The following is a 56,868-nucleotide window of genomic DNA, read 5'->3' on the forward strand; positions in this document are numbered from 1 at the left end:
AGCGGCCGGTGGGGTCGGGTTCGCGGCGCTGGCGTTCCTGCACGCCGACGTCCGGCCCGGCATCGACTACCTGCTCGGCCTGCTCGGGTTCGGCGCGCAGGTCGAGGGGGCACGGCTGGTCATCACCGGCGAGGGGTCGCTGGACGAGCAGTCGCTGCGCGGCAAGGCGCCGATCGGCGTGGCGCAGGCGGCGGCCAGGGCGGGCGTGCCCGTGGTGGCCGTCTGCGGGCGGCGTACGCTGTCCGACGCCGAGCTGAAGGCCGCCGGCATCGAGGCCGCCTACGCCCTCACGGACCTGGAGCCCGACCCCGCCCGCTGCATGTCGGAGGCCGGGCCCCTGCTCGAACGCCTCGCCGCCAAGATCGCCGCCGACCACCTCGGAGGAAACGGATGACCCAGCTGGACCTCGTGATCCGATCCCGCCGGACCGTCACGCCGGAAGGCGAGCGGGCGGCCGCGGTGGGCGTACGGGGGGAGAAGATCACCGGCCTGTACGCGTACGACGCTCCGCTCGGCGCCGCCGAGGACATCGACCTGCGCGACCTGGCGCTGCTCCCCGGCCTGGTCGACACGCACGTCCACGTCAACGAGCCCGGGCGCACGCACTGGGAGGGGTTCGACTCGGCGACCAGGGCGGCGGCCGCCGGGGGCGTCACGACGATCCTCGACATGCCGCTCAACTCGCTCCCGCCCACCGTCACCGTGGAGGCGTTCGAGACCAAGCTGAAGGCCGCGCGGGGGCAGTGCCATGTGGACGTCGGGTTCTGGGGCGGGGCCGTGCCCGGGAACGTCAAGGACCTGGCGCCGCTGCGCGAGCGCGGCGTGTACGGGTTCAAGTGCTTCATGTCGCCGTCGGGCGTGGACGAGTTCCCGCCGCTGGAGACGGCCGAGCTGCGGCTGGCGCTGGAGGAGATCGCCGGGTTCGGCGGGCTGATGGTGGTCCACGCCGAGGATCCGGGGCTGCTTCGGGAGCCGGATGGCCCGACATATCAGGAATTTCTGGAATCGCGGCCGGGGGCGTCGGAGCGGCGCGCCGTTCAGCGGGTCGTGGACCTGGCCGGGGAGATCGGCGCGCGGGTGCACATCCTGCACGTCTCCAGCGCCGACTGCTTGGAAGTGCTGGAGGCGGCCCAGGCGGGCGGCGTGGCGGTCACGGCCGAGACGTGCCCGCACTATCTGACGCTGGCGGCCGAGCAGGTGCCCGAGGGGGAGACCGCGTACAAGTGCTGCCCGCCCATCCGCTCCGAGGCCAACCGCGACCTGCTGTGGGACGGGCTGGCCAGGGGGGTGCTGAGCTGCGTCGTGTCGGACCATTCGCCGTCGCCGGCCGACCTGAAGGTGCCCGACTTCGCCGCCGCGTGGGGCGGCATCGCCTCGCTCCAGCTCGGGCTGGCCGCGATCTGGACGGAGGCGTCACGCAGGGGGTACGGGCTGGGCGACGTGGCGCGCTGGATGTCGGCCAATCCGGCAGCAATGGCCGAAATTTCCGGAAAAGGAGGTATAAAGCCGGGTAATGATGCTGATTTGGTCGCCTTCGATCCCGCCGCCGACCACCCCGTGGACGCCGCCCGCCTCCATCACAAGAACCCGGTCACCCCATACCATGGCCGCGTGCTCAAGGGCGCCGTACTGACGACCTGGCTACGCGGCCGGCCTGTGGACGGCATACCGCACGGACGATTCCTGCCGGGAGACCGGCAGACGTTGGGAGAGACGTAAATGTCGCGCTTCACCACCCTGCCCGACCTCGCCCTGCGGACCCTCGGCGGCTCCGTCGTGGCGGCCAACGACGAGTCGTTCGCCGAGAAGGAGAGCCTGATCAGGCCGGGGCGGCCCGGCTTCCAGGCGGAGACGTTCGGCAGCAAGGGGCAGGTGTACGACGGCTGGGAGACCCGGCGGCGCCGCGAGCCCGGACACGACTGGGCGCTGGTACGGCTCGGCATCCCCGGCGTGATCCGCGGCGTGGTGATCGACACGGCCTGGTTCAAGGGCAACTACCCGCCCCACGCCTCCGTCGAGGCCGCGGCCGTGGACGGCTTTCCGTCACCGGCCGAGCTTCTGACGGCCGACTGGGTGCAGATCGTCCCGAGAGTCGAGCTCAAAGGGGACGCGGAGCACCACTTCGACGTCGCCGACGAGGGCCGCTACACGCACGTGCGGCTGAACATCCACCCCGACGGGGGCGTCGCCCGCCTCCGCGTGCACGGCGAGCCCCGGCCCGACCTGTCCGTGTACGAGGGGCTCGGCCTCGACCTGGCCGCGCTCCAGAACGGCGCCCTGGCCACCGCCTGCTCCGACGAGTTCTACTCGGCCCCCAACAACGTCATCGCCCCCGGACTCGCCCGCCACCAGGCGGAGGGCTGGGAGACCGCCCGGCGCAGGGACGGGGGCAACGACTGGCTCGTCATCCGGCTGGCGGGGCGCGGCCTGATCCGGCTCGCCGAGATCGACACCACGAACCTGCTGTTCAACGCGCCTGGGGCGGTGTCGCTGACGGGACTGGACGGGGAGGGTGAGGGCGCGCGCAAGATCGAACTACTCTCCAGGACAAGGCTCCAACCGGACACCGCACACCGCTTCAGACTGGATCACACCGACCCGGTCACGCACGTCAGGGTCGACATCTACCCGGACGGCGGCCTCGCCAGAGTCCGCCTCCACGGCCACCTCACCTAACCCGCCTCGGCCCCACCGACACGCTCACCTCGGCCGCCCGTGGCACTGACGCCCGGCGGGACGCGGGCCCGGTCGGCGCCGAGTTCGACCAGCGCACTCTACGGGCCGGGCAGCCGGGGCGGGGCGTCAGTGCCAGAGGTAGACGGTGATGCCGGGTGGGCGTTCGCTGTTGGGCAGGGGCCGCTGGTACTGCACCACTCCGCGGTTCCCGAGCCGCTGCACCCGCACCTTGAACCCGGCCGCCTCCAGTTCCGCCCTGGCGTCCTTGACGTCCTTACCGGTCACCCCGGGCACCACCGTGAACTGCTGATCGTCGCGAGCCTCGTTGTCACCCCGGCCGAACCAGTCCCAGAAGTCCGTCTGGCACCGCGCCACCGTGACCATGACCTGCGCGCCCCTGTCGACCTCGGACTTGGCCTTGGGCGCCTGGGCGATCACCGTGCACGGCTCGGCGTCGTCGTCCACCTCCTGGACCTGCACCTGGAAGCCCTGCCCGCCCAGGTAAGCGGCCGCCTCGTCCTTCCCCATGCCGTTCACGTCGGGCATGACCATCCCGGCGCTCACGAAGATGTCGACCTTCGCGCCTTCCTTCACCTTCTCGGCCACCTGCGGCGAGGTACGGATCACCTTGTCGCGCTCGACCTCCGTGTTGGCCAGCCGCTTGACCGAGCCCACGGTGAGCCCGGCAGCGGCGATCTTGGCCCGGGCGTCGTTGCCCGTCATGCCCGTCACGTCGGGCACGACCACGCGCTTGGGCCCGAGCGAGGGCACCAGCGTGATCGTGGTGCCGTCGTCCACCTCGCTCTTGGCCACCGGGTCGGTGCTGAGGACCAGCCCCTCGGCCACCTTCTCGTCGTGCTTGCCCGCGGCCTTCTTGATTGTGAAGCCGAGCCTGGTGGCCTTGTTCTCGGCCAGCGCCATGTCCGTGCCGACCAGGTCGGGGACGGTGACCTTCTCACTCTGGGAGAAGTACCAGCCGGTCAGCCCGACCGCGACCACCATCACGGCCGCCAGAATCACCAGGAACCAGTTCGGCCGGAAGCCGCGCCGCTCCGGCACCTCGACCCGTGGCTGGATCAGCGTGTGGGCGGGCGCCGCGTGCGGCGAGGCGGCCGGGGGCCTGGTGTGGGGCTGGGACGGCCCCTGCGGCTGCGGGCGCCCGTGCGGCTGGGAGTAGTGTCCGTGCGGCTGGGAGTGCGACATCGGCGGATTGGTCATCCGCGGCAGCATCCGGTGTGCGTCCACGGCCGCGACGAGCATGGCGGTCGCGTCCGCCGGACGGTCATGCGGCTCGCGCGCCGTCGCGTGCGCCACCAGCGTGTCGACCAGCGGCGGAACGTCCGGGATCACCGACGACGGCGCCGGCACGGTGTCGTGAACGTGCCGGTACGCCACCGACATCGGCGTCTCGCCGTCATACGGCTGCTGCCCCGTCACCAGCTCGAACAGCATGATGCCCGCGGAGTAGACGTCGCTGCGCACGTCGGCGGCGCCGGTCATGACCTGCTCGGGCGCCATGTAGCCGATCGTGCCGATCATCACGCCGGTACGGGTCTGGTTCGTCGCCTCGATGGCCCTGGCCAGGCCGAAGTCGACGACCTTGACCCGGCCGTCGTCGGTCATCAGGACGTTCTCGGGCTTCACGTCGCGGTGCACCATCCCGGCCTGGTGGGCCGCGCCGAGGGCGGCGAGCACCGGGATCATGATTTCGAGCGCCTCGCGGGCGGGCAGCCTGCCGCGATCGCGCAGGATGTCGCGCAGCGTCTTGCCCGGCACGTACTCCATCGACAGGTAGACGACGTCGTTGTCGGTGCCCTGGTCGAAGACGTGCACCACGTTGGGATGGGAGAGACTGGCAACCGACTTCGCCTCGCCGATGAACCTCCGGACGAACGCCGGGTCCTCGGCGAGCGAGCGATGCATGACCTTCAGCGCCACCGTCCGGTCGAGCCGGATGTCCAGCGCGAGGTAGACGGTCGCCATACCGCCCCGGGCGATCCGGCTCTCGATGCGATAGCGCCCATCGAGGAGCCGCCCGACCAGGGGGTCCGCAGTCGTCGTGTCCACCCCGCTGAGTTTACGGGCGTTTTGCCACTGGGAGGGCCCGACCACCCGAAACCGATGCGGAGCCGTGCTCCATGGAACGTGCCCACACTCGGCGAAGCGGACATAGCCCCACCTGTGTCACGGTGTCCCCGGTTTCGGGCGGCGTCACGGCGTCATCGGGGAGGAGGCCTCGGCGTAGCGCCGGCGCGGGATGCGGCCCGCCTGCCGCGCCAGCCGCCCCGCCACGACCGCGGACTTCATGGCCGCCGCCATGAGATCGGGCCGCTGCGCCCGGGTCACCGCGGTGGCCAGCAGTACGGCGTCGCAGCCCAGCTCCATCGCCAGCGCGGCGTCGCTGGCCGTGCCGATGCCCGCGTCGAGGATCACCGGCACCGAGGCGGCCTCCACGATCAGTTCGATGTTGTGCGGGTTGCGGATGCCCAGCCCCGAGCCGATCGGGGCGCCCAAGGGCATCACGGCCGCGCAGCCGGCCTGCTCCAGCCGCCGCGCGAGCGCTGGATCGTCGCCGATGTACGGCAGCACCACGAACCCGTCCGCCACCAGCCGCTCGGCCGCGTCGAACGTCTCGATCGGGTCGGGCAGCAGTGTCCGCTCGTCGGCGATGACCTCCAGCTTGATCCAGTTCGTACCGAGCGCCTCTCTGGCCAGCCGCGCCGTCAGCACGGCCTCGCCCGCGGTGAAGCAGCCGGCCGTGTTCGGGAGCACCTTGATGTCCCGCCTGCGCAGCACGTCGAGCACGGAGCCGCGGGAGCTCGGGTCGAGCCGCCGCATGGCCACCGTGGTCAGCTCGGTGCCGGACGCGGCCAGCGCCTGGTCGAGCACCTCGAGGGAGGGCGCGCCGCCGGTCCCCATGATGAGGCGGGACGAGAACTTCTCCCCGGCGATGACGAAGTCATCGGAAGAATCGTCTCTTCCGTGCCTTTGGGGGCATGCGGGGGCCTGCCCCCGCAGATCATCCACCTTGCACCGCCGTCAGAACCTCCACGCGGTCGCTGTCGCTGAGCGCCGTCGTCTCCCACGCGCTCCGCATGACCACCTCGTCGTTCACGGCCACGGCCACTCCGGTGGTGGCCACGGTCAATGTGCTCACGGCCTGCGCCACGGTCATTCCGTCGGCGACCTCGTGCGCGGCCCCGTTGATCATCACAATCATGAAATTTCCCGAAACCTCCCCGGCGAGCACAACGCCGCCAGCTCACCCTCTTCGCCGCTCGCGCCCTCCACCAGCAGGGCCGCCGTGAGCGGCGTGAGCAGCACGCCGCCCCGGTGGTGCCCGGTGGCCAGCGCGAGCCCCGGCGTCCCGCTCGGGCCGATGATCGGCAGGTTGTCCGGCGTACCCGGCCGCAGCCCCGCCACCACGTCGGCGACCTCCAGCTCGGTCACGCCCGGCACCAGCTCCCTGGCGTCACGCAGCAGCTGGTAGAGCCCGCCCGCCGTCACCGTGGTGTCGAACCCCAGCTCCTCCTGGGTGGCCCCGACCACCAGCTCGCCGTCGCCGCGGGGCACGAGGTAGACGTAAGAGCCGTGCACGGTGCCGCGTACGCACCGGCTGAGCAGCGGCCGCGGGGAGCGCAACCGCATGATCTGCCCCTTGACCGGCCGCACCGGCACCTCGGCCAGCTCGCCGCTCCAGGCCCCAGCCGCCAGGACGACCCGCTCCGCCCGGATCTCGGACGGCGTCTCGCCTCCGTCTGGTGGCGGCTCGAGGCGTACACCGACGACCCCGCCGTCGTCCTCGCGCAGGAGGCCGCCGGCGCGGGCCCGTATCAGCGGCACGTTCAGCCGGTCCAGGGCGGCGAGCAGCGCCGATGTCACACGGCGCGGGTCCACCCAGGCGTCACCGGGGGCCAGCAGCCCGCCGCGCACCGAGGGGGCCAGCATGGGCTCCAGACGGCGGCACTCGCGCCCGGTCAGCCGCTCGACCGGCAGGCCCAGCTTCTCCATGAACGCCGCCAGCTCGTCCAGCGCCGCCAGATCGTCGGCACCGAACGCCACGTCGAGCGTCCCGTCGGCACGGAGGTCAAGTGCCCGTCGCGCCCCGTCCCCGATCCCGGCCCCGCCGAAGAACCCGAGACCCGGCGTGCCGGCGGCTCCCTCGTGCCCGCCGTCATCTGTGAGCCCGCCGTCGTGCGGAACGCCGGCCGTCGTGAGGCCGGCGTCCTCGGCCAGTTCGGCGGCGAACGCGGGCCAGCGGCGCAGCGACGCCATCCCCAGCCGCAGCAGCGGCGCCTCCGTATAGGTGACCTCGCTGACCGGGGCCAGCATCCCCGCCGCCGCGTGCGACGCCCCCGAGGCCGGAGCCGGATCCACCACGGTGACCGGCCGCCCCGCGCGGGCCAGCCGCCATGCGATGGCCAGCCCGACGATCCCGCCGCCTACGATCACATCCACATGCGCTCCCTTCGCCGGCATGATCCGGATCAGGTGTCTTGCGGTCGAAGGCCCGTGAAGCCTTCCTCTCAGCCCGGTTATGGCCGGACTCCCGCGCGTCTTACCTCCACAGCCTACGGCCTCGGTGCGACGCCGTAGTACACCCCCCGTTATGGTCATGAACGTGAACCATGTCGTGGTGGTAGGAGCGGGCCTGGCCGGAGTACGCACGGTGGAGGCGCTGCGCGGGCGGGGATTCGACGGCAGGATCACCTTGATCGGGCAGGAGCGGCACCGCCCCTACGACCGCCCGCCGCTGTCGAAGAGCGTGCTGCTCGGCGACGCCGACTCGAGCTTCGTCGACACCGACCTGACCGCCCTCGACGTCGCCTTCCGGCCGGGCGTCAGCGCCAAGGCGCTGCGCGAGGGCGTCGTCGAGACGACCGAGGGCGAGGTCGGCTACGACGGCCTGGTCATCGCCACCGGAGCCGAGCCGATCACGCTGCCCGGCGACGGCCCCCAGCATGTGCTGCGCACCCTCGACGACGCTCACGAGCTCAGGGCCAGGCTCGTGCCGGGCGCCAGGGTCGCGGTCATCGGCGCCGGGTGGATCGGCGCCGAGGTGGCCACCGCCGCCCGCCGCGCCGGCTGCGCGGTCACGGTGATCGAGGCCGCCTCCACCCCGCTCGCGACCGCCGTCGGCCCGGAGATCGGGGTCCGCACCGAGCGCTGGTACGACGGCATCGACCTGCGCCTCGACACCATGGTCCGCTCCGTGGACGAGGGCGGCGTGCAGCTGGTGGACGGCGAGTTCGTGGCGGCCCACGTGGTCGTCACCGGCATCGGCGTGCGACCGGCCGTCGAATGGCTGGCCGACGCCGACATCGACCTGCACAACGGCGTCGTCGTCGACGAGCACCTGCGGACCTCCCTGCCCGGCGTGGTCGCCGTCGGCGACTGCGCCGCCTGGTGGTCGCGCCGCTTCCAGGCCAGGCTCAGGGTCGAACACTGGGACACCGCGCTCAACGCCCCCGAGGTCGCCGCCGTGACCCTGCTGGGGGAGGACGCGGTGTACGACCCGGTGCCGTACTTCTGGTCGGAGCAGTTCGGCCACATGGTCCAGTACGCCGGCCACCACCCGGCGGGCGAGCGCCTCCTCTACCGCGGCGACCCGGAGGGCAAGTGGTCGGCCGTCTGGCTCACCGCCGACGGCCGCATGGCCGCGGTGTTCGCCGTGGACCGGCCGCGGGATCTCGTACAGGGACGCAGAATCATCGGCGCCGGCCACCGACTTGACGCGGAACGCCTGGTAGATCCAGATGTCCCCCTACGAGATTGTGTTGTTTGAGCAAGCACGGCATGTGGTAGTTGTGGTCTCGTGACGCTTTCTGTTGCACAGATCGACCGGGAGACCGACCAGCTCGTTAACGAGTGGCTCACGCTCCCCGAAGTGGCCTCGCGCCTCGACCTTTCGATAGGCCGGGCCAAGCAACTCGTCAAGGACCGCAAGCTCCTGGGCGTGCGCCGCGGGAGCGGCGGCCCACAGGTGCCCGCGGTGTTCCTCGACGGAAAGGACGTGATGAAGGGCCTGCCCGGCACACTGACCGTGTTGCAGGACGCCGGCTACGACGACGTCCAGGCGCTGCGCTGGCTCTTCACACCCGACGAGTCGCTGCCGGGGTCGCCCATCGAGGCGATCAAGGCCGGCCGTCATACGGAGGTCAAGCGGCGTGCCCAAGCCCTCGCTTTCTGAGGCGCGCCTCTATCTCTGCACGGACGGCCGCCGCGACCGCGGCGACCTGGCAGAGTTCCTCGACTCGGTGCTGGCCGGCGGTGTGGACATCATCCAGCTGCGGGAGAAGGGCCTGGAGGCACGCGAAGAACTCGCGCTCCTCGAAGTCTTCCGCGACGCCTGCGACCGGCACGGCAAACTACTGGCCGTCAACGACCGGGCGGACATCGCGTACGCCGCCCGGCCCGACGTGCTCCACTTGGGGCAGGACGACCTTCCTGTGACGGTCGCGCGAGAGATACTCGGCGACGACATCGTCATCGGACGGTCCACCCACTCCGCCGCCGAGGCTTCCGCCGCGGCGGTGGAGGAGGAGGGCGTCGACTACTTCTGCTGCGGCCCTGTCTGGCCCACGCCGACCAAACCCGGCCGCCCGGCTCCTGGCCCGTCGCTGCTCCGGTACGCGGCGTCGCTGGAGACGACACGGCCGTGGTTCGGGATCGGCGGCATCGACCTCGCCAACCTCGACGAGGTCATGTCGTACGGGGCTCGCCGGGTCGTGGTGGTACGGGCCATCACGGACGCCGACGACCCGGGCGCGGCCGCGGCGGAATTCGCCAAGCGCCTGTCCGCCGGCGCCCGCTGACCTGGGGCCTCCGGAGCTCAGCGGTCACGGCCTGCCGCTGCTGCCGTGGCCTGTGCCCGGTGGCGCCGCGGGTGCGCGGTGCCGGAAAGTCAGGTTTTGCGGGATGTGGCGGCGATGGCGAGTTCGGTCAGGGCGGTGCGGGCCTCGGCCGTGACGGGGGCCTGGTCGAGCGCGGTCAGCGCATCGCCCAGGTAGCCGGTGATCAGGTCCTCGCATTCCTGCAGCGCCCCCGTGTCCTCGATGATCCGGCGCAGCGTGCCCACCCCCCGCTCATCCAGCCCGGGATCGCCCAGCAGCCGCCGGACGGTCTCCGCGTCGGCGGCGGAGGCGGCCGCCAGCGTACGGGCCACGAGCATCGTCCGCTTGCCCTCGCGCAGGTCGTCCCCCGCGGGCTTACCGGTCTGCGCCGGGTCGCCGAACACGCCGAGGATGTCGTCGCGCAGCTGGAACGCGATCCCCACCCGCCTGCCGTAGCCGGTGCACAGGTCGTCCATCCACGGCAGGAGCTCCCGGGCCGCGAGCACGAGGCCGAGCCTGAGGGGCTGCTCCACCGAGTACTTGCCGCTCTTGAACAGCGCCACGCGCAGGGCCGACTCGAACGTGTTCTCCCCGTGCGCCTGCTCCAGCAGGTCCAGATACTGCCCGCACATCAGCTCGGTGCGCATGTGGTCGTGCACGGGCTGGGCGGCCTCCAGGGACTCGGCCGGCAGGCCGCTGGTGCGCCACATCTCGCCCGACCAGATCAGCAGCAGGTTGCCGAGCAGGATCGCCGCGCCCTCGCCGAACTGCGCCGCGGAGCCGTGCCAGCCGGCCTTCTCGTGCATCGTCTGGAAGCGGCGGTGCGCGGCCGGCATGCCCCTGCGCAGGTCGCTCTTGTCCATCACGTCGTCGTGCACCAGCGCGCTGGCCTGCAGCAACTCCAGCGAGCCCGCCGCGGTGAAGATCTCGGGCACGTCCGTGCCGCCCGCGCCGCGCCAGCCCCAGTAGCAGAACGCGGGCCGCAGCCGCTTCCCGCCGGACAGCAACTCGCCGGCGGCCGTGCGCAGCGGCTCCAGATCGGGGTCGCCGGGGGCGGGCAGCTGCCGTCCGACGAACTCGCCCAGGGCACGCTCCACCTGCGTGCGCAGGGTGTCCATGCTCGCGGCGTCAGTGGTCATGTCTTGAGACTAGTGGCCGGGCGGACACACGCCGATCCCGGCTCATGTACAGCGCCGCCATACTGCGCGCGGCCGGTGCCCGCTCGCCTCACCGCGCGCGTTCGTCACCTGTGGGCAGGGCCGAGTGCCTGTAGCCTTGGAGCCATGGCGCTTGGTCGACCCTCCGTCCTGCCCGATCGTGTTCCCACCGTCCGCGACATGCTCGCCGCCGGTGGCCGCACGTTCTCCTTCGAGTTCTTCCCCCCGAAGACCGACGAGGGCGAGCGGCAGCTGTGGCGGGCGATCAGGGAGCTGGAGTCGCTGCGGCCGACGTTCGTGTCGGTGACGTACGGCGCCGGCGGCACCACCCGGGACCGGACGGTCGGCATCGTGGAGCGGATCGCCCACGACACCACGCTCACGCCGGTGGCGCACTTCACCGCGGTCGACCATTCCATCCGGGAGCTGCGCCACCTGGTCGGGCGCCTGGCCGACGCCGGGGTGCGCAACATCCTGGCCGTCCGCGGCGACCCCCCCGGCGACCCGACCGGCGAGTGGATCCAGCACCCCCAGGGCGTGCTCTACGCCGAGGAGCTGGTGCGGCTGATCCGGCAGGCGGGTGACTTCTGCGTCGGCGTGGCCGCCTTCCCCTACAAGCACCCGCGCTCACCGTCCATCGAGTCCGACACCGATTACTTCGTGAGCAAGTGCCGTGCCGGGGCGGACTACGCGATCACGCAGATGTTCTTCCAGGCCGAGGACTACCTGCGGCTGCGGGACCGGGTGGCGGCCAAGCGGTGCGACACGCCGATCATCCCGTGCATCATGCCGGTGACGCAGATGAGCACGATCGCGCGGTCGGAGCAGCTGTCGGGGGCGCCGTTCCCGCCTGACGTGGCGGCCCGCTTCGAGGCGGTGGCGGACGATCCGGCGGCGGTGCGGCGGCTGGGCATCGACCACGGGGCGGAGCTGTGCCAGCGGCTGCTGGATGAGGGCGCGCCGGGCATCCACTTCATCACCTTCAACCGCTCAAGCGCGTCCCGCGAGGTGTTCCAACGCCTCTCGTCCGTTCCGCTTTCCGCTTGATCAAAACCTCAGATTTTCTTTGATCAAAGCCTTCATGCTTTACGGCCGGCCAACGGCACCCAGACGCCGATCAGGGTTGAGGGCCTCCAGGGAGACGGTTTCTGACCCCGCACGGGGCTGGGCGCCGTTACGACGCCACCTTGGCCTTGAAAGTGCTTCGACGTCGGGCCCGTCACCCGCCCGCAGGGGGACCGGGCGGGTGACGGGCAGGGGATAGTGGACGAAGGGTAAAGCGTCCGTCACTTTCTGTCATGACCGATGCCCATAGTCATGGCGCAGTAAACCCCTGAGTCACGGTTTCATCAGGAGTAACGCTCAGGGCATGGGGAGAGGGCGGCCCGCGATCGCGTACTCCTCGAAGCCTCCGGGGAAGATGAACCTCGTCAGGAGGTCCGTGAAGCCGAGGCTGGCGTAGAGGTGGCGGGCGGCTGTGGGGCCGTCGTGGGTGGACAGGACGGCCGTGCGCTCGTGGCGGCCCGCGCACAGGGTTCTGATCATGGCGCGGCCGATGCCCTTGCCCTGGTATTCGGGATGGACGTGGATCTCGGCCAGCTCGAACGCGTGCCCCAGCCAGGCGTTGGCGACCTCCCGGCCCGACTGCTCCGTGAGCGCTCTGAGCACCACGTCGTGCCACCACTGCCCGGGCGCGCCGCGGAAACCGTACGCGAAGCCGACGATCTGGGGTTCCAGGCCGCCCGGGGATAGGGATGAATCACGCAATTCTGCGAAATAACACTGAAAATGGGGATATGTCGCGTGATTTCGCATGATGGTCTTGCGGCCGGTGATCTGGTCCTCGGGCGGGTTCATCGCTGCCGTGTAAATCTCGATCACCGTCTCCAGCCGCTCGGTGAACTCGGCCGGCCCCGCCCCGCGAAACTCGATCACCTGTCGCACACTACTCGACGTCCACCGGGGTGCCCCCGGTGATGCGTACCAGCTCGTCAAAGGTGGTCGGGAACACCGTCAGCGGATGCCCCCCGGCCGCCCACACCACCTCGTGCTTGCTCAGCCAGTTGTCCACCAGGGTCCGCACCGGGGCCGGGTGCCCGACCGGGGCGACACCGCCGATGGGCTGGCCGGTCGCGGCCCTGACGAACTCGGGGGTCGCGCGGCGTACCCGCTGGACGCCCGCCGTGCGGGCGATCAGCTCCACGTCCACGCGGTGCGCGCCGCTTGTCAGCACGAGCAGCGGCTCGCCGTCGGCGTCGAAGATCAGGCTGTTGGCGATCGCCCCGACCTCGCAGCCCACCTGAGCGGCGGCGGTCGCCGCCGTGGGCGCCTTCTCCGGCAGCACGACGATCTCGCCGGTCGCCCCCAGCTCCCGCAGCGCGGATTCCACAAGAACGGCATTTGCCGGCAACTTCTCAGACATGGAGACACTCTAAACAGATTGAGCGCTTGATTACCGGTTCATGGGCATTGGTGTAGTGTCCACTGATCTGTTGTTCGATGGCATGAGAGGTGGTACGGGGTGCGGGGTCGACGGCTGCCCGGCGTGGCTGCTCTCTTGACGGCTGGAGCCGTCGTGCTCTCGGGCTGCGGTACGCAGGCGCCGCAACGCGCGCAGGCGTCGCCGGTCTTCACCAAGGCGGTCGCCGCCGCCTCGCCTGCCGCCGCGGGCGCCCAGTCCGGCCCGGCCGCCGCCACGGTCACCGCGCCGCGCAAGACGCTCAAGCTGGGCGCCAAGGGCAAGGCCGTCACCTGGATGCAGAAGCGCCTGACCGAGCTGGGCTACCGGCCGGGCAAGTCCGACGGGCAGTACGGCGGCACGACGCTGGCCGCCGTATGGGCGTTCCAGAAGGTCAACGGCATCAAGCCGGCCAGCACGATCGCCGAGCGCACGTGGGCGGCCCTGGAGAGCCCGAAGTCGCCCAAGGTCCTGGTCAAGAACGGCGAGCCGACCCGCGCCGAGGTGAACCTGACCAAGCAGATCATGGTCATGTACGTCGGCGGCGAGCCGAAGCTGATCACCCACGTCTCGTCCGGCAGCGGCATCCCGTACTGCGAGACCACCACCTGGCAGGGCAAGGAGCAGCGGTTCTGCGGCTCGGCCACTACGCCGACCGGCAATTACCAGACGACGTGGCGCAAGAGCGGCTGGCACAAGTCGTACCTCGGCCAGCTCTACAACCCGATCTTCTTCAACGGTGGCATCGCCTTCCACGGCGCGCTGTCGGTGCCGCTCTACCCGGCCTCTCACGGATGCGTGCGCATGCCGATGAACGTGGCCGTGGAGCTGCCCGGCATGCTCGGCAAGGGCGTCCCGGTCCACGTCCGGGGCAAGTTCAAGCGTCCCTGAGCGTTACGGGCCCCGCCTGACATAGGCCTCTTACACGTCGTCCGGGTGGACGGCGTCCCAGCTCTCGCGGGCGTCCTCGATGGCGTCCTTGTGCTCCCGGGACCAGCCGGCCAGGTGCTCGACGGCCTCGGCGAGGCTGCGCCCCATCGGCGTGAGCCGGTATTCGACCTGCGGCGGGATCGTCGGGTACGCCGTGCGTTCGGCCAGCCCGTCCCGGCACAGCCGCCGCGTCGTCAGCGTCAGCATCCGCTGGGAGATGCCGGGAATCGCCCGGTGCAGCTCCCTGAACCGCCGCACCCCCTTGGCCAGCTCCACCATCACCAGCACCGTCCACTTGTCGCCGATCCGGTCGAGCACGTCGCGGATCCCGCAGTCATCGTCCCCGCACGGGCCGCTGACCTGGGGGGTTACGTCCGTGTGCGTGACTGACATAAGAGTGCCTCCTTACGGGGGGCGCCGGAGCGCGCCCATGCTGGGGCCGTTCAGCTGTTTCACCTGCGACTCACACATTAGGGGTGTCTGATGATTCTCGTTACGGGCGTGTCCGGGGCGTTGGGCGGCGCGATCCTCGACGGGCTGCGAGGCGTGCCGGGGCTGGAGGTGGCCGGCGCCAGCAGTTCGGGCGACGGCACGGCGGCGCGGCCGGCCGACTTCGACCGGCCGGAGACGCTGGAGGCGGCTTTCGCGGGCGTGGACGTGCTGGTGTTCGTGTCGGCCGGGTACGCCGAGGACGACGTCGTCCTGGCCCGCCACGGCGCCGTGGTGCGCGCGGCCGGCGCCGCGGGCGTCCAGCACGTGATCTACACCAGCCTGGCCGGGTCCGGCGAGCGGCTCACCATCGCGCTCGCGCACCGGTGGACGGAGGCGCGGCTGGCCGAGGCGCCGTTCGACGTCACCGTCCTGCGCAACGGCCTGTACGCCGAGATTCCGGCCGGGCTGGCGCTCGCCGGTGCCGCGTTCGCGGCGGAGAGCGGGGTGTTCGCGGCGCCGTTCGGCGAGGGGCGGATGTCGGTGGTGGCGCGCGACGACCTGGCCGCCGTGGCCGTGCGGGTGGCCGCCGAGACCTGGTCGGATCTGGCGGCGGGGGCGCCCCGGCGGCACGCGGGCAGGACGTACGAGCTGGAGGGGGTGAGCGCGGTCGGCGGGCACGACCTCGCCGAGGTGCTGGCCGAGGTACTCGGCCGGCCCGTCGAGTACCGGACGGTGCCGCTGGGGGAGGTGCGGCCGCTGCTGGCCGGGCTGGAGCCGTACCAGGCGGGGCACACGGTCTCGACGTTCTCCAACATCAAAGCCGGCCTGCTGGAAGCCCGGCACGGCGACCTGCCCGCGTTCCTGGAGGCGCCGCGGCCGGTGCGGGACCTGATCGCGGCGGCGGTGAAGTCCGGCCTCCAGGGCTGACCTCACGGCACGGTGGGCGTGCTCTCCTCATCGCGTGCCGCCGCCCGCTCGCCCTTGCCGGACGCCGGCGCCAGTCCGATGCCCTGCGCCAGCCCTGCGGCCGGCAGGAGGAAGGCCGTGGCCGGCTGCCAGGAGGGAATGCCGGCCACGAAGTCGGCGGCATCGTAGAGGCCCGCGAGGCCGCTCACGGGATTGACGAACGCGACCAGGAATCCCAGCGCGTACGGCACGATCAGGAAGCCCGACAGGACCAGCAGGAACGCGCGTCCGCGGCCGCGCCGCCGCAGGAGCACGCCGATGACCACGCCATCCGTACTCCTCTCGGCTCCGGGCTCGAGGATTCAGCTTGCCATCCCGGGCGGGTCGGCACGTACTCGAAAACCGGCCTTCTCGTCGAGGGACCGCAGGCCGGCCAGCGCCAGCTCGGCCGCGCGGCGAGCGGTGTCCCACATCTGGTCGAGCGACCGGTCGTTGCCCTGGTTCGCTATCACGGCGAGCTTGACCGAGCCGAACACCGAACCCACCGCGGCTGCGGCCTCCACCGTGTCCAGCCGGTCGGGGAACGCCTCCCGCAGCGCCTTCGCCAGCCTGAGCTGGCTGTCGAACAGCAGGTGCAGCGCCCGAGCCTGCAACGCCGGCTGGGTGAGCACGAGCCTCGTGCGCAGCGTCGCGTCCTCGAAGGTGAGGCCCTGGTCCTCGATCGCCCAGGTGAGGCTCTCGTTGACGACCCTGAGCAGCAGCTCGGTAGGCGACTCGCCGGGTCCCCTGGTGGCCAGCAGCGACACCGCCCGCTCGAGCCGATCCTGCCCGTCGTAGAAGACCACGTCCTCCTTGCTGGCGAAATAGCTGAAGAAGGTCCGGGTCGACACCTCGGCCTCTGCGGCGATCTCCGCGAGCGTGGTCTCGTCGTAGCCCTTCTCCTCGAACAGCCGGAGCGCCGCCTCGATCAGTGCCCGGCGTGTGCGCAGTTTCTTGCGCTCCCGCAGTCCCGCCATGGCGGAACTGTACTGTACGTCGCTTCATTTTTCATCCATTGAAGTTTTGCAGTGGTTGAGGTTTTCTGGAGGAACGAATCCGGAAAGGAGTCATGGCATGTCCGATCTGACCTTCCCCATCGCCCGGCAGCGTCCGCTCGACCCGCCCGACAAGATCACGGAGCTGCGACAACAGGGAACGATGCACCGCATGACGTACGCCGACGGCCACCTCGGCTGGCTCGTCACCGGCTACGCGGCGGCCCGCGCGGTGCTGGCGGACCCGCGCTTCAGCAACCGGCCGGAGAACATGCACCCGCCGATCCCCGCCAGGATGGAAATCAGGAGGTCGGACTTCCGGGTGCCGCCGGGGTTCTTCCTGCGCACCGACCCTCCGGAGCACACGCGCTTCCGCAAGCTGCTCACCGGGCAGTTCACCGTACGAAGGATGAAGCTGCTCGAGCCCAGGATCGAGGAGATCACCAAAGCCTGCCTGGACGACATGGAGGCCGCAGGCGGGCCCGTGGACCTGGTGCAGGCGTTCGCACTGCCGATCCCGTCGCTGGTGATCTGCGAGCTGCTCGGGGTCCCTTATGAGGACCGGGCGCGGTTCCACGAGGACGCCAAGGTGCTGGTCAACCTCGAGACCAAGGCCGAGGACGCGCTGGCGGCGCTGGGCAGCACCATGGCGTACCTGCACGGGCTGATCCAGCGCAAGCGCAAGGAGCCGGGCGACGACCTGCTCGGCGGGCTCATCGAGAGCGGGGAGCTCAACGACGAGGAGCTCACCGGGGTCGGGTTCCTGCTGCTGATCGCGGGCCACGAGACGACGGCCAACATGCTGGGGCTGGGGACGTACGCGCTGCTCACGAACCCCGACCAGCTCGCCGCCATGCGGGACGACCCGTCGGTGGTGGACAACGGTGTCGAGGAGCTGCTGCGGTACCTCACGATCATCCACCTCGGCCCGTTCCGGGTCGCCCTGGAGGACGTCGAGATCGAGGGCAACCTCATCAAGGCCGGTGAGGTGGTCGGCGTCCACCTGCCCGCCGTCAACCGCGACCCCTCGCGCTTCCCCGACGGTGAGACCCTCGACGTCAGCAGGTCCGCGAGCGGGCACGTCACGTTCGGCCACGGCATTCACCAGTGCCTGGGGCAGCAGCTCGCCCGCGCCGAGATGCGCATCGCCTACCCTGCGCTGCTGCGGCGCTTCCCTGGCCTACGCTTGGCCGTAACACCCGAGGAGGTGCCGATGCGCTCGGACATGAGCATCTATGGAGTGCACAGCCTCCCTGTCATTTGGTAGGTCACCATGGAAATCAAGGCAGATACGACGGTGTGCATCGGAGCGGGCATGTGCGCGCTGACGGTGCCGGAGGTGTTCGATCAGAGCGAGGACGAGGGCACGGTGGTGGTTCTGAAGAGCCCGGTGCCGGAGGAGCTGGAGGACGCCGTCCGCCGCGCCGTCACCTTGTGCCCGTCGGGCGCCATCTCCGCCTCCTGACGCCTGCCTGCCGCCCGGCACGGGCGCCCCGACCCCCCTGAAAGCAACCGCCGTCGCCGCAACCCGACCCTGCGGCGACGGCTTCCTCACGCCGGGGGCGGAGCGGGACCGGGATGGGAGAGCATGGGGACCCGAACAGGATGCTTCGGGTGGCGTGCCGGTCATTTCACTTCATGGTCATCGAACCTGTGTTCGTGGAACCAGTTGACACCGAGCGTGATCGAAATTATGTTCGATCTAGTGGCGGTGAGGCTCGCGGCTCAACGTCACCAGGACCTGGTCGCGGGCTGTTCGCTTCCCCAAGCGAGGCCCGCGGCCAGGCTCCACGGGCGAAGGGCGCGTCCTCGTCGTCGGCGGAGACGAGTGGGCGTGTCCTGGCCGGACGGGGAGAGGGGAAGCTCCTCGTCCGGCCAGCCTGGCGGAAATGTCGGTGGCGTCTGCAAGTGTTGGCTCCACCGGCGGAGACGCCGGCCGCCGCCCACGACTCCAAGGAGGCGCGCAAGATGGCACCAAGGCCTAGAGACACACCCGGGCCCCGGCTGTCGCCTGCGGTTCGGGCACACTTGACCGATTCACGTTCCTGCCTGACGGAGGCGAGCACTGCTCGCACCGCGGCATCCCGATATGTGGCAGCCCACCTGGCTGCCCTTCGAGCGGCAGCGGCGATCCTGGCCGCCCGTCCCCGTCCCACGGAGGGCCGCAGGCGCAGGCTGCGCAGCGCGTGGGAGCTGTTGCCGGAGGCCGAGCCGCACCTGGCCGAGTGGGCCGCCTACTTCTCGGCGAGCGCCGCCAAGCGCGCCGCCGCGGAGGCGGGCATGGTCAACAGGGTCAGCGCGGCCGACGCCGACGAGATCCTGGCCGAGGCGGAGACCTTCGTCTCCACGGTGGAAGACCTCCTGGGCGTCCCCGTCCAGCCCCAACTGCCGATCGACGTCCCACTCGCCGGCTGACTGCACGGCACGGCCGACCCCGGCCGACATGACCCGGCCGACCCCGGCGACGACGCGGGGCGGGCCGGCACCGGCGATGATGCCGGACCGGCCGACGCCGGCCGATCCCGCAGGCATGTGACGGCCAAGCCGCCTGAGCACTCCAGAAACGGCGCGAAGGAGCCCGCCGGCGCGGGGCGGGCTCCTTGCGGTCAAACGGCAGGGGTCAGAACGCCTCGACGGCCCGGCGGGCCTCCGCGTCGAGGACGCCCCAGCTGATGAGCTCCTCGGTCAGCTCGCTCGGCGACTTGTCGTAGATCACGGCCAGGGAACGCAGGTCCTCCTGGCGGATCGACAGGACCTTGCCGTTGTAGTCGCCACGCTGGCTCTGGATCGTGGCGGCGTATCGGGCCAGGGCCCCCGCCTTCTCCTTCGGCAGCGTCGCCAGCCTCTCCAGGTCGATCACAAGCTTGGGCGTCGGGCCGAGCGGGCTGGGCGCGGCGCCGCCCGGCAGTAGCTCGGAGACGGGCACCCCGTAGAAGTCGGCAAGCTCGGCAAGCTTCTGCACCGTGACCGCTCGGTCGCCACGTTCGTAGGAACCCACGACCACGGCTTTCCACCTGCCACGCGACTTCTCTTCGACTCCATGCAGGGACAGGCCCTGCTGGGTGCGGATGGCGCGGAGTCGTGCACCCAGCGACTTTGCGTACTCAGACGGCATCGTGTGGCCCCCCGGCTCTCGTGTTATCGCTCTCAGTAGATTGTGCTCCCTCGCGGCGAATGCCCGGGCCACCGGGGGTCTGGTGCCTGGCTCGGCACCATCGGTAGCCATGGCCCTGGGTTTACCCCAGAACGCCACGAGGTGTGGTTACGCACAGTGACGGTAAAGGGGTGGACGCCTAAGGTCAAGCTGATTGGAAAAAAGATGCCGAATCCGGTCCGGTAGGGAACGCCACAAACGCCTCTCATGTCCCGGTGGTAACGCTAATTCGTCACAGTTTGCCGACAGGGGCGGCCTTGTCAGAGCCGGCGGGAGAGAATCATGACAGGGCAGGTCGAGGCTCTTATGATCTTGAGGGAGGTGTCTCCGAGGAACACCCGCCTGAGCGGCCCGGTGTCACTCGAAGCGCATATGATCATCTCGCCAGGGAGCCACGAGGTCGCGCCGAGCGCCTGGGCGATGTTGCGGCCCTCCAGCACCTCGGCCTCCACACGCACCCGGCGCGCCTGCTCCCGCGCCGCCACGCGCAGGTCCCCCGCGGCGTGCTCGCGCAGGCGGGCGAGCATGTCCTCCTCGACCTTGGCGGGCCTGCCGCTGCTGACCACCAGCGTGACCAGCCGCAGCGGGACGTCGAGCGCCACGGCGGCCATGGCCGCGTCCTTGACGGCCGCGTCGCAACCGGGGCCGCGGTGGTAGGCGACGGTGAGACGGTCGAAGGCGGCCGGCGGCTCGTCGCCGTAGCCGCGCGGGGCGAGCAGGACGGGGACGGAGGAGGAGTGCAGGAGCTGGTCGGCGGTGCTGCCGACGGTGATGCGGCCTTTGCCCCCGTGCGGGGCGGAGCCGATCACCACGACGTCCGCGCCGCGCCTGCGCGCCAGCGCCACCAGCCCGCGCCCGCTGCCGCTGCTGGTGTGGATCACGTAGTCGGCGTCCTTGCCCGCCAGTTCGCGCGCCCGCCAGAGCGTCGCGTCGGCCTGCTCCATCAGGTATGCGCGCCACGCGGTCTCCTCGGCCTTCGCGGGCCCGGGCGGGGACCAGGCGGGCGGTTGCACGTACGCCACCGTCAGATGCCCGTGCGCCTGTTCCTTGAGCAGTACGGCCAGCGCCAGCCCGTCCCTGCCCCGGGGCTCCGGGATGCAGCCGGCCAGCACGTTGTGGAGCTTCATCTAGGTCACCTCGGCATTCAGCCGCGAATGGCCGTAGCCGTACAGGAAGTAGCAGATCAGGCCCACGAGCATCCACAGCCCGAACGCCAGCCAGGTGACCCCGGCCAGCCCCGCCATCACGATGACGCAGAAGATCGCGCCCAGCACCGGCGTGGCGGGGAAGAGCGGCACGCGGAAGCTGCGCGGCAGGCGGGGGCTGCGGTAACGCAGGACGAGCACGCCGATGTTGACGATGGCGAAGGCGAACAGCGTGCCGATGCTGGTCGCCTCGGCGAGCTGCCCCAGCGGCACCAGCCCGGCCAGCACCGAGATGAACGCGGCGACGATGAGCGTGTTGGCGACCGGCACCTGGCGGCGCGGGTTGACCCGCTGGAAGACGCGGGGGACCAGCCCGTCGCGGGACATCGCGAACAGGATGCGCGTCTGCCCGAAGATGACGGTGAGGACGACGCTGGCGATGGCGATGACCGCGCCGAACGACACGATCAGCCCGGGCCAGGTGGCGCCCATGGCCAGGTCCGCGATGTACGACAGGCTCGCCTCGGTGCTCCGCGGGCCGAACTCCGTCCACGGCATCGCGCCGACGGCGGCCACGGCCACGAGCACGTAGATGCCGGTCACGATGGCCAGCGACAGGATGATCGCCCGCGGCAGGTCGCGCCTGGGATTCCTGGCCTCCTCACCGGCGGTGGAGGCGGCGTCGAAGCCGATGTAGGAGAAGAACACCTGCGAGGCCGCCGCCGTGATCCCCGCCACCCCCATGGGGGCGAAAGGCGCCATGTTCCCGGTCCGGAAGGCCGTGAACGCCACCACGCAGAAGAAGAGCAGCACCGCGACCTTGATCAGCACGAACACGGCGTTGGCGGTGGCGCTCTCCGACGCCCCGTACAGCAGCAGCCAGGTGGCCAGCAGCACGATGACGATCGCCGCGACGTTGACCACCCCGCCGTCCTGGCCGGGTGAGCGGGTGATCGCCGCCGGCAGCGTGAAGCCGAACAGTGACCGCAGGAACGCGTTGAGGTATTCGCCCCAGCCCACGGCCACCGCGGCCACGGACACGGCGTACTCCAGCATCAGGCACCAGCCGCAGACCCACGCCACGAGCTCGCCCATCGTCGCGTACGCGTAGGAGTAGGAAGACCCGGACACCGGGATCGTCCCGGCCAGCTCGGCGTACGACAGGGCCGAGAACAGCGCGGTGATCGCGGCCAGCACGAACGCCAGCACCACCGCGGGACCCGCCTTCGGCACCGCCTGCCCGAGGATCACGAAGATGCCGGTGCCGAGCGTGGCGCCCACGCTGAACAGCGTGAGCTGCCACAGCGACATCGTCCGCCGCAGCTCGCCGCCAACGCCGTGGCCGCCCTCCGCCACGATCCGCTGGGTGGGCTTGGTACGGAAGAGCCGTCGGGCCAGTGTCATCCGACACCCCTAGAGCGTGCTCGTCAGCGGCCACCTGCCGTTGGGCGTCACGATCGTTCCCGCCGAGCCGTCGAGTATGCGCTCGGCCTCGTCCAGCTTCCCGATGGCGGCCATGTCGCCGGTCGTCTCCACGAACCGGCAGGCCGCCTCCACCTTCGGCCCCATCGACCCGGCGGGGAAGTCCAGGGCCCGCAGCTCGTGCGGCGTGGTGTGGCCGATCTCGCTCTGCCGCGGCGTGCCGAAGTCCCGCATCACGCGCGGCACGTCCGTCAGGCTCAGGTAGGCGTCGCACTCCAGCGCCTCTGCCAGGATCGCCGCGGTCAGGTCCTTGTCCACCACCGCCTCGACGCCGGTCAGCCGGCCGCGCTCGTCGCGGACCACGGGGATGCCGCCGCCGCCCGCGCAGACCACGACCACGCCCTCGCCGACCAGCCTGCGGATCAGGCGGGTCTCCACGATGCGCCGCGGGGCGGGGGAGGGCACGACGCGCCGCCAGTACCTGCCGTCCTGGTTGACCGTCCAGCCGTAGTCGGCGGCCAGCTTCTCCGCCTCCTCCCGCTCGTAGACCTGGCCGACGAACTTGGCCGGGTTCTCGAAGGCCGGGTCCACGGCCGTCACCAGCGTCTGCGTGACCATGGCGAGGACCTGCCGGCCGGGCAGCGCGTTCTGCAGCGCCTGCTGCATCCAGTAGCCGATCATGCCCTGCGTCTGCGCGCCGAGCGTGTCGAACGGGTACGGCCTGGTCAGGTTCGGGTCGGCGGCGCTCTCCAGCGCCAGCAGGCCCACCTGGGGGCCGTTCCCGTGGGTGATGACCAGCTCGTGCTCGCGCGCCAGCCGGGCGAGCGTCTTGACGGCCGTGCGGACGTTGGCGATCTGCACGTCGGCGTCCGGCTGCTGGCCGCGTTTGAGCACCGCGTTCCCGCCCAGCGCGACGATGACCCGCATCCTCAGATCCCGTCCCGTTCCAGGGGGCAGCTCATGCAGCGCGGCCCGCCGCGGCCTCTGCCGAGCTCGCTGCCTCTGATGGTGATCACTTCGATGCCGTTGTCGCGCAGGAAGTTGTTCGTGGTCGTGTTGCGCTCGTACGCGACGACCACGCCGGGCTCCAGCGCCAGCCCGTTGCACCCGTCGTCCCACTGCTCCCGCGCGGCCGCGCGCACGTCCTGCGTGGGCGTGAGCACCGTGATGTCGGCCAGGTCCAGGGCGTGCGCGATGGCCCGGTGCATGTCCTGCGGCGGATGGTCGGTGACCTTGAGCTCCTTCTGGGTGCGGCCGGGCTCGATGGTGTACGCGGGCAGCATGCCCAGGCCCGCGTACTTGGAGAACACGCCCACGTCCAGCATCGTCATCACGGTGTCGAGATGCATGAACGCCCGCGCCTTCGGCATGTCGAGCGCCACGATCCTGCGCGCGGAGCCGGTCCGGAACAGCCGCTGCGCGAGCATCTCGACCGCCTGCGGCTGGGTGCGCTCGCTCATCCCGACCAGCACCGAGCCGCGCCCGATGACGAGCACGTCGCCGCCCTCCATGGTCGCCGGCGCCACCGGCTGGCCCGGCATCCAGCAGTGGTAGCCGCCGTGCTCCGGCCGGTTGAACCCGCCCGCGAACGTCGGGTGATACATGTAGACGGCCTCCATGTTGACCGTCTCGCGCATGCGGGCCTTCTTCTTCATCGCGTTGATCGACACGCCGTCGTACACCCAGCAGGAGGTGTCGCGGGTGAACAGGTGGTTGGGCAGCGGCGGCAGGATGAAGTCGTCGTCCCCCAGGGTGTGGAAGGTCACAGACTTCGGGTCGCAGCCGAGCTCGACCAGCTCCCGCTTGGTGATCCCGCCGGTCAGGTAGACCTGCAGCGTCGCCGCGTCCATGCCGTCGAGCGTGTTGCGGATGTCGTCGATCGCCACCGGGCCGAGCCAGCGCTCGTCTATGACCGCGTCGAGGATGTGCTTGCGCGCCTCCGGGATGTCGACCGTCTCCCTGAGCAGCACGTCCAGCAGGTGGATCGTGATGCCCCGGTCGCGCAGCACCTGCTGGAACTCCTCGTGCTCCTCCATCGCGCGCTGGACCCACAGCACGTCGTCGAACAGGAACTCGTCCTTGTTGGCCGGGGTCAGCCGCTTCAGCGCGAGGTCGGGCTTGTGCAGGAGGACCTGGCGCAGCAGCCCGACCTCGGAATCGACGTGGAATGTCATCCTTGCCATATCCCCCCGGCAAGGCCCCATGTCACACCTGTTCGCGGGCGACCCTGCGTGACGTGCCCGGCGCGGAGCGGAACGGCATGCCGGGGGCGGCCCGGGAGGGCACTCACGTTGTACCAGGTAGCCCCTGGTACTGTGTGTCCCGACCAACACCCTTTAAGACCCGTCCCGTGAGGCGGGAAAGGTGGTGAGTTTCGCCATGTCCGACTCCAGGGCGGTCCTAGAGGCCCCCGACGTCCACCGCGCGCTGACCCGGATCGCGCACGAGATCCTCGAGCGCACCAAGGGCGCCGGCGACGTCGTCCTCCTCGGCATCCCGACCCGCGGCGCGACCCTCGCCCGGCGGCTCGGTGACCGGATCGAGCAGTTCGAAGGCGTCAAGATCCCCGTCGGCTCGATCGACATCACGATGTACCGCGACGACCTGCGGCTCAGGCCGGCCCGGCCGCTCGGCCGCACCGAGCTGCCGCCCGACGGCATCGATGGCAAGGTGGTCGTCCTCGTCGACGACGTCCTCTACTCCGGGCGCACCGTGCGGGCCGCGCTCGACGCGCTCAACGATCTCGGCCGCCCCACTGCCGTCCAGCTCGCCACGCTGGTCGACCGCGGCCACCGCGAGCTGCCCATCCGCGCCGACTACGTCGGCAAGAACCTCCCCACGGCCAAGAGCGAGAAGGTCAAGGTCTACGTGCAGGAGATCGACGGGCGCGACGCCGTGCTTCTCATGAAGGAGGACGCCAGGTGAACCGGCATCTGATCTCCGCGGGCGACCTCTCCAAGGACGACGCGCTGCTCATCCTCGACACCGCCGAGGAACTGGCGAGGGTCTCGGAACGTTCCATCAAGAAGCTGCCGACGCTGCGCGGCCGCACCGTGGTCAACCTGTTCTTCGAGGACTCCACGCGGACGCGCATCTCGTTCGAGGCGGCGGCCAAGCGGTTGTCCGCCGACGTGATCAACTTCTCGGCCAAGGGGTCGAGCGTGTCCAAGGGCGAGTCGCTCAAGGACACCGCGCTCACCCTGGAGGCCATGGGCGCTGACGCGGTCGTCATCCGCCACAGCGCCTCCGGCGCGCCGCACCGCCTGGCCAACTGGGTGCGCGGCAGCGTCGTCAACGCCGGCGACGGCACCCACGAGCACCCCACGCAGGCGCTGCTCGACGCGTTCTCCATGCGCCGCCGCCTGGGCAGCCTCGAAGGGCGCAAGGTCACGATCGTCGGCGACGTGCTGCACAGCCGCGTCGCCCGCTCCAACGTGCTGCTGCTCGGCACGCTCGGCGCCGAGGTCACGCTGGTCGCGCCGCCCACCCTGCTGCCGGTCTCCGTGGGCAGCTGGCCGTGCGAGGTCTCCTACGATCTCGACGCGGTGCTGCCCAAGTCCGACGTGGTGATGATGCTGCGGGTGCAGAAGGAGCGGATGAACGCCGCGTACTTCCCGAGCGAGCGCGAATACTCGCGGCGGTACGGGCTCGACCGCGACCGGTTCGCGAAGATGCCCGACGAGGCGATCGTGATGCATCCCGGGCCGATGAACCGGGGTATGGAGATCGCCGCCGAGGTGGCCGACTCGGCGCGGTCCACGATCGTGGAGCAGGTCGCCAACGGTGTGACCACCCGCATGGCCGTCCTGTACCTGCTGCTCGGGGGAGAGATCACGTGAGTGAGCGGAGCGAACGAACCAATGGGCACAGCATCCTGATCATTGTGCCGGCGAAGGAGGCATGATGATCGTCAGTAACGTCAGGATTCTCGGCGGGGAGCTCGTCGACCTCCGGATCTCGGACGGGGTGATCATCGCGATCACTCCCGCCGGCCCCGAGGCGACCGCGGCCGGGGATGAGCTCGTGGTCGATGGCGGGGGCGCTGTCGCGCTGCCCGGGCTGGTCGACCTGCACACACACCTGCGCGAGCCCGGCCGCGAGGACGCCGAGACCGTGCAGACCGGTACGCAGTCCGCCGCGCGCGGCGGCTACACCGCCGTGCACGCCATGGCCAACACCTCACCCGTCGCCGACACCGCCGGTGTGGTGGAGCAGGTGTGGCGGCTCGGTCGCGAGTTCGGGCACTGCGACGTCCACCCGGTCGGCGCCGTCACCGTCGGCCTGGAGGGCAGGCAGCTCGCCGAGCTGGGCGCGATGGCCGACTCGGCCGCCCGCGTGCGCGTCTTCTCCGACGACGGCAGGTGCGTGGACGACGCGGTGCTGATGCGCCGCGCCCTGGAGTACGTCAAGGCGTTCGACGGCGTCATCGCCCAGCACGCCCAGGAGCCCCGGCTGACCGAGGGCGCCATGATGAACGAGGGCGTCGTCTCCGGCAGGCTCGGGCTGACCGGCTGGCCGGCGGTCGCCGAGGAGGCGATCATCGCCCGCGACTGCCTGCTGGCCGCCCACGTCGGCTCCAGGCTGCACGTCTGTCACGTCTCCACGGCCGGCTCGGTCGAGATCATCCGCTGGGCCAAGTCCAAGGGCTGGAACGTCACCGCCGAGGTCACCCCGCACCACCTGCTCCTCACCGACGACCTGGTCGAGGATTCGCCGGTGGGCGCGTACAACCCGATCTACAAGGTCAACCCGCCGCTGCGCACCCGCGCCGACGTCGAGGCACTGCGCGCCGCGCTGGCCGACGGCACGATCGACATCGTCGCCACCGACCACGCGCCCCACCCGGTCGAGGACAAGGAGACCGAGTGGTCGGCCGCGGCCATGGGCATGGTCGGCCTGGAGACCGCGCTCAACGTGGTCCAGGAGGCCATGGTCGAGACCGGGCTGCTGGACTGGGCGGGCGTCGCCCAGCGCATGTCCGTCGTGCCCGCGCGTATCGGCCGCCTGGCCGGGCAGGGGCAGCCGCTGGAGCCGGGTGCTCCGGCCAACATCACGCTGTACGACCCGTCCGTGCGCACCGAGGTGGACCCCTCCGCCTTCGCGTCGAAGAGCAGGAACACCCCCTACGAGGGAATGACGCTGCCCGGCAGGGTGGTGGCCACGTTCCTGCGCGGCAGGCCGACCGTACTCGAAGGGAAGCTGGTTTGAACGACAGCTCTGCTGACGTCGTCAAGAGCGTGCCGCGTAGCGGCTCCTCGTCTTTCGGGGGGTACCCGGGGGGCGGAGCCCCCCGAGGGGCGGTGCTCGTCCTGGAAGACGGCCGCGTCTTCCACGGATCCGCCTACGGCGCCGAAGGCGAGACGTTCGGCGAAATGGTCTTCAACACCGGCATGACCGGCTACCAGGAGACCCTCACGGATCCCTCCTACCACCGGCAGATCGTCGCCATGACGGCGCCGCACATCGGCAACACCGGCGTCAACGACGAGGACCCCGAGTCGGGGCGCGTCTGGGTGGCCGGCTACGTCGTGCGCGAGCCGTCCAGGGTCGTCTCCAACTGGCGGGCCAACCGCTCGCTGGACGACTATCTCAAGGAGCAAGGCGTCGTCGGCATCGCCATGCCCGGCACCCGCGCGCTCACCCGCCACCTGCGCGAGCGCGGCGCCATGCGCGCCGGCATCTTCACCGCGCCGGCCGAGCCGGTGGAGGAGCTCGTCGAGCGGGTACGTCAGTCGCCCCGCATGGAGGGCGCCGACCTGGCCGCCGAGGTGGCCACGGCCGAGCCGTACGTCGTCCCGGCCATCGGGGAGAAGCGTTTCACCGTCGCGGCCGTGGACCTGGGCATCAAGGGCATGACGCCGCACCGGATGGCCGAACGCGGCTGCGAGGTGCACGTGCTGCCGGCGGACGCCACGTTCGAGCAGATCATGGCGGTCGAGCCCGACGGGGTGTTCCTGTCCAACGGGCCCGGCGACCCGGCCACCGTGGACGTCTCCGCCCTCCAGAAGGTCCTGGAGGCCAGGGTGCCGTTCTTCGGCATCTGCTTCGGCAACCAGATCTTCGGCCGGGCCCTGGGCCTTTCCACGTACAAGCTGCGCTACGGGCACCGGGGGGTCAACCAGCCGGTCCAGGACGTGCGCACCGGCAAGGTGGAGATCTCGGCGCACAACCACGGGTTCGCGGTCGAGGCGCCGCTCGACGGGCCGTTCGAGACGCCCTACGGGCCGGCCGAGGTCAGCCACGTCAACCTCAACGACCGCTGCGTGGAGGGCCTGCGCCTGCTCGACGGGCGGGCTTTCAGCGTCCAATACCATCCGGAAGCCGCTGCCGGGCCGCACGACGCCGCCTACCTCTTCGACGAGTTCTGTTCGGTGATGGCGGCCGTGCGGCACGACGCCGCGCAGCGCCCGATCAACCCGCGTTCGACGAGTTCTGTGAGGTCATGAGCCGTGCCCAAGCGTGAAGACATCAGGTCAGTCCTGGTGATCGGCTCGGGGCCGATCGTGATCGGCCAGGCGTGTGAGTTCGACTACTCGGGCACCCAGGCGTGCCGGGTGCTGCGGGACGAGGGGTTCCGCGTCGTCCTGGTCAACAGCAATCCGGCGACGATCATGACGGACCCCGAGTTCGCCGACGCCACGTACGTCGAGCCGATCACCCCCGAGTTCGTCGAGAAGATCATCGCCAAGGAGCGGCCCGACGCGCTGCTGCCGACCCTGGGCGGCCAGACCGCCCTCAACACGGCGGTGGCGCTGCACGAGTCCGGCGTGCTGGAGAAGTACCAGGTCGAGCTGATCGGCGCCGACTTCGACGCCATCCAGGCGGGCGAGAACCGCGAGCTGTTCAAAGGGATCGTCGCCAAGGTCGCCCGCGAGCACGGGCTCAACGCCGAGTCGGCGAAGTCGGTCATCTGCCACTCGATGGACGAGTGCCTGGCCGCCGCGGGCGAGCTGGGCTACCCGCTCGTGGTCCGGCCGTCGTTCACGATGGGCGGCGCCGGCTCCGGGTTCGCGTACACCGAGGAAGACCTGCGGCGCATCGGCGGCTCGGGGCTCGACGCCTCGCCGACCACCGAGGTGCTCCTGGAGGAGTCGATCCTCGGCTGGAAGGAGTACGAGCTCGAGGTCATGCGCGACAAGCACGACAACGTGGTCATCGTGTGCTCCATCGAGAACATCGACCCGATGGGCGTGCACACCGGCGACAGCGTCACCGTCGCGCCCGCGCTGACCCTGACCGACCGCGAATACCAGAACATGCGCGACGTCGCCATCGCGGTCATCCGCGAGGTCGGCGTCGACACCGGCGGCTGCAACATCCAGTTCGCGGTCGACCCGAGCACCGGGCGCATGATCGTCATCGAGATGAACCCGCGCGTGTCCAGGTCGTCCGCGCTGGCCTCCAAGGCCACCGGGTTCCCGATCGCGAAGATCGCGGCCAAGCTCGCCATCGGCTACACGCTCGACGAGATCCCCAACGACATCACCAAGGAGACCCCGGCCTCCTTCGAGCCGACGCTCGACTACATCGTGGTCAAGGTGCCGCGGTTCGCGTTCGAGAAGTTCCGGGGCGCCGACCAGACGCTCACCACGCACATGAAGTCCGTGGGCGAGGCCATGGCCATCGGCCGCTCCTTCCCCGAGGCGCTGCAGAAGGCGCTGCGGTCGATGGAGAAGAAGGACTCCTCCTTCACCTGGGCCGGAGACCCCCGGCCGAAGGACGAGCTGCTCGACGCGTGCCGCATCCCGCACGACGGGCGGCTGCGCACGATGCAGCAGGCCATCAGGGCGGGTGCCACTCCGGAGGAGCTCTTCGAGGCCACCAGCGTCGACCCGTGGTTCATCGACCAGCTCCTCCTGCTCGACGAGGAGGCGCTGGCGGTCGCCGGCGCGCCAGAGCTGACCGCCGAGGTGCTCCAGCGGGCCAAGCACCACGGGTTCAGCGATGCGCAGATCGGCGAGATCCGCGGCATCGACGAGGCGCGGGTGCGCGACCTGCGGCACGCGCTCGGGCTGCGGCCGGTCTACAACACGGTGGACACGTGCGCCGCCGAGTTCGCCGCGAAGACGCCGTACCTCTACTCCACCTACGACGAGGAGACCGAGGTCCCCTACGGCGAGCGGGAGAAGGTCATCATCCTCGGCTCCGGGCCCAACCGCATCGGGCAGGGCATCGAGTTCGACTACGCGTGCGTGCACGCCTCGTTCGAGCTGTCCAGGGCCGGGTTCGAGACCGTCATGGTCAACTGCAACCCGGAGACCGTCTCCACCGACTACGACACCTCCGACCGGCTCTACTTCGAGCCGCTCACGCTGGAGGACGTGCTGGAGGTCGTGCACGCCGAGCAGCAGACCGGCCCCGTCGCGGGCGTGATCGTGCAGCTCGGCGGCCAGACGCCGCTGGGTCTGGCGCAGGCGCTGAAGGACGCGGGCGTGCCCGTGGTCGGCACCTCGCCGGAGTCCATCCACCTGGCCGAGGAGCGCGGCGCGTTCGGGCGGGTGCTGGCCGAGGCGGCCCTGCCCGCGCCCAAGCACGGCACCGCGCTGACCGTGGCCGAGGCGCTGGAGATCGCCGCGGAGATCGGCTACCCGGTGCTCGTCCGGCCCTCGTACGTGCTCGGCGGGGCCGGCATGGCCATCGTGTACGACGACGAGACGCTCACCAGGTACATGGCGGCCCAGGAGGGCGGCCACCCGGTGCTGGTGGACAAGTTCCTCGACGAGGCCATCGAGATCGACGTGGACGCCCTCTACGACGGCGAGGAGCTCTTCCTCGGCGGCGTCATGGAGCACATCGAGGAGGCCGGGATCCACTCCGGTGACTCGGCGTGCGCGCTGCCGCCCATCACGCTCGGCAGCCACGACATCAAGCGCATCCGCGCCGCCACCGAGGCCATCGCCAGGGGAGTGGGGGTGCGCGGGCTGCTGAACGTCCAGTACGCGATGTCGGCCGGCGTCCTGTACGTCCTGGAGGCCAACCCGCGTGCCTCCCGTACCGTGCCGTTCGTGTCCAAGGCCACGGCGACGCCGCTGGCCAAGGCGGCGGCCCGGGTGATGCTCGGCGCCACGATCGCCTCGCTGCGCGAGGAGGGCATGCTGCCGGCCACCGGCGACGGCGGCACGCTGCCTCTCGACGCCTCCATCGCGGTGAAGGAGGCCGTGCTGCCGTTCAACCGGTTCCGCGGCGTGGACATCGTGCTGGGGCCCGAGATGCGCTCCACGGGCGAGGTCATGGGCATCGACGAGTTCTTCGGCATCGCGTACGCCAAGTCGCAGGCCGGCGCCTACGGCGAGCTGCCGACCAAGGGACGCGCGTTCGTGTCCGTGGCCAACCGGGACAAGCGTGCGATGATCTTCCCGGTGAAGGCGCTGGCGGACCTCGGTTTCGAGATCCTCGCCACCGAGGGCACCGCAGAGGTGCTGCGCCGCAACGGCGTCCATGCCAAGATCGTGCGAAAGCACAGCGAGGGGCCCGGTCCCGGAGGTGAGCGCACGAGCGTGCAGGCCATTCTCGACGGAGAGGTCGACCTGATCGTCAACACGCCCTTCGGCAGCCCGGGACAGTCGGGGCCGCGGCTCGACGGCTACGACATCCGCACCGCCGCCGTGCTGCGCGGCATCCCGTGCATCACCACGGTGGCGGGACTCGCCGCGGCGGCCGCGGGCATCCAGGCCATCGTGCGCGGCGACGTGGGCGTACGGTCTCTCCAGGAGCACGCACGGGCACTCCGGGGCTGACCCGCACGGGAGGTGAAGACCCCTGGCCGGCACACCGGTGCAGGTGACGGGCACGGTGCTGACGACGCGCCGGGTCGACGCCTACCATGCGCTGACGGTGGTGGCGCCCGGCATAGCCGAGCGCTTCCGCCCCGGTCACTTCGTCTCCGTGGCCGTCGGAGGGGCCCACACGTCGATGGTGACGCGCCGGGCGTTCTCCGTCCACGACGTCAAGGCCGACTACGGCGGCACGGTCGAGCTGGTCTTCACCACCGGCGGCCGCGGCACGGCCTGGCTGGCCGAGCGGCGCGCCCGCGACACGCTCGACCTGGTCGGGCCGCTCGGCCGGCCCTTTCCGCTGCCGCGCGACCCCGCGCACTGCGTGCTGGTCGGCTCCGACTACGGCTCCGCCGTGCTGTTCCCGCTGGCCGACGCGCTGCTGGCGCGGGGCTGCCGGGTCGACTTCGTGCTGGGCGGAGCCGGGGCCGAGCGCGTCTTCGGCGCGATGCGGGCCCGCAGGATCGCCCAGACCACCACGCTGACCACCGAGGACGGCTCGCTCGGCCTGCGCGGCAAGGTCACCGACGCGCTGCCCTCGGTGATCGCCGACACGCGGGCCGACGTCGTCTACGCCTGCGCGCCCATGGAGACCCTGCGGGCGGTGACGGCGGTGGCGATGGAGTTCGACATCCCGGTGCAGGTGGCGGTCGAGGAGCAGATGGTCTGCGGCATCGGCGTGTGCATGACGTGCGTGATCCCGGTCATCGGGGACGACGGGGCCACCAGGATGGTCCGGGCATGCGCCGAGGGGCCGGTGTTCCGAGGGGAGCGGGTGCGCTTCGAGGATGTGGGGACGATCCCGTTCGACGCGCTGGGCGCCCCTGGAGGCGGTGCACGACATGTCGGTTGATATGCGGACTTTTCTGGCGCACGTGGAGCTGGCGAACCCGATCACCACGGCCGCCGGATGCGCCTCCTCCGGGCGGGAGCTGGCCCAGTTCTTCGACCTGCACCGGCTCGGTGCCCTCACCACCCGCTCCATCACCATGGCGCCGCGCGCCGGCCGCCCCACGCCGCGCATGGCCGAGACGCCCTCGGGCCTGCTCAACGCCGTGGGACTGCAGGGACCGGGCATCGACGCGTTCCTGGAGCGCGAGCTGCCCTGGCTGGCCCAGAGGGGCATCAAGACCATCGTCTCCATCGGCGGGGGGACCGTCGCCGAATACTCGGAGCTGGCCCGCAGGCTCGCCGACGCGCCCGGGGTGACCGCGCTGGAGGTCAACCTCTCCTGCCCGAACATGGAGGACCGCGGCCGGGTCTTCGCCCGCGAGGGCAGCGCGGCCGCGGAGGTGATCGCCTCCGTGCGGTCCATCATGCGCTACGACGTGCCGGTCGTGGCCAAGCTCGCGCCCGACGTGGCCGACATCGTGGCCGTCGCGCGGGCCTGCGTGGACGCGGGCGCCGACGCGCTGTCCATGATCAACAATCCGCTGGGCATGGCCATCGACACCGAGGCGCTCCGGCCCTCGCTCGCCGCCGTGACCGGCGGGCTGTCGGGGCCCGCCATCCTGCCGCTCGCCGTACGGTGCGTCTGGCAGGTCCACGCCGCCCTGCCCGGGGTGCCGCTGATCGGCATGGGCGGGGTGATGACCGGCCAGGACGCCTTCCAGCTGGTCCTGGCGGGCGCCTGTGTGGTCGGTGTGGGCACCGCGCTGTTCCACGACCCGTACGCCTGCCTGCGCATCGAACGCGAGCTCGAGGACCTCCTGAGGGCCCGTGGCTTCCAGCGGCTCGCCGACGCCGTCGGCCTGGCCCACCGCCCGCCGGGGAGCGCCCCGCGGCACCTGCTGGTCGATTCCGAGGAGAGCGCCACTTGACTCTCGACAACCGAGGAGAGCACGACTTGACTCCCGCACCCATCGCCGTCGCTCTCGACGCTCCTGACCTGGAGACCGCCGCCCGGTGGGCGGCCCTGGTGACCCCCCACGTCAGCACCGTCAAGGTGGGCCTGGAGCTCTACCTCCGCTACGGTCCCGACGTGATCGCCTCCGTGCGGGGTGCCAGCGGCGTGCAGGTGTTCCTCGACCTCAAGCTGCACGACATCCCGAACACCGTCGCCGGCGCCGCCAGAGCCGTCGCCCGCCTGCGGCCCGCGATCCTCACGGTGCACGCGGCCGGCGGGCACGCCATGATCCGGGCCGCCGTGGAGTCGGCGCCGCACACCAAGATCGCGGCGGTGACCATCCTGACCTCGCTCACGGAGGCCGATCTGGACCGCATCGGGCTCGCCGGACCCGCCGACGACGCGGTGCGCCGCCTGGCCGCCCTGTCCGTGGCTGCGGGCGCCACGGCGCTGGTGTGCTCGCCGAACGAGGTGTCGGCGGTGCGGGCGGAGGTGGGGGAGGGCATCACGCTCATCACGCCCGGCGTGCGGCCGACGGGGGCCGCCACACAGGACCAGGTGCGGGTGGCCACGCCGGAGCAGGCGCTGGCGGACGGCGCCGACCTGCTGGTCATCGGCCGGCCCATCACCGGCTCCCCGGACCCCGGCGCGGCGGCGGCCGCCATCGCCGCTTCCCTCCGCCGCGCGTCGTAGCGGCGCCGAGGTCTTCAGCCGCATCTCCCGGCGCGCCTGCGTCGCCGTGGCCATGCGTCTCGGTGGCCGTCCCGTCATGGCCGGTCGTGAAGGGTCACGTGGTGCTCGCCGTGACGAGCGCACGCTTGACCGACGCCGTGGGCGAATCGGTGCCCCGTCGCGTGGGCGCGTCCGGGTGGCCGGATCGGGTTGGATCATGCGGTCGTCGCGGCCCGCGCACAAGATCATACCTGGGCCCCGTGCAAGATCATAACGCATGTTCTCGCGGCTTCGCGCGCCTTGCTCGTTCGGGTTTCGGGCCAGGTGCGGGGCTGGTTTCGGTCATTGGGTGGTGACTGGAATGTGATCATCGTTGCGTTTCGCGACATCGTCGCGTGCCGACGCGAGAACCGGGAAGTGAGGGCGATTTGATCAGCAGTGTGTGATTTTACGATTACGCAGAGCGATGAAGTGGATTTTGTGACCAGAGAAACCGCTCTTGACGTTGCTTAGGGGGCGATGACCAGCTAGTTTCCCTTCCCGTCCGAGTACATCGACAGAAATTCGAGGTGACCCGGCGTGGCTCTTCCTCCCCTGACCCCTGAGCAGCGCGCCGCAGCCCTGGAGAAGGCTGCAAAGGCCCGTAAAGAGCGTGCCGAGGTCAAGAACCGGCTCAAGCATGGCGCGGTTTCTCTGGCTGAGGTGCTCAAGGATGGGCAGACCGACGACGTCATCGGCAAGATGAAGGTGTCGGCTTTGTTGGAATCGCTCCCTGGCGTGGGCAAGGTCCGCGCCAAGCAGCTCATGGAGCGGCTTGCCATCGCCGAGTCCCGCCGCGTGCGGGGCCTCGGCGCGAACCAGAGGGCCTCCCTCGAGCGCGAGTTCGGTGGCAACGAGAGCTAATCTCTGTTCCACACGAAAGCGCAGGTTCAACGGGGGGTAGGAAAGTGACCGAGAGGTCCTGGTCCGGCGATGTCAGTGCCCACGAGGCGCTCGGATCGGGGGCGGAGGTCGGATTCCTGCCCATGAGCGAGCGGCGGCTGACGGTCCTTTCAGGGCCGTCGGGCGTCGGCAAGTCCACGGTCGTCGCCGAGCTCCGGCGGGCACACCCCGAGGTGTGGCTGTCGGTCTCGGTGACCACCAGGAGGCCCCGGCCCGGCGAGGTGCACGGGGTCCACTACTTCTTCGCCGACGGCGAGGAGTTCGACCGGCTGGTGGAGGCCGGGGAGCTGCTCGAGTGGGCGGAGTTCGCGGGCAACCGCTATGGCACACCGCGCGAGCCCGTGCTGAAGAAGCTCGCCGAGGGTGTGCCCACCCTGCTCGAGATCGACCTCGAGGGCGCCAGGCAGGTCCGCAGGAGCATGCCGGAGGCGCTGCTGGTGTTCCTGGCCCCGCCCACCTGGGAGGAGCTGGAGAAGCGGCTGCGCGGCCGCGGCACCGAGCCCGAGGACGTCATCGCGCGCCGCCTGGAGGCCGGGCGGATCGAGATGGCCGCCGAATCGGAGTTCGACCTGACGCTGGTCAACACGAGCGTCCAAGATGTGTGCCACCGGCTGATAGCCTTGATGACTGACCCTCAGGGGGTCACGACAACCACCAACCGAGAGGTCTGACCATCGTGCCAGGCACCACCGCGGCCACGGAGGGCATCACCAACCCGCCGATCGACGCCCTGCTCGACATCGTCGACAGCAAATACTCCCTGGTGATCATGGGTGCCAAGCGTGCCCGCCAGATCAACGCCTACTACTCCCAGCTCGGAGAGGGCCTGCTGGAATACGTCGGCCCGCTGGTCGAGACGCACGCCCAGGAGAAGCCGTTGTCCATCGCGCTGCGCGAGGTCGCCGACGGTCTGCTCAACGCCGAGCCCATCGAAGGCGCGGTCTGACCCCTTCGATGAAGGTCGTGCTGGGCGTCAGCGGCGGCATCGCCGCGTACAAGGCTTGCGAGCTGCTGCGCCTGTTCACCGAGTCCGGGCACGAGGTGCGGGTCGTCCCGACCCGCGAGGCGCTCAAGTTCGTGGGCGAGCCCACCTGGGCCGCCCTGTCGGGCAACCCCGTGTCGGCTGAGGTGTGGGACGACGTTCACGAGGTGCCCCACGTGCGGATCGGCAAGCAGGCCGACCTCGTCGTGGTGGCGCCCGCGACCGCCGACGTGCTCGCCAAGGCGGCCCACGGGCTGGCCGGCGACCTGCTCACCAACACGCTGCTGACCGCCACGTGCCCGGTCGTGTTCGCGCCCGCGATGCACACCGAGATGTGGCAGCACCCCGCCACCCGCGCCAACGTCGCGACGCTGCGCGAGCGGGGCGCCGTCGTGATCGACCCGGCCGTGGGGCGGCTCACCGGCGCCGACACCGGCCCCGGGCGCCTGCCCGACCCTGCTGAGATCTTCCAGGTCTGCCTGCGCGTGCTGCGCGGCCGGCCGCGCGACCTGGCCGGGCGCAAGATCGTGGTGTCCGCGGGCGGCACCCGTGAGGCGATCGACCCGGTCCGCTACATCGGCAACCGTTCGTCCGGCCTGCAGGGATACGCGCTCGCCCGCACGGCGATCGGGCGCGGCGCCGAGGTGACCCTCGTGGCCGCGAACGTGGCGTTGCCCGATCCCGCCGGGGCCACGGTGGTGCGGGTGGAGTCCGCGGCCCAGCTTCGCGACGCGGTGCTCGCCGTCTCGGACGACGCCGACGTGGTCGTCATGGCCGCCGCCGTGGCCGACTTCCGGCCCGTGACGCTGAGCGAGGCGAAGATCAAGAAAACGGATGGCGAGCCTGAGCCCATCCGCCTGGCCAAGAACCCTGACATCCTCGCCGAGCTGGGCGAGCGCCGCCAGGCGCGGGGCGCCGGAGCGCCGCTCCCGCGGCCGGACACCGGCGTCCATGCCGGCCGGCGATCGGATGGCCGCTCAGGCGCCGGCGGCTCCCTGGACACCGCGCCCGACGCCGGCCGGAGGCGCGGGACGTACCCCGAGGTGATCGTCGGGTTCGCGGCCGAGACGCACGACGTGCTCGCCAACGGGCAGGCCAAGCTCGCGCGCAAGGGCTGCGACCTGCTGGTCGTCAACCAGGTGGGGGACGGCCTGGCTTTCGGCACGCCTGACAACGCGGCCACCGTGCTCGTCGCGGGCGGCGAGCCGGTCGAGGTGCCGTTCGGGCCCAAGGAGGACATCGCCGACGCCGTCTGGGACCTGGTCGCCGCGCGCCTCGCCTGAGCGGCCCGTGCGGGTGCGCGAACGGCCATGCAGGGGACGCGATCCCCGTACAACGCACGAGCGGCAGAACGCGCGAAAAGTGTAAGACCGATTACCCGATCACCTGTTGCGACACCCCCGCACGCCTGCGGATACTTGGGGCAAAGGGGGATGGAATGCCGGTGGGTTCCGCTGTCAGAGACCGTTGCAGAACGTTACTTGCCGATCAAGGGGAGATCCACTACGTCTTCCCCGCCTTGTCCGCGGGGACGGTGGGGACGGGCCATTTCTTGATCGTCGTCACGGACGTGTCCATCTCGGTGCTGGCCACCAGGACGCTCAGGAGCGATCGGCCGGTCGCGGTGTTCGCGGAGTTCCCGCGGCACACCAGGCTCGGCCCCATCCTGCCTGGATCGATCATCGAGCTGGGCTCGATGGCGTTCGAGTTCGATGAGGAGTACGCCGCGGTGGTGTCGGCCGCCGACGCGGAGATCTTCGCGCCGGAGACCCTGCCTCCCGATCCCCTGCCCGACCTGTGATGGGAGACAGGGCGTGTCTTGTTTCGCGACCCGGCACCGGGTAGGGCTAGACTTCGGCGAGGCCCTGGCGTTTCCCTGCGCCCCGGGCCTTAATCCGTCAGCAGCCGCTGCATGAGGAGCCACTGAGTTGTCACGTCGCCTGTTCACCTCCGAGTCGGTCACCGAGGGCCACCCGGACAAGATCGCCGACCAGATCAGTGACGCGATTCTCGACGCCATGCTCAAGGACGACCCCAAGAGCCGGGTCGCCGTCGAGACGATGATCACTACCGGCCAGGTTCACGTCGCAGGCGAGGTCACGACCGAGACCTACGTCGACATCCCCGGCGTCATCCGCGAGAAGATCCTGGAGATCGGCTACGACGCCTCCCACAAGGGCTTCGACGGCGCCTCGTGCGGTGTGTCGGTGTCCATCGGCGCCCAGTCTCCCGACATCGCCCAGGGCGTCGACGACGCCTATGAGCACCGGGTGGGCGGCGACGTCGACGAGCTCGACCGGCAGGGCGCGGGCGACCAGGGCCTCATGTTCGGCTACGCCTGCCGCGAGACGCCCGAGCTGATGCCGCTGCCGATCACGCTGGCCCACCGCCTGGCCCAGCGCCTGTCGCAGGTGCGCAAGAGCGGCACGGTCCCCTACCTCCGCCCCGACGGCAAGACCCAGGTCACGATCGAGTACGACGGCGACACACCCGTCCGCCTCGACACCGTGGTCGTCTCGACCCAGCACGCGGCCGAGATCGACCTCAAGGAGATGCTGACCCCGGACATCAAGGAGCACGTGGTCGACCCCGTGCTCGCCGACCTCGACCTCGACACCGAGGGCTACCGCCTGCTGGTCAACCCGACCGGCCGCTTCGAGATCGGCGGCCCGATGGGCGACGCCGGCCTGACCGGCCGCAAGATCATCATTGACACGTACGGCGGCATGGCCCGGCACGGCGGCGGCGCGTTCTCCGGCAAGGACCCGTCCAAGGTGGACCGCTCGGCCGCCTACGCGATGCGCTGGGTCGCCAAGAACGTCGTGGCGGCGGGGCTGGCCGACCGGTGCGAGGTGCAGGTGGCGTACGCGATCGGCAAGGCTCAGCCGGTCGGGCTGTTCGTGGAGTGCTTCGGCACGGAGAAGGTGCCGGTGGAGAAGATCCAGGCCGCTGTCCTGCAGGTGTTCGACCTGCGCCCGGCCGCGATCATCCGCGACCTCGACCTGCTGCGGCCGATCTACTCGGAGACCGCCGCCTACGGGCACTTCGGCCGCGAGGGCTTCTCCTGGGAGTCCACCGACCGCGCCGAGACCCTGCGCACCGCGGCCGGCCTCTGACCGGCCCATCCCCGTTCCGCATCCAGAGGCGTCGTCTTGCTCACGGCGCCTCTGTGGGCTGTCGCCGGCAACGGTGAGATCCCGGACCCGCGGGTCCGCCCGGGAATGACGGTTCGTCCGCGCGGGGTCGCGGCTCGGGTCGGTTGCCCTTCCGGCCTGCGGTTCGCCCGCTGGGGCGTGGTGGTGCGGGCGCGTGTCCGCGGCGCGCTCGCATGCCTTCCCGCTCTCGAGGGCGGGGCGTTCACGGTGGTCGGGTCTGGTAGACGTTATGCGTGACCGACTCCGACGACGCCCTTCTGCCGCTCGACGCCGTGCGGCCCCCAGCGTCGTCGAAGGACACCAAGGGCGCTCCCGTGCCCGCCCCCGAGCGGCCGGTGGCGAGGGTGGCCGTGGACAGTCCGCTGCCGCACCTCGACCGGCTCTTCGACTACCTGGTGCCCGCGTCCATGCACGAGACGGCCGAGCCGGGCGTGCGGGTGCGGGTGCGGTTCGCGGGCAAGCTGGTCGATGGGTTCCTGCTGGAAAGGGTCGACGAGAGCGATCATGAAGGCAGGCTGACGCCGCTCGAACGTGTCGTGTCGCCCGAGCAGGTGCTGACGCCGGAGATCGCCGGGCTGGCCAGAGCCGTTGCCGACCGGTACGCAGGCACCCTGACCGACGTCCTCCGCCTCGCCATCCCACCCCGCCACGCCAAGGCCGAGGCGGAGACCCCCAAGCCCAATGAGCCGGCCGCCTCGGAGGCCCGGCCGGGCGCCGACGCGAGACCGGCCGTACCGGCCGCGAGGCCGGAGCAGCGGACAAAGCCGGATCAGGCCGGGACGCCGGGCCAGGTTGTGACGCCGGGCCAGGTTGTGACGCCGGGCCAGGTTGTGACGCCGGATCACGCCGCGGCGCCGGACCACGCCACAATGCTGGAGCGGGCCGCACTGCCGGATGCGGTCGCGCAGGCTGAGCAGGTCGCGGAGGCGGGCGTTGACGCGGAGCCGGTGAAGGGTGGGAGCGCTTGGGACGCGTACCCCACCGGCCCGTCCTTCCTTGACGCGTTGCGCAACGGGCGGGCCCCGCGAGCCGTGTGGTCGGCGGTGCCCGGCGCCCGCGGGTGGGCCGGGGCGATGGCGGAGGCCGTGCGGGCGACGCTGGACGGCGGCAGGGGCGCCGTCGTCGTGGTCCCCGACGGCAAGGACGTGGCGCTGGCCGACGCCGAGTTCGCGCGGACGCTCGGCCCCGGCAGGCACGTGGCGCTCACCGCCGACCTGGGCCCGGCCGAGCGCTACAGGCGGTGGCTGAAGGTGCTGAGAGGCCAGGTACGGGCCGTCGTCGGCACCAGGGCCGCCATGTTCGCCCCCGCCGCCGATCTCGGCCTGGTGGCCATCTGGGACGACGGCGACGACCTGCACGCCGAACGCCTGGCCCCCTACCCCCACGCCCGCGAGGTTCTCGGCCTCAGAGCCCACAGGACCGGCGCGGCGATGCTGATCGGCGGGTACGCCCGCACCGCCGAGGCCACCCAGCTCATCGCCGGCCGCTGGGCCAGGCCCATCGTGGCCGCCCGCACGACGATCAGGAGCCTCGCCCCCCGGGTCCGCCCCGCGGGCGAGGACGCCGAACTGGCCAAGGACCAGGCCGCCCGCCAGGCCAGGCTGCCCAGCATCGCGTGGCGGGCCCTGCGCCAGGGACTGGAGCGCGGCCCTGTGCTCGTACAGGTCCCGAGGCGCGGCTATCTGCCCGCCCTCGCCTGCAGGCACTGCCGCGCGTCCGCCCGCTGCGCCCTGCCGCCCACCCGCATGGCCGCGAGCCCTTTGCCGTCTCCGGCCTTGCCCGGCGGGAGCCCCGGCTCCGCGGCGGCGATCCCGCTCGGTGGCTGGTCCGGTCCGTTGAGCGATCCGGTCGGTCAGGCGGTCCCGCTGGTGAACCCGGCCGGGCGGATACCGCTCGAAGGCTCAGGCGGACGGAACGCGCCGTTCCAGGGAGATCCGACAACGCCACCCCGCAGCGGCGCGGGTCCGATGGGTGCTTCCGGTGGAACGGGTCCCATGGCCGGTTCGGGTGGCTTGGGTCCGATGGGCGGTTCCGGTGGAGCAGGTGTGGCCGCGCCGCTCTGTCACGGGCCGCTGGCGCTCAGAGGCGGCCACGCCGCCCCCTACTGCCGCTGGTGCGGCCGGGTGGACGCCGACTGGCGCTGCCCGTCCTGCGGCAGCCCTCGGCTGCGCGCGGTGGTCACCGGCGCCAGGCGCACGGCCGAGGAGCTCGGCAGGGCCTTCCCCTCGATCCCGGTACGCACATCCGGCCGCGACGGCGTGCTCGCCACCGTGCCCTCCACCCGTGCGCTGGTCGTCGCCACGCCCGGGGCCGAGCCCGTGGCGGAGGGCGGCTACGCGGCGGCCGTGCTGCTCGACGGGTGGGCGCTGCTCGGCCGGGCCGACCTGCGGGCCGGCGAGGAGGCCGTGCGCCGCTGGATGAACGCCGCCGCCCTCCTCCGCCCCGCCGCCGAGCTGGTGGTGCTCGCGGATGCCGCGTTGCCCGCCGTACAGGCCCTGCTGCGGTGGGACCCCGTCACCCACGCCGAGCGCGAGCTCGCCGACCGCACCGAGCTCGGCTTCCCGCCCGCCGTCCGGATGGCGACCCTCACCGGCGCGGCGAGCGCGGTCAGGCAGATGCTCGAGGAGGTACGCCTCCCGCCCGACGCCGAGGTGCTCGGCCCCGTGCCCGTCGACGACGCGAGCCAGGAACGCGCCATGATCCGCGTCCGCAGGACCGGCGGCGCGGCGCTGGCCGCCGCGCTCAAGGGGGCCAGTGGGGTACGCGCGGCGCGTAAGACGCCGGATGTCGTGAGGGTGAGTGTCGACCCCCTCGACCTGATTTAACCCCTTTCCCCGATTCGCTCATCTGGAGACCAGCCGTTAGCGTGCCCCTGTGTCGATCGAATGGGTGAACCAGGCCATCGACGACCTGCGCGCTTGGGGGCGCGCGCGGGAAGTCGAGGTGGACGCGGACGAGGTCCGCCTGCTCTGCGACTACGCCAGCGACTACCTCAACGTCAACGAACTCGGCGATTTCACTCCGGAAACCTTCGACGAGCTGCTGCTGTCCATCTACCCGCGCAAGGTCATCGCGCCTCCGGAGAGCGCGCCGGAGACCGTCGCGGCCGCCCGCACTCTGGTCGGCTACCTCAGCGAGGCAGGCGCGGTGCCCGCCGAGACGGCGGCGCGGATGAGTGCCCGGCTCGACGACATCGAGCCGCGTCTGCCCGAGGCGCTCGCCGACCCGGCGAACTTCGGCATGGCCAAGAGCCTGTTCAGCGCGATCGGCCCGGAGTCCCTGGAGCAGTCGATCGCCATCCCGTCGGGCGAGGTGCCCGATCTGGGCGAGGCCCCCTGCGACTGTCCGGGTTGCTCCCCGTTGCCCGCCGCCCGGCTGGCCCCGGCCGAGGAGCTGGTCGCCGCCCTGCGGACCGTGCCAATGCTGCGGGAGCAGCCGCTGCCGGGCGCGGACGAGCCGCTACGGGAGTGGACGCACGCCGTCGCCCGCATCGTCGAGCAGGACACGGGCGGCGCGATCACCGGCTCGGCCGAGCTCGACGAGGGGCTCTACGACCTGTTCGACATGCTCTACCGGCTGCAGGTCGGCGTGCCCGTCGGCGTGATCGGCGACTACCTCGTCGAGATCGCCGCCGACGGCGAGCTCGACCTGGCCGCAGTGCTCGACCGGCTGGCCTGGTGCGGCATGCTCCACGTCGCCGGCGACTCCGCGGAGCTCACCCCGCTGGCCGTGTGGGCGCTGCGCGAGCACTACCTGTCGCTCGGGCTCGACGCCCCGCAGGCCCCCGACCTGGCCGAGGCCGACGCGCTCGGCCTCATCGAGGGGCTGCTCGACGGCGTGCCGACCGAGCTCGCCGAGGACGACATCAGCCGCTGGCTGATCGGCAGGACGCCCAGCGAGGCCGCCGGCGAGCTGCTGGCCGCCGCCTCGGGCGCGCCCGCCGTGGCCCGCGGCATCGCGATCACCATCGTCGACCGGCTCGGCGCCGAGGCCGAGCCGCAGGTGCGCGACTACCTGGAAGACCAGGAGCTGCGCCCGCACGCCATCCACTGGCTGGCCGCCCGGGGGCTGCCCGCGCCGCCGCTCACCCAGGAAGAGCTCCTCTGGGTCAGCATCGACATGCTCGCGCTGGCCATGCCCGCGGCCGAGGAGGACCCCGAGATCTTCGCCGAGAACATGGCCGCCTCGGGCCCGCCGGCCCACATGATCGAGGAGATGTGGCGGGTCGACCACCCCGACGTCGTCGAGGTTCTGGAGCTGCTCGGACGCTCCATTCCGGACAGCACGGTCGCGAAGGCGGCACGCAAGGCCGCGTTCAAAGCCCGCTCCCGGGCCATCCGTTGAGTACGCCCCTGTGACTGCTGTGCAGTAAGTTTCGTGGGTGGCCAACAACGTCTTCGACCTCGCCGAGCTGCGCAAGCTGATCGATGAGCAGGCCGCCGTGTCACCACGGCAGGCCGAGGAGCCTCCTGTGGAGGATCACGAGGCGCTGACCTTCCCGCCGGTCCTGCTGGCGCCCGACGCCGAGCTCGCCGCGGCGGTGCCCGCGGTCCCGCTCGTCGCCGACGCCATCAGGCTCACCACCTGGACGGGCGCCCGCCAGGTGGGCGCCGACGGGCACCTCAGCGAGGCCGACGCGGCCGCCGCCGCCGAGGAGCTCGGCCTGCCTGCCGCCCGGCTCCGCCTCGTCTGGATCGTCGCCGTCAACACCGGGATGGTGCAGATCATCGGCGGCCGGGCCACGCGCGGGCCGCTGTCGATGCGGCTCACGGTCGAGGCCACGCTGGAGTTCTGGGACGGCGTGGTCATGGACGTGCTCGACCGCGCCGACAACGGCCTGACCGGCTCGGCCGTGGTGGACGGCCATCTGGCCGAGATGCTCGCCACGATCTACTCCGTGCGCTCCGGCGTCGCCACCGCCAACCTCGCCAGGGGCATCCTCCAGTCCCACGAGGTCGCCTGCGCGCCCGGCCCCGTCGAGATGCGCAGGCTGGCCGCCGCGCTGCCCGCGGAGTTGCTGGAGGCGCTGTCGCTGCTCACCTACTGCGGCCTGGTGGAGCAGACCGCCGCGGGCCGCACCGCGCTCACCCCGCTCGGCGTCTGGGCCATCCGCCGCGACCTGCTGCGTGAGGGGCACGACGCGCCGACCGCGGCCGAGGTGGAGGTGTTCGCCGACCTGTCGGCGGACGAGCTGGTCGCGGCGCTCATCAAAGGCTCGGCCACGCAGAGCGCCGTCGCCGGATGGCTGGAGCGGCGCCCGCCGGAGTCGGCCGCCCGCGACCTGATCGAGATCGCCGCGTCCGGCACGGCCGGCCAGCGCGGCGCGGTCGGAGCCATACTCGAGGAGCTGGGCCCGGAGGCCGAAGCGCCCGTCAGGCAGGCGCTCGACCACCCGCTGATGCGCCGCTACGCCGCCTCCTGGCTGCACATCCGCGACCTTGAGGCGCCGCCGCTCAGCCCGGAGGACCACACGTGGATCGCGGTCGACTCGCTGGCCGCGCTCATGCACCTGTCCGGGCCCGCCGCGTCCCGGCTCGACCCGCCCGAGCCGGGAGAGGACCTGATCAAGCTGGTCGCCGGGATGCCCGCGGTCGGCCATCCCGACACGATCGCCGTGCTCGACATGCTGGCCGCCGCCCATGACGACCAGGCGGTGGTCAAGGCGGCGCGCAAGGCCGCGATGAAGGCGCGCTCGCTGGAGCACGGCGGGCCGCGTCCGGCGGCCCGCCGCGGGTGACGGCGTACCGCGAGCCGGGGTCCGCACCTGCACTAAACTGGGCTGATCCACGCTTGAGAAACGGAGTGACCCCCTTGGCGATCCAGTCGATCCGGCTGTTCGGAGATCCGGTGCTGCGCACCGCGGCGGCACCCGTCGTCGACTTCGACAAGGAGCTCCGCAAGCTGGTCAAAGACCTCACCGACACGATGATGGACGCCCCCGGCGCCGGGCTGGCGGCCCCGCAGATCGGCGTCGGCCTGCGGGTGTTCACCTACTACGTGGACGAGCAGCTCGGCCACCTGATCAACCCCGACCTCGACCTGTCCTCCGAGATCGACGAGGAGGGCGAGGAGGGCTGCCTGTCCTTCCCCGGCCTGTCGTTCCCGACGCCGCGCGCGATCCGCGCCGTGGCCAAGGGCTTCGACATGCACGGCGAGCCCGTCGTGCTGGAGGGCACCGACCTGATGGCGCGCTGCTTCCAGCACGAGACCGATCACCTCGACGGCATCCTGTTCATCGATCGCATGGACCCCAAGCAGCGCAAGCTGGCCATGAAGGCGGTCCGCGAGGCCGAGTGGAGCGGCCTGTCCGCCCCCGTGGTCAGATACTCGCCGCACGCGACCGGCGGAAGGGCGCTCTGAGAGCATGCGTCTGGTCTTCGCGGGCACACCCGAGACGGCGCTGCCGTCGCTGCGCACCCTGATCGACTCGCCGCGGCACGACGTGGTGGCGGTCGTCACCCGCCCCGACGCCCAGTCCGGACGGGGACGCAAGGTCCATCCCTCGCCGGTGGCCGCGCTCGCCGAGGAGGCGGGCATCGAGGTGCTCCGCCCGCAGAAGGCCGGCGACCCGGCCTTCCTCGACCGGCTGCGGGCCCTGGAGCCCGACTGCTGCCCGGTCGTCGCCTACGGCGCGCTGCTGCCGCAGTCCGCGCTCGACGTGCCCCGGCGCGGGTGGATCAACCTGCACTTCTCGATCCTGCCCGCCTGGCGCGGCGCCGCGCCCGTCCAGCACGCGATCCTGCACGGCGACGAGATCACCGGCGCGACCACGTTCCAGATCGTCAAGGAGCTGGACGCCGGCCCGGTCTACGGCGTGGTCACCGAGGAGATCCGCACCACCGACACCAGCGGGTCGCTGCTGGAGCGGCTCTCGGTCTCCGGGGCCGGGCTGCTCGCCGCCACTCTCGACGGCGTCGAGGACGGCGCCCTGGAGGCGCGGCCCCAGCCGGCCGACGGGGTGACCATCGCCCCCAAGATCAGCGTCACCGACGCCCAGGTCGACTGGGCCAAGCCCGCCATGCACGTCGACCGGCTGATCCGGGCCTGCACCCCCGGCCCCGGCGCCTGGAGTGAGTTCAGGGGCCAGCGGGTCAAGCTCGGGCCGGTGCGGCCGGCTCCCGGCGAGCGGTTGGCGCCCGGAGAGATCGCCGCCACCAAGACAACGGTGCTGGTCGGCACCGCCACCGACGCCGTGGCACTGGGTGACGTGCAACCGCAGGGCAAGCGGCTGATGGGCGCCGTGGAGTGGGCTCGCGGGGTCCGCCCAGAGGACAAAGAGACCTTCGAGTGACCCGATGGGGAAAATCTGACGGTATGAGTGCCAGGGGCGACCAAGGGGCCGGAGGCGGCGCAGGCCGGGCCGGAAGCGCCGCGGGCCGCGGTGGCGAAGGCCGGAGGGCCGGAGGCGGCGCGGGCCAGGGTGGCGAAGGCCGGAGGGCCGGAGGCGGCGCGGGCCAGGGTGGCGAAGGTCCGCGGGGCGGCGGAGGCCGTGGCGCAGGAGGCGGTGGGGGCCGTTCGCGCGGGCCGCGTCGGCCGCCGCGCGACCAGCCCCGCAACGCGGCCTTCGACGTCATGCGCGCCGTCGACGAGCGCGACGCGTACGCCAACCTGCTCCTCCCGCGTCTCCTGCGCGAACGCGGCGTCAAGGGCCGCGACGCGGCGCTGGCCACCGAGCTCGCGTACGGGACGCTGCGCGGCCTCGGCACCTACGACGCGATCATCGAGATGTGCAGCGACCGCGCGCCCGACCCCGACGTGCGCGATGCCCTGCGGCTCGGCGCGCACCAGCTGCTGCGCATGCGTGTCCCGCCGCACGCGGCCGTCGGCACCACCGTCGACCTGGTACGCCTGCGCGTCGGCGCCGGCGCGGCCAAGTTCGCCAACGCGGTCCTGCGAAAGATCGCGTCCAGGACGATCGAGGAATGGGTGCCCATCGTCGCACCCGACCCGGCCCACGACCCGGTCGGCCACCTCGCCGTCGCCTACGGCCATCCCCGGTGGATCGTCTCCGCATTCCGCGACGCGCTCGGCGGGGACGCCGAGCTGCCCGAGCTGCTCGACGCCGACAACGCCCGGCCCCTGGTGACGCTGGTCGCCCGGCCGGGGCGCAGCTCGGTGAAGGAGCTGGAGGAGGCGGGCGCCGCGCCCGGCCGATACTCACCGTATGCCGCCTACCTGCGCGAAGGCGACCCCGGGCAGATCGACGCCGTGGCCGGGACGCGCGCCGCCGTACAGGACGAGGCCAGCCAGCTGGTGGCGCTCGCCCTGACCCGCGTGCCGCTCGAACGGGAGGGCGAGGAGCTGTGGCTCGACATGTGCGCCGGGCCCGGCGGCAAGGCGGGGCTGCTCGACGCCATCGCCACCCATGGAGACCCGGGCGGGTTTCCCGGCGGGGCCCGGTTGCTCGCCGCCGACGTGCTGTACCACCGGGCGCGGCTGGTCTGGCAGACCACCCGGCACGCGTCGGTGGTCACGGCGGACGGCACGGAGCCCGCGTGGCGGCCGGGCGTGTTCGACCGGGTCATGCTCGACGCGCCCTGCACCGGGCTGGGGGCGCTGCGGCGGCGGCCGGAGGCGCGGTGGCGGCGCGATCCGGCCGGGATCGCCGAGCTGGGCAAGCTGCAGCGGCGGCTGCTCGGCACGGCGCTGGACGCGGTGCGGCCCGGCGGGGTCGTCGCGTACGTCACCTGCTCGCCGCACCTGGCCGAGACCCGGGTCGTGGTCGGGGACGTGGCCGGCCGCCGGGACGACGTCGAGCAGCTCGACGCGCGGGACTACCTGCCCGAGGTGGAAGGGCTGGGCGCGGGGCCGCACGCCCAGTTCTGGCCGCACCGGCACGGCACCGACGCCATGTTCCTGTCCCTGCTCCGCAAGCGTCCCTGAGACCCCGGCTCGCTGCGCAAGCGTCCCTGACACCCCGGCCCGCTCCGGTGGTGTGTTTCTGACACCAGCCCGCTCCGCTCCGCAGGCGCGACGGCGCTGCCGACGCGTGGCACGCGAGATGGTGCCGCGATGTCAGCCGCCCGACACGGTGCTGCGACGTCGGCCGGCTGGTACGCGGCGTCGGCCGGCCGGCACGGTGCAAGGAAGGTGCCGGTGGCTTGGCCGGACGAGCTGCCGGAGGTGTGGCGGCGGCGGAGCCGGTATGGGACGCCGGCGTGCCGGTCTGGGATCGCCGCGTGCGGAGGCGGCGCGCCGGAATCCGGGCCAAGACCCGCGATCGGTTGGATTGTCGTTCTGGTGGGCAGATGTGATCCGATCTATGCCGTGGACTTCCTAGATGACCTTCACATAGCGGAACTGGAGCTCATCGTCGGGCTCCAGCAATGGCCGGACTGGGTGCGGCCGGTATTGGAGCTCGTGTCGGTGTTCGGCACGGACACGTTCTTCCTGCTGTGCCTGCCCATCCTTTACTGGTGCGTCGATCCCCGGCTCGGCCTGCGGCTGGGCCTCACGGTCCTGGTGGCGGCCTCGACCAATGCGATCGGCAAGCTCGCCGCCCACCAGCCCAGGCCGTACTGGATCGACGTCCGGGTGCGCCCGCTCTCGGTCGAAGGGGCCTTCGGGCTGCCGTCCGGCCACGCCCAGAACGGGACCGCCGGGCTAGGGCGGCTGGCTGTGATGGCGGGCAGGCCGTGGGCGTGGTGGACGGCGGGCGCGCTCACGGTGCTGGTCTGCCTGAGCCGGGTCTACCTGGGGGTCCACTTCGTCTCTGACGTGGTGGGCGGAGTGCTGCTCGGGGCGGTCGTGCTGGTGCTCGTACTGAAGCTGGAAAGTCCCGTGACGGCGTGGTGGCTGCGGCTGGCGCTGTGGGCGCAGCTGGCGGCCTCCGCCGCGCTCTCCTTCGCGCTGATCGGCGTCGCCGCGCTCGCCAACGCGCCGTACGCCGGCTGGTCCCCGCCCGCGGCCTGGAGCGCGGCGGGGCAGATCGCGCCCGAGAGCCTGGACACGATCGTCACCATGGCGGGCGTGCTGCTCGGCACACTGGCCGGGGCGTCGATCATGTACAGGATCGGCTGGTTCGACGCGGGCGGGCCGCTCGGCCTGCGCGCCGCCCGCTGGCTGCTCGGCACGGCCGTGGCCGTGTCCATCTGGTACGTTCAGCGCGAGCTGCTGCCCCAGACCGGCGTCGTCGCGTACACCGGATACGCGGTGCTGGCGCTCTGGGTGCAGCTAGGAGCTCCGGTGACGTTCATCAGGCTCGGGCTGATGTCCCGGGCAAGGCAGGCGCAGGCCGTTCACTAGACTTTGGGAATCATGGCCGTACAGATCTCGCCCAGCATCCTCGCCGCCGACTTCGCCAGGCTCGCCGACGAGGCCGCCGCCGTCCCGAACGCCGACTGGCTGCACGTCGACGTCATGGACTACCACTTCGTGCCCAACCTCACCCTCGGGTTGCCCGTGGTCGAGGCGCTGTGCAAGGCGACCGCGACGCCGCTCGACTGCCACCTCATGATCGAGGACCCCGACCGGTGGGCGCCGCAGTACGCGGAGGCAGGGGCGGGCAGCGTGACCATCCACGCGGAGGCGGCCAAGGCCCCGATTCGCACGCTGCGCGAGATCCGCTCGCTCGGCGCCCGGGCGGGGCTCGCGCTCAACCCGGCCACGGCCGTCGAGCCCTACGAGGACCTGCTCGGCGAGATCGACATGCTGCTGCTGATGACCGTCGAGCCGGGGTTCGGCGGGCAGAAGTTCCTCGATGTCGTGCTGCCGAAGGTCCGCCGGGCGCGGGCGCTCATCGAGCGGCACGGCGGCCGGATCTGGCTGCAGGTGGACGGGGGAGTGGACGCCGAGACCATCGGGCGCTGCGCCGAGGCGGGCGCCGACGTGTTCGTGGCCGGCAGCGCGGTCTACGGCGCCTCCGACCCGGTGGCGGCCATCGACCGGCTCCGCGCCGCGGCCACCCGCTGAGCTCTCCGGCATCGGCGCTTGACATGGAATGCCCGCTCGCTGGGTAACTCTTCACTTATGAGTGACCATGGGATCTTCGGCCCCAGCTCGGTGACCTGGCGGGTGATGGGAGAGCCCATCCTGCTGGTCGGGGGCCTGCGTGCCCTGCTGATGCAGGGGCTGCACCCGAGGGCGATGCGCGGCGTGCTGCAGAACTCCGCGCTCATGGACCCGCAGGAGGCCTGGTCCCGCTTCACGCGTACCACCGAGTTCGTCCGCGTGCGCACGTACGGCACCAGCGCCGAGGTCGAGCGGGCCGGACGCCGTGTACGCAAGATCCACGCCAGGCTGACAGCCCACGATCCCGACACCGGCACCACGTTCCGCCTCGACGAGCCGGCCGCCCTGCGCTGGGTGCACGTCGGCGAGGTGGACTCCTACCTGTCCGTCGCGCGCCGGGCGGGCGTGCGGCTGACGGACGCCGAGGCGGACGCGTTCGTCTCCGAGTGGCGGCGGGCCGCCGAGGTCGTGGGGCTGAACGGCCAGGACGTGCCCGGCTCGGTGGCCGAGCTGCGCGACTACATCGACGCTGAGCGGCCGGGGCTGCGCTTCGTCTCCGAGGCCGCCCACCCGCTGCGCCTGTCGCTGAACGCCCCGCTGCCGCTCCTGCTGACCCCGCTCAAACCCGCGCTGCCCGCGCTGACGCTGCTCGCCTTCGCCACGCTGCCGCGCTGGGCCAGAAGACTGTACGGGCTGCCCGCCACGCCCGTCGGCGACCTGTGGGCGACCGCGACGCTGCGGACCCTGCACACCGGGATCGGCCTGGTCCCCGCCCACGTCCGCTACGCTCCGGCGGCCCGCCGCGCGCACCGGCTGATGGCTGCCTGAAGCGAGCGCTTGGTCAAATTGGTGGGGGTGGTCGCGCACGTTGTCCGGCGCATGGCACACTGGTAGCGGAAGAGCTAGCGTGCTCCGGGGTCGGTGAAAGTCCGAACCGGCGGTGATAGTCCGCGACCCGGCCGATGCCATCGGCCGGTTGACTCGGTGAAATTCCGGGACCGACGGTTAAAGTCCGGATGGGAGGTAGCGCGCGAGGTGTCCGGTGTCAGGCCGGGCGCCTTCTGTGGTGCATCCGTGCATCACGTGAGTCCCCCGGGGCCCGCCGTGGCTTAGAGCTACTGGCGAGTAGGAGACCCGGGTGGAGATACCCGAGCAGGACGCCGCGCACATGGCGCGCGCCGTCGAGCTGGCCGGGCGCGGACACGGCACCACCAGCCCCAACCCCGTCGTGGGCTGCGTCGTGCTCGACGCCGCGGGCGCGGTCGCCGGCGAGGGGTTCCACGCGTACGCGGGCGGGCCGCACGCCGAGGTCGTGGCGCTGGCGCAGGCGGGGGAGCGGGCCAGGGGCGGGACCGCGTACGTGACGCTCGAACCCTGCGACCACACCGGGCGGACGGGTCCGTGCAGTCGCGCGCTGCTCCAAGCCGGTGTCGCGCGGGTGGTGGTCGCGGTCGCCGATCCCAGCCCGAAGGCCGCCGGCGGGGCCGCCCGGCTGCGGGCCGCCGGGGTCGCCGTGACGATGGGGGTTCTGGCGGGTGCGGCCGAGCGGGTCAACGAGGAGTGGCTCACGTACGCGCGGCTCGGCCGATCCCACGTGACCTGGAAGTTCGCCGCCACTCTGGACGGGAGGTCGGCCGCCGAGGACGGGACCAGCCAGTGGATCACCTCGGCCGAGGCTCGCGCGGACGTGCACCGGCTGCGGGCCGCCTCGGACGCGATCGTCGCCGGCATCGGCACGGTGCTCGCCGACGACCCCAGACTCACCGCCCGCCCGGTCATTGACGGCGCTCATGGCTCCGACTCCGGCCCGAGCGCTCGTCCCGGCCCGAGCGCTCGTCCCGACGTGAACGCTCGTCCCGACGTGAACGCTCGTCCCGACGTGAACGCTCGTCCCGACGTGAACGCTCGTCCCGACGTGAACGCTCGTCCCGACGTGAACGCGGTCTCCGGTCCGAACGCTCGCTCCGGTCCGAGTGCGCGCCCCGGTCTGAGCAGCGAGCCCGATCCGGATGGTGACCTCGGCCGGAATGCACGCCTGGACCTGATCGGCGGGTCCCATCCGGATGTCGAGCTCGGCCCGGCCGTCCGCCCAGCCGCGGGCGTCCGTACCCCGCTGCGGGTCGTCGTCGACACCGAGGCCAGGACGCCGCCGACCGCCAGGGCGCTCGATGACGCAGCGCCCACGATCGTCGCCGTGGCCGACGACGTCGACACCGATCTCAAGGCCGACCTCCTGCGCCTGCCCCGCCGTGACGGCGGTCTCGACCTGCACGCCCTGCTGAGGGAGCTGGCCGCGCGCGAGGTCGTCAGCGTGTTCCTGGAGGGCGGCCCGACGCTCGCCGGATCGTTCATGAGGCAGGGCCTGATCGATCGCGTGGTCGCGTACGTGGCGCCCGCGCTGCTCGGCTCCGGGCGGGCCGCGCTCGGCGCGGCCGGGGTGCAGACGATCGGCGAGCTGCACCGCCTGACATTTGACGAAATTTCCCCCATCGGGCCGGATGTGCGGCTTACCGCCCGGCCCATCGCACAACCAGGCAGGGAGCAGTGATGTTCACCGGAATCATTGAGGAAAAAGGCGAGGTAGTGGCCATCGACCAGGCCGGCGGCGGAGCCCTGCTGTCGGTGCGCGGCCCGGTCGTCACCTCCGACGCCAAGCACGGCGACTCGATCGCGGTCAACGGCGTGTGCCTCACGGTCGTGAAGGCCGAGGGCGACATCTTCACCGTTGACGTGATCAGGGAGTCGCTCGACCGGAGCTCCCTGGGCGCGCTCACCGAGGGCTCCGCGGTGAACCTGGAGCGGGCCGTACGCGCCGACCAGCGCCTCGGCGGCCACATCGTGCAGGGCCACGTGGACGGCACCGCCGTGCTGCTGTCGCGCGACCCCGGCGAGAGCTGGGACGACCTGCGTTTCTCCCTGCCCGAGCCGCTCAGCCGGTACGTCGCGGAGAAGGGCTCGATCGCGATCGACGGAATCAGCCTGACGGTCACGACGGTTGACGACGACAGCTTCGGCGTGAGCCTCATCCCGACCACGCTGAAGCTCACCACCATGGGCGAACGCCAGGTGGGCGACGTGGTGAACATCGAGGTCGACGTGATCGCGAAATATGTGGAAAGGCTGGTGGGCAGGCAGTGAACTGGGCCGACGCCGGATTCACCGTATTCGGCACGCACGTGCTCTGGACGGACCTGATCGGCAACATCGCCGCTCTGTCCACGGTCCTCCTGGCCATGCGCAAATCGATATGGACGTGGCCGGTGCAGTTCACCGGCTCGGTGCTGCTGTTCATCGCCTCCATCAACGCGCACATCACCGGCAACGCACTCAAGCAGGCCCTCTTCGCCGGCCTGGCGATCTACGGCTGGTGGGCGTGGCGGCGCGGCACGCAGGGCGGCAAGCAGCTGGCCGTCCGGCCCGCCCGGTGGTGGGAGCGGTCCGTGCTGATCGGCGTCATGCTGCTGGGCACCGCGGTGGTCGGACTGCTGTTCTTCTTCACCGGCCTGTCGTGGGGCGCCCACGTGCCGCTGCCGAAGGGCGCCTTCCTGGTGGCCGCCGACGCCTACATCTTCGTCGGCAGCGCCGTGGCAACCTGGGCGCAGGGCCGGGCGCTGGTGGACTTCTGGATGGTGTGGGTGGCCGTGGACCTGGTGGGAGTGCCGCTGGCGTTCAGCTCGGGGCTGGTGGTCTCCGGCTATGTGTACGGCATCTTCTTCGTGCTGGTCATCATCGGGTTCGTGAAGTGGCTGCGCGAATACCGCTCCTCGTCGCTGGCCGTGGCGGTGGCGCAATGAGCGAGATCAAGCTCGACCCGATCGAGCGCGCGATCGAGGACATCCGCAACGGCAAGGCCGTCGTGGTCGTCGACGACGAGAACAGGGAGAACGAGGGCGACCTCATCTTCGCCGCCGCCAAGGCCACGCCCGCGCTGTGCACGTTCACGATCAGGCACACCAGCGGCATGATCTGTGTGGCCATGGACGGCAACGAGCTCGACCGGCTCGGGCTGCCGCTCATGGTGTTCCACAACAAGGAGCGCATGCGGACGGCGTACACGATCACCGTGGACGCCCGCGACGGCGTCACCACCGGCATCTCCGCCGCCGACCGGGCCAAGACCATCCGCACGCTCGCCGACTCCGCCACCGAGCCCAACGAGCTCGTACGCCCCGGGCACATCTTCCCGCTGCGCTACCGCGAGGGCGGGGTGCTGGCCAGGCGCGGGCACACCGAGGCGGCCGTGGACCTGGCCAGGCTGGCCGGCCTGTCGGCGGCCGGCGCGCTGGCCGAGGTCGTCAACGACGACGGCACCATGGCCAGGCTGCCCGAGCTGCGCCGCTTCGCCGACGAGCACGACCTGGCGCTGGTCTCCATCGAGCAGCTCGTCGACTACCGCCGGCGGGCCGAGAGCATGGTCACCAGAGTCGCCGAGACGCGGCTGCCGAACGTCTACGGGATGTGGCGCTGCTTCGGCTACGCCAGCGCCCTGGACGGTGGCGAGCACGTCGCGCTCGTCTTCGGCGACCTCGGCGATGGCGAGAACGTCCTGGTCAGGGCCCACTCCGAATGCCTGACCGGCGACGTGTTCGGCTCGCTGCGCTGCGACTGCGGTGTGCAGCTCGACCATGCCATGGCCGCCGTCGCGCAGGAGGGCCGTGGCGTGATCGTCTACCTGCGCGGGCACGAGGGCCGGGGGATCGGGCTGCTGGCCAAGCTCAAGGCGTACAGCCTGCAGGACAACGGCAGCGACACCGTCGACGCCAACGTGGAGCTGGGGCTGCCGGTGGACGCGCGGGAGTTCTCCAACGCGGGGCAGATCCTCGCCGACCTCGGCGTCAGGTCGGTGCGGCTGCTCACCAACAACCCGGCCAAGCTCAAGGGCATGGACGGGTACGGCATCAAGGTCCTCGGCCGCGAGCCCATGCCCGTGGCCATGAACCCCTACAACGAGCGATACCTCAAGGCCAAGCGCGACCGCCTCGGCCATGACATCTCGGAGGCTTCGTGAGTCAGCGATCAATTGGACACAGCCGGGTCCCGCTCATGCGGCCGGCGGAGGAGGCCACATGAGCGAGCGTAGCGAGCGATCAATTGGACAGAGCTGGGTCCCGCTCATGTGGCCGACGCAGGAGGCCACATGAGCGGGGAAGGACGGCCGGGTGTCATGGTGCCCGACGCCTCGGGGCTGACCGTGGGGCTGGTGGCGGCCAGCTGGCACGCCAAGATCACTGATCAGCTGGTGGCACGGGCCGTACAGGCCTGCGACGACAGCGGCGCCCAGGCCACGGTGGTACGGGTGCCGGGCTCGCTGGAGATCCCGGTGGTCGCCCAGGCGCTGGCCCGCCGCTGCGACGCGGTGGTGGCGCTGGGCGCGGTCATCAGGGGCGAGACCGCCCACTTCGACTACGTCTGCGACTCGGTGACCTCGGGCCTGACCCGGATCGCGCTGGACGAGGAGACCCCGGTCGGCAACGGCGTGCTCACCTGCGACACGATGGCTCAGGCTCTGGAACGCTCGGGCCTGCCCGGCAGCAAGGAGGACAAGGGGTACGAGTCGGTCGTGGCCGCGCTGGAGACCGCGCTCCTCCTGCGGAACCTCCACTAACCTGCGGTAGGTTTCCCTCGTGCCAGAGCTCGTCCCGCCTCCGTCCCTGCCCGTCACTTGGCGTCCGCGCCGGGGAAGGATCGTCGCGTACGGCTTCGCCGTGCTGATCGTGGCGGGGGCGGTGATCATGGCCGTGCTCATCGCGGAGCCGTTCAAGCTTCCTGACCGGGTGGCGATCGTGGCGTTCGGGTGCACGGTGGCGTTCGTGCTGCACCTGCTGGGGCGGGTGCGGGTGGAGGCCGACGAGGAGGGCATCACGATCGTGAACGCCGTCCGCACGCATCGGTATACGTGGCCGGAGGTCCTGGAGGTCACGCTGCTCGTGGGGGACCCGTGGCCGAAGATCGACTTCTCGGACGGCCGGACCATCGGGGCGATGGGCATCCAGGGCTCGGAGAAGCCCCGCGCCCGCCGGGCCGCGGCGGAGCTGGAGGCCCTGATCCGGGAGCGGGGGGAGGCTCGCGAAGACTGACCGGCAACTATTGTGCGCGATTGGTTGCGGTGAGGAATATCGTCGACCCGGGTGTCGACGTAGCCTGAAGGCGTGCTGCGGCGGACAATCAAGGCAATGGACATCGAGTCGCCCGAGAAGCTCATCGAGCTTCTCGACCGGCACGCCTATCTGGCCGACGAAGGGCTGGCGACGGCCGTCTTCCTGGCCCTGAAGATGGGGCGGCCGCTCTTCCTCGAAGGGGAGGCGGGCGTCGGGAAGACCGAGCTGGCCAAGACCCTCGCGGCGCTGCTCAAGGCGCCCCTCATCAGGCTCCAGTGCTACGAGGGGCTGGACGCCGCCCAG

The 56,868-nt window shown here is 71.4% G+C and carries 57 protein-coding genes and 2 riboswitches (1 of these 59 only partly in view); of the genes, 42 read left to right on the plus strand and 15 right to left on the minus strand.

Annotation, left to right across the window (positions count from 1 at the left end):
* From EJK15_RS19955 to alc, 3 genes are all read left to right on the plus strand, one after another.
* A partial coding sequence (locus EJK15_RS19955) for a glycerate kinase (protein ID WP_138711968.1) occupies positions 1-394 on the plus strand: 394 nt, incomplete at its 5' end.
* The gene (gene allB, locus EJK15_RS19960; protein WP_138711969.1) at positions 391-1,719 is read left to right on the plus strand and encodes an allantoinase AllB; all 1,329 of its coding nucleotides are present in this window, start codon (positions 391-393) and stop codon (positions 1,717-1,719) included. The genes EJK15_RS19955 and allB, both read left to right, overlap by 4 nt.
* Positions 1,720-2,676: an allantoicase gene (alc, locus tag EJK15_RS19965; RefSeq protein WP_138711970.1), complete on the plus strand. Its 957-nt coding sequence runs from the start codon at positions 1,720-1,722 to the stop codon at positions 2,674-2,676. It begins immediately after the preceding gene.
* Between the two features lie 126 nt (positions 2,677-2,802).
* Here alc and pknB read toward each other — a convergent pair whose 3' ends face one another.
* The 4 genes from pknB to EJK15_RS19985 all read right to left on the minus strand — a co-directional run bounded on the left by pknB (position 2,803) and on the right by EJK15_RS19985 (position 7,155).
* The gene (pknB, locus tag EJK15_RS19970) at positions 2,803-4,743 is read right to left on the minus strand and encodes a Stk1 family PASTA domain-containing Ser/Thr kinase (RefSeq protein WP_138711971.1); all 1,941 of its coding nucleotides are present in this window, start codon (positions 4,741-4,743) and stop codon (positions 2,803-2,805) included.
* A gap of 144 nt (positions 4,744-4,887) precedes the next feature.
* A complete protein-coding gene (locus tag EJK15_RS19975) occupies positions 4,888-5,694 on the minus strand; it encodes a thiazole synthase (protein ID WP_138712035.1) in 807 nt (268 codons plus the stop codon).
* 1 nt (position 5,695) lies between these two features.
* Positions 5,696-5,896, minus strand: coding sequence for a sulfur carrier protein ThiS (gene thiS, locus EJK15_RS19980; protein WP_138711972.1), 201 nt, complete (start codon positions 5,894-5,896; stop codon positions 5,696-5,698).
* The gene (locus EJK15_RS19985; RefSeq protein ID WP_171074421.1) at positions 5,893-7,155 is read right to left on the minus strand and encodes an FAD-dependent oxidoreductase; all 1,263 of its coding nucleotides are present in this window, start codon (positions 7,153-7,155) and stop codon (positions 5,893-5,895) included. The genes thiS and EJK15_RS19985 overlap by 4 nt, the downstream gene beginning before the upstream one ends.
* Positions 7,124-7,239: riboswitch (TPP riboswitch) on the minus strand. (Overlaps the previous gene by 32 nt.)
* A 58-nt stretch (positions 7,240-7,297) precedes the next feature.
* On the opposite strand from EJK15_RS19985, the gene EJK15_RS19990 reads away from it, so the two are divergent.
* The 3 genes from EJK15_RS19990 to thiE are packed head-to-tail and all read left to right on the plus strand — an operon-like array spanning position 7,298 to position 9,491.
* Positions 7,298-8,461, plus strand: a complete 1,164-nt coding sequence (locus EJK15_RS19990) for an NAD(P)/FAD-dependent oxidoreductase (protein ID WP_420847072.1) — start codon at positions 7,298-7,300, stop codon at positions 8,459-8,461.
* Between the two features lie 30 nt (positions 8,462-8,491).
* Positions 8,492-8,866 (plus strand): Rv2175c family DNA-binding protein, encoded by a 375-nt coding sequence (locus EJK15_RS19995; RefSeq protein WP_138711975.1) that lies wholly within the window; start codon positions 8,492-8,494, stop codon positions 8,864-8,866.
* Positions 8,844-9,491 (plus strand): thiamine phosphate synthase, encoded by a 648-nt coding sequence (thiE, locus tag EJK15_RS20000; RefSeq protein ID WP_138711976.1) that lies wholly within the window; start codon positions 8,844-8,846, stop codon positions 9,489-9,491. Before EJK15_RS19995 ends, thiE begins: the two co-directional genes overlap by 23 nt.
* Positions 9,492-9,580: 89 nt before the next feature.
* Here the strand turns inward: thiE and EJK15_RS20005 are convergent, their stop codons facing one another.
* Complete coding sequence (locus tag EJK15_RS20005; RefSeq protein WP_138711977.1) at positions 9,581-10,648, minus strand: polyprenyl synthetase family protein; 1,068 nt, start codon at positions 10,646-10,648, stop codon at positions 9,581-9,583.
* Between the two features lie 144 nt (positions 10,649-10,792).
* Between EJK15_RS20005 and metF the strand changes: the two genes are divergently transcribed.
* Positions 10,793-11,713, plus strand: a complete 921-nt coding sequence (metF, locus tag EJK15_RS20010) for a methylenetetrahydrofolate reductase [NAD(P)H] (RefSeq protein WP_138711978.1) — start codon at positions 10,793-10,795, stop codon at positions 11,711-11,713.
* A 315-nt stretch (positions 11,714-12,028) separates the two neighbouring features.
* Here metF and EJK15_RS20015 read toward each other — a convergent pair whose 3' ends face one another.
* On the minus strand, positions 12,029-12,601 hold the full coding sequence (locus EJK15_RS20015) for a GNAT family N-acetyltransferase (RefSeq protein ID WP_138711979.1): 573 nt from the start codon (positions 12,599-12,601) through the stop codon (positions 12,029-12,031).
* Positions 12,602-12,611: 10 nt separating this feature from the next.
* Complete coding sequence (locus EJK15_RS20020) at positions 12,612-13,088, minus strand: YbaK/EbsC family protein (RefSeq protein ID WP_138711980.1); 477 nt, start codon at positions 13,086-13,088, stop codon at positions 12,612-12,614.
* 99 nt (positions 13,089-13,187) lie between these two features.
* Here EJK15_RS20020 and EJK15_RS20025 point away from each other — a divergent pair, with 99 nt between their 5' ends.
* On the plus strand, positions 13,188-14,015 hold the full coding sequence (locus EJK15_RS20025; protein ID WP_240777074.1) for a L,D-transpeptidase family protein: 828 nt from the start codon (positions 13,188-13,190) through the stop codon (positions 14,013-14,015).
* 30 nt (positions 14,016-14,045) lie between these two features.
* On the opposite strand, the gene EJK15_RS20030 is transcribed toward EJK15_RS20025, so the two are convergent.
* Positions 14,046-14,447 carry a winged helix-turn-helix transcriptional regulator gene (locus EJK15_RS20030; RefSeq protein WP_138711981.1) on the minus strand — a complete coding sequence of 134 codons (402 nt, stop codon included), beginning with the start codon at positions 14,445-14,447 and terminating at the stop codon, positions 14,046-14,048.
* A gap of 90 nt (positions 14,448-14,537) precedes the next feature.
* Here EJK15_RS20030 and EJK15_RS20035 point away from each other — a divergent pair, with 90 nt between their 5' ends.
* On the plus strand, positions 14,538-15,413 hold the full coding sequence (locus EJK15_RS20035) for an NAD(P)H-binding protein (protein ID WP_138711982.1): 876 nt from the start codon (positions 14,538-14,540) through the stop codon (positions 15,411-15,413).
* 2 nt (positions 15,414-15,415) lie between these two features.
* On the opposite strand, the gene EJK15_RS20040 is transcribed toward EJK15_RS20035, so the two are convergent.
* Positions 15,416-15,718, minus strand: coding sequence for a hypothetical protein (locus EJK15_RS20040; protein WP_138711983.1), 303 nt, complete (start codon positions 15,716-15,718; stop codon positions 15,416-15,418).
* 36 nt (positions 15,719-15,754) lie between these two features.
* On the minus strand, positions 15,755-16,408 hold the full coding sequence (locus EJK15_RS20045; RefSeq protein ID WP_138711984.1) for a TetR/AcrR family transcriptional regulator: 654 nt from the start codon (positions 16,406-16,408) through the stop codon (positions 15,755-15,757).
* 97 nt (positions 16,409-16,505) lie between these two features.
* On the opposite strand from EJK15_RS20045, the gene EJK15_RS20050 reads away from it, so the two are divergent.
* The 3 genes from EJK15_RS20050 to EJK15_RS20060 all read left to right on the plus strand — a co-directional run bounded on the left by EJK15_RS20050 (position 16,506) and on the right by EJK15_RS20060 (position 18,841).
* On the plus strand, positions 16,506-17,693 hold the full coding sequence (locus tag EJK15_RS20050; RefSeq protein WP_138711985.1) for a cytochrome P450: 1,188 nt from the start codon (positions 16,506-16,508) through the stop codon (positions 17,691-17,693).
* Positions 17,694-17,699: 6 nt separating this feature from the next.
* Positions 17,700-17,891 carry a ferredoxin gene (locus EJK15_RS20055; protein WP_138711986.1) on the plus strand — a complete coding sequence of 64 codons (192 nt, stop codon included), beginning with the start codon at positions 17,700-17,702 and terminating at the stop codon, positions 17,889-17,891.
* Positions 17,892-18,394: 503 nt separating this feature from the next.
* On the plus strand, positions 18,395-18,841 hold the full coding sequence (locus EJK15_RS20060) for an SAV_6107 family HEPN domain-containing protein (RefSeq protein WP_138712037.1): 447 nt from the start codon (positions 18,395-18,397) through the stop codon (positions 18,839-18,841).
* Positions 18,842-19,046: 205 nt separating this feature from the next.
* Here the strand turns inward: EJK15_RS20060 and bldD are convergent, their stop codons facing one another.
* The 5 genes from bldD to EJK15_RS20085 form a co-directional block, all read right to left on the minus strand.
* On the minus strand, positions 19,047-19,541 hold the full coding sequence (gene bldD, locus EJK15_RS20065) for a transcriptional regulator BldD (protein ID WP_138711987.1): 495 nt from the start codon (positions 19,539-19,541) through the stop codon (positions 19,047-19,049).
* Between the two features lie 299 nt (positions 19,542-19,840).
* The gene (locus EJK15_RS20070; protein ID WP_138711988.1) at positions 19,841-20,707 is read right to left on the minus strand and encodes a universal stress protein; all 867 of its coding nucleotides are present in this window, start codon (positions 20,705-20,707) and stop codon (positions 19,841-19,843) included.
* The gene (locus EJK15_RS20075) at positions 20,708-22,129 is read right to left on the minus strand and encodes an amino acid permease (RefSeq protein ID WP_138711989.1); all 1,422 of its coding nucleotides are present in this window, start codon (positions 22,127-22,129) and stop codon (positions 20,708-20,710) included.
* A gap of 9 nt (positions 22,130-22,138) precedes the next feature.
* A complete protein-coding gene (gene arcC / locus EJK15_RS20080) occupies positions 22,139-23,074 on the minus strand; it encodes a carbamate kinase (RefSeq protein WP_138711990.1) in 936 nt (311 codons plus the stop codon).
* Positions 23,075-23,076: 2 nt separating this feature from the next.
* On the minus strand, positions 23,077-24,321 hold the full coding sequence (locus tag EJK15_RS20085; RefSeq protein ID WP_138711991.1) for an arginine deiminase: 1,245 nt from the start codon (positions 24,319-24,321) through the stop codon (positions 23,077-23,079).
* Between the two features lie 205 nt (positions 24,322-24,526).
* Between EJK15_RS20085 and pyrR the strand changes: the two genes are divergently transcribed.
* The 30 genes from pyrR to EJK15_RS20235 all read left to right on the plus strand — a co-directional run.
* Positions 24,527-25,072: a bifunctional pyr operon transcriptional regulator/uracil phosphoribosyltransferase PyrR gene (gene pyrR / locus EJK15_RS20090; RefSeq protein ID WP_138711992.1), complete on the plus strand. Its 546-nt coding sequence runs from the start codon at positions 24,527-24,529 to the stop codon at positions 25,070-25,072.
* Positions 25,069-25,986, plus strand: coding sequence for an aspartate carbamoyltransferase catalytic subunit (locus EJK15_RS20095; protein ID WP_138711993.1), 918 nt, complete (start codon positions 25,069-25,071; stop codon positions 25,984-25,986). The genes pyrR and EJK15_RS20095 overlap by 4 nt, the downstream gene beginning before the upstream one ends.
* A 61-nt stretch (positions 25,987-26,047) precedes the next feature.
* Positions 26,048-27,355, plus strand: a complete 1,308-nt coding sequence (locus EJK15_RS20100; RefSeq protein WP_138711994.1) for a dihydroorotase — start codon at positions 26,048-26,050, stop codon at positions 27,353-27,355.
* Between the two features lie 29 nt (positions 27,356-27,384).
* On the plus strand, positions 27,385-28,593 hold the full coding sequence (gene carA / locus EJK15_RS20105) for a glutamine-hydrolyzing carbamoyl-phosphate synthase small subunit (RefSeq protein ID WP_138712038.1): 1,209 nt from the start codon (positions 27,385-27,387) through the stop codon (positions 28,591-28,593).
* A 3-nt stretch (positions 28,594-28,596) separates the two neighbouring features.
* Positions 28,597-31,884 carry a carbamoyl-phosphate synthase large subunit gene (gene carB / locus EJK15_RS20110; protein WP_138711995.1) on the plus strand — a complete coding sequence of 1,096 codons (3,288 nt, stop codon included), beginning with the start codon at positions 28,597-28,599 and terminating at the stop codon, positions 31,882-31,884.
* A gap of 37 nt (positions 31,885-31,921) precedes the next feature.
* Positions 31,922-32,773 (plus strand): dihydroorotate dehydrogenase electron transfer subunit, encoded by an 852-nt coding sequence (locus EJK15_RS20115; RefSeq protein ID WP_171074422.1) that lies wholly within the window; start codon positions 31,922-31,924, stop codon positions 32,771-32,773.
* The gene (locus EJK15_RS20120; protein WP_138711997.1) at positions 32,763-33,740 is read left to right on the plus strand and encodes a dihydroorotate dehydrogenase; all 978 of its coding nucleotides are present in this window, start codon (positions 32,763-32,765) and stop codon (positions 33,738-33,740) included. Before EJK15_RS20115 ends, EJK15_RS20120 begins: the two co-directional genes overlap by 11 nt.
* Positions 33,741-33,766: 26 nt before the next feature.
* A complete protein-coding gene (gene pyrF / locus EJK15_RS20125) occupies positions 33,767-34,459 on the plus strand; it encodes an orotidine-5'-phosphate decarboxylase (protein WP_138711998.1) in 693 nt (230 codons plus the stop codon).
* 558 nt (positions 34,460-35,017) lie between these two features.
* Positions 35,018-35,341 carry an integration host factor, actinobacterial type gene (gene mihF / locus EJK15_RS20130; protein ID WP_020541698.1) on the plus strand — a complete coding sequence of 108 codons (324 nt, stop codon included), beginning with the start codon at positions 35,018-35,020 and terminating at the stop codon, positions 35,339-35,341.
* 122 nt (positions 35,342-35,463) lie between these two features.
* Positions 35,464-36,051 carry a guanylate kinase gene (gmk, locus tag EJK15_RS20135; protein WP_138712039.1) on the plus strand — a complete coding sequence of 196 codons (588 nt, stop codon included), beginning with the start codon at positions 35,464-35,466 and terminating at the stop codon, positions 36,049-36,051.
* A 5-nt stretch (positions 36,052-36,056) separates the two neighbouring features.
* A complete protein-coding gene (gene rpoZ / locus EJK15_RS20140) occupies positions 36,057-36,326 on the plus strand; it encodes a DNA-directed RNA polymerase subunit omega (protein ID WP_138711999.1) in 270 nt (89 codons plus the stop codon).
* A gap of 8 nt (positions 36,327-36,334) precedes the next feature.
* On the plus strand, positions 36,335-37,645 hold the full coding sequence (coaBC, locus tag EJK15_RS20145) for a bifunctional phosphopantothenoylcysteine decarboxylase/phosphopantothenate--cysteine ligase CoaBC (protein WP_138712000.1): 1,311 nt from the start codon (positions 36,335-36,337) through the stop codon (positions 37,643-37,645).
* Between the two features lie 269 nt (positions 37,646-37,914).
* Positions 37,915-38,163 carry a hypothetical protein gene (locus tag EJK15_RS20150; RefSeq protein WP_240777076.1) on the plus strand — a complete coding sequence of 83 codons (249 nt, stop codon included), beginning with the start codon at positions 37,915-37,917 and terminating at the stop codon, positions 38,161-38,163.
* A gap of 127 nt (positions 38,164-38,290) precedes the next feature.
* Positions 38,291-39,478, plus strand: a complete 1,188-nt coding sequence (gene metK / locus EJK15_RS20155; RefSeq protein ID WP_138712002.1) for a methionine adenosyltransferase — start codon at positions 38,291-38,293, stop codon at positions 39,476-39,478.
* Between the two features lie 272 nt (positions 39,479-39,750).
* Positions 39,751-42,342 (plus strand): primosomal protein N', encoded by a 2,592-nt coding sequence (locus EJK15_RS20160; protein WP_138712003.1) that lies wholly within the window; start codon positions 39,751-39,753, stop codon positions 42,340-42,342.
* A 49-nt stretch (positions 42,343-42,391) separates the two neighbouring features.
* Positions 42,392-43,861 (plus strand): hypothetical protein, encoded by a 1,470-nt coding sequence (locus EJK15_RS20165; protein WP_138712004.1) that lies wholly within the window; start codon positions 42,392-42,394, stop codon positions 43,859-43,861.
* A gap of 37 nt (positions 43,862-43,898) precedes the next feature.
* Positions 43,899-45,254 carry a hypothetical protein gene (locus tag EJK15_RS20170; RefSeq protein ID WP_138712005.1) on the plus strand — a complete coding sequence of 452 codons (1,356 nt, stop codon included), beginning with the start codon at positions 43,899-43,901 and terminating at the stop codon, positions 45,252-45,254.
* A gap of 74 nt (positions 45,255-45,328) precedes the next feature.
* Positions 45,329-45,877, plus strand: coding sequence for a peptide deformylase (gene def, locus EJK15_RS20175; protein WP_138712006.1), 549 nt, complete (start codon positions 45,329-45,331; stop codon positions 45,875-45,877).
* A gap of 4 nt (positions 45,878-45,881) precedes the next feature.
* Complete coding sequence (gene fmt, locus EJK15_RS20180; protein ID WP_138712007.1) at positions 45,882-46,808, plus strand: methionyl-tRNA formyltransferase; 927 nt, start codon at positions 45,882-45,884, stop codon at positions 46,806-46,808.
* Positions 46,809-46,831: 23 nt separating this feature from the next.
* Positions 46,832-48,400, plus strand: coding sequence for an RsmB/NOP family class I SAM-dependent RNA methyltransferase (locus EJK15_RS20185; protein ID WP_138712008.1), 1,569 nt, complete (start codon positions 46,832-46,834; stop codon positions 48,398-48,400).
* A 384-nt stretch (positions 48,401-48,784) separates the two neighbouring features.
* A complete protein-coding gene (locus EJK15_RS20190; protein ID WP_171074423.1) occupies positions 48,785-49,762 on the plus strand; it encodes a phosphatase PAP2 family protein in 978 nt (325 codons plus the stop codon).
* 12 nt (positions 49,763-49,774) lie between these two features.
* On the plus strand, positions 49,775-50,428 hold the full coding sequence (rpe, locus tag EJK15_RS20195) for a ribulose-phosphate 3-epimerase (protein ID WP_138712010.1): 654 nt from the start codon (positions 49,775-49,777) through the stop codon (positions 50,426-50,428).
* Positions 50,429-50,485: 57 nt separating this feature from the next.
* A complete protein-coding gene (locus EJK15_RS20200; RefSeq protein ID WP_138712011.1) occupies positions 50,486-51,295 on the plus strand; it encodes an oxygenase MpaB family protein in 810 nt (269 codons plus the stop codon).
* A 75-nt stretch (positions 51,296-51,370) separates the two neighbouring features.
* Positions 51,371-51,501, plus strand: a riboswitch (FMN riboswitch).
* Positions 51,502-51,605: 104 nt separating this feature from the next.
* Positions 51,606-53,015, plus strand: coding sequence for a bifunctional diaminohydroxyphosphoribosylaminopyrimidine deaminase/5-amino-6-(5-phosphoribosylamino)uracil reductase RibD (ribD, locus tag EJK15_RS74625; RefSeq protein WP_138712012.1), 1,410 nt, complete (start codon positions 51,606-51,608; stop codon positions 53,013-53,015).
* Complete coding sequence (locus tag EJK15_RS20210; RefSeq protein ID WP_138712013.1) at positions 53,015-53,605, plus strand: riboflavin synthase; 591 nt, start codon at positions 53,015-53,017, stop codon at positions 53,603-53,605. The genes ribD and EJK15_RS20210 overlap by 1 nt, the downstream gene beginning before the upstream one ends.
* Positions 53,602-54,261 (plus strand): nicotinamide mononucleotide transporter family protein, encoded by a 660-nt coding sequence (locus tag EJK15_RS20215; protein WP_138712014.1) that lies wholly within the window; start codon positions 53,602-53,604, stop codon positions 54,259-54,261. The genes EJK15_RS20210 and EJK15_RS20215 overlap by 4 nt, the downstream gene beginning before the upstream one ends.
* Positions 54,258-55,475: a bifunctional 3,4-dihydroxy-2-butanone-4-phosphate synthase/GTP cyclohydrolase II gene (locus tag EJK15_RS20220; protein WP_138712015.1), complete on the plus strand. Its 1,218-nt coding sequence runs from the start codon at positions 54,258-54,260 to the stop codon at positions 55,473-55,475. Before EJK15_RS20215 ends, EJK15_RS20220 begins: the two co-directional genes overlap by 4 nt.
* A 129-nt stretch (positions 55,476-55,604) precedes the next feature.
* The gene (gene ribH, locus EJK15_RS20225) at positions 55,605-56,072 is read left to right on the plus strand and encodes a 6,7-dimethyl-8-ribityllumazine synthase (RefSeq protein ID WP_138712016.1); all 468 of its coding nucleotides are present in this window, start codon (positions 55,605-55,607) and stop codon (positions 56,070-56,072) included.
* Positions 56,073-56,091: 19 nt separating this feature from the next.
* Positions 56,092-56,544, plus strand: coding sequence for a PH domain-containing protein (locus EJK15_RS20230; protein WP_171074424.1), 453 nt, complete (start codon positions 56,092-56,094; stop codon positions 56,542-56,544).
* Between the two features lie 96 nt (positions 56,545-56,640).
* Positions 56,641-56,868: the 5' end (the start) of an AAA family ATPase gene (locus tag EJK15_RS20235; RefSeq protein ID WP_138712041.1), read on the plus strand. The gene runs 639 nt beyond the window's last position; only the first 228 of its 867 coding nucleotides appear in the window; its start codon is at positions 56,641-56,643; its stop codon lies off the right edge, out of view.

The sequence above is a fragment of the Nonomuraea basaltis genome, assembly GCF_005893125.1.
GTDB classification, from domain to species: domain Bacteria; phylum Actinomycetota; class Actinomycetes; order Streptosporangiales; family Streptosporangiaceae; genus Nonomuraea; species Nonomuraea basaltis.

Bases quoted from the DNA above. Each gene is read 5' to 3' on its own strand.
- allB (WP_138711969.1), top strand. From the start codon at position 391: ATGACCCAGCTGGACCTCGTGATCCGATCCCGCCGGACCGTCACGCCG.
- alc (WP_138711970.1), top strand. From the start codon at position 1,720: ATGTCGCGCTTCACCACCCTGCCCGACCTCGCCCTGCGGACCCTCGGC.
- thiS (WP_138711972.1), bottom strand. From the start codon at position 5,896: ATGATTGTGATGATCAACGGGGCCGCGCACGAGGTCGCCGACGGAATG.
- EJK15_RS19985 (WP_171074421.1), bottom strand. From the start codon at position 7,155: ATGCCGGCGAAGGGAGCGCATGTGGATGTGATCGTAGGCGGCGGGATC.
- EJK15_RS20005 (WP_138711977.1), bottom strand. From the start codon at position 10,648: ATGACCACTGACGCCGCGAGCATGGACACCCTGCGCACGCAGGTGGAG.
- metF (WP_138711978.1), top strand. From the start codon at position 10,793: ATGGCGCTTGGTCGACCCTCCGTCCTGCCCGATCGTGTTCCCACCGTC.
- EJK15_RS20020 (WP_138711980.1), bottom strand. From the start codon at position 13,088: ATGTCTGAGAAGTTGCCGGCAAATGCCGTTCTTGTGGAATCCGCGCTG.
- EJK15_RS20030 (WP_138711981.1), bottom strand. From the start codon at position 14,447: ATGTCAGTCACGCACACGGACGTAACCCCCCAGGTCAGCGGCCCGTGC.
- EJK15_RS20035 (WP_138711982.1), top strand. From the start codon at position 14,538: ATGATTCTCGTTACGGGCGTGTCCGGGGCGTTGGGCGGCGCGATCCTC.
- EJK15_RS20045 (WP_138711984.1), bottom strand. From the start codon at position 16,408: ATGGCGGGACTGCGGGAGCGCAAGAAACTGCGCACACGCCGGGCACTG.
- EJK15_RS20050 (WP_138711985.1), top strand. From the start codon at position 16,506: ATGTCCGATCTGACCTTCCCCATCGCCCGGCAGCGTCCGCTCGACCCG.
- EJK15_RS20055 (WP_138711986.1), top strand. From the start codon at position 17,700: ATGGAAATCAAGGCAGATACGACGGTGTGCATCGGAGCGGGCATGTGC.
- EJK15_RS20060 (WP_138712037.1), top strand. From the start codon at position 18,395: ATGGCACCAAGGCCTAGAGACACACCCGGGCCCCGGCTGTCGCCTGCG.
- bldD (WP_138711987.1), bottom strand. From the start codon at position 19,541: ATGCCGTCTGAGTACGCAAAGTCGCTGGGTGCACGACTCCGCGCCATC.
- EJK15_RS20070 (WP_138711988.1), bottom strand. From the start codon at position 20,707: ATGAAGCTCCACAACGTGCTGGCCGGCTGCATCCCGGAGCCCCGGGGC.
- EJK15_RS20075 (WP_138711989.1), bottom strand. From the start codon at position 22,129: ATGACACTGGCCCGACGGCTCTTCCGTACCAAGCCCACCCAGCGGATC.
- arcC (WP_138711990.1), bottom strand. From the start codon at position 23,074: ATGCGGGTCATCGTCGCGCTGGGCGGGAACGCGGTGCTCAAACGCGGC.
- EJK15_RS20085 (WP_138711991.1), bottom strand. From the start codon at position 24,321: ATGACATTCCACGTCGATTCCGAGGTCGGGCTGCTGCGCCAGGTCCTC.
- pyrR (WP_138711992.1), top strand. From the start codon at position 24,527: ATGTCCGACTCCAGGGCGGTCCTAGAGGCCCCCGACGTCCACCGCGCG.
- EJK15_RS20100 (WP_138711994.1), top strand. From the start codon at position 26,048: ATGATGATCGTCAGTAACGTCAGGATTCTCGGCGGGGAGCTCGTCGAC.
- EJK15_RS20120 (WP_138711997.1), top strand. From the start codon at position 32,763: ATGTCGGTTGATATGCGGACTTTTCTGGCGCACGTGGAGCTGGCGAAC.
- gmk (WP_138712039.1), top strand. From the start codon at position 35,464: ATGAGCGAGCGGCGGCTGACGGTCCTTTCAGGGCCGTCGGGCGTCGGC.
- coaBC (WP_138712000.1), top strand. From the start codon at position 36,335: ATGAAGGTCGTGCTGGGCGTCAGCGGCGGCATCGCCGCGTACAAGGCT.
- fmt (WP_138712007.1), top strand. From the start codon at position 45,882: ATGCGTCTGGTCTTCGCGGGCACACCCGAGACGGCGCTGCCGTCGCTG.
- EJK15_RS20185 (WP_138712008.1), top strand. From the start codon at position 46,832: ATGAGTGCCAGGGGCGACCAAGGGGCCGGAGGCGGCGCAGGCCGGGCC.
- rpe (WP_138712010.1), top strand. From the start codon at position 49,775: ATGGCCGTACAGATCTCGCCCAGCATCCTCGCCGCCGACTTCGCCAGG.
- EJK15_RS20200 (WP_138712011.1), top strand. From the start codon at position 50,486: ATGAGTGACCATGGGATCTTCGGCCCCAGCTCGGTGACCTGGCGGGTG.
- EJK15_RS20210 (WP_138712013.1), top strand. From the start codon at position 53,015: ATGTTCACCGGAATCATTGAGGAAAAAGGCGAGGTAGTGGCCATCGAC.
- EJK15_RS20220 (WP_138712015.1), top strand. From the start codon at position 54,258: ATGAGCGAGATCAAGCTCGACCCGATCGAGCGCGCGATCGAGGACATC.
- ribH (WP_138712016.1), top strand. From the start codon at position 55,605: ATGAGCGGGGAAGGACGGCCGGGTGTCATGGTGCCCGACGCCTCGGGG.